General features: G+C 56.3%; 32 protein-coding genes, 5 pseudogenes and 1 other annotated feature. Of the genes and pseudogenes, 11 read left to right on the plus strand and 26 right to left on the minus strand.

The genetic code is table 11. The features are described from left to right. Positions 1-435: 435 nt before the first annotated feature. The gene (locus tag AC0L15_RS28355) at positions 436-600 is read right to left on the minus strand and encodes a hypothetical protein (protein WP_473497775.1); all 165 of its coding nucleotides are present in this window, start codon (positions 598-600) and stop codon (positions 436-438) included. A gap of 137 nt (positions 601-737) precedes the next feature. Here AC0L15_RS28355 and AC0L15_RS28360 point away from each other — a divergent pair, with 137 nt between their 5' ends. Next, complete coding sequence (locus AC0L15_RS28360; protein ID WP_473497777.1) at positions 738-1,172, plus strand: GFA family protein; 435 nt, start codon at positions 738-740, stop codon at positions 1,170-1,172. A gap of 700 nt (positions 1,173-1,872) precedes the next feature. On the opposite strand, the gene AC0L15_RS28365 is transcribed toward AC0L15_RS28360, so the two are convergent. After that, positions 1,873-2,043 carry a hypothetical protein gene (locus tag AC0L15_RS28365; RefSeq protein WP_473497779.1) on the minus strand — a complete coding sequence of 57 codons (171 nt, stop codon included), beginning with the start codon at positions 2,041-2,043 and terminating at the stop codon, positions 1,873-1,875. Positions 2,044-2,293: 250 nt separating this feature from the next. On the opposite strand from AC0L15_RS28365, the gene AC0L15_RS28370 reads away from it, so the two are divergent. Next, entirely contained in the window at positions 2,294-2,911 is a 618-nt protein-coding gene (locus tag AC0L15_RS28370) for a recombinase family protein (protein WP_473497781.1), read from the plus strand. A gap of 72 nt (positions 2,912-2,983) precedes the next feature. Here the strand turns inward: AC0L15_RS28370 and AC0L15_RS28375 are convergent, their stop codons facing one another. Beyond that, positions 2,984-5,719: a trypsin-like peptidase domain-containing protein gene (locus tag AC0L15_RS28375; RefSeq protein ID WP_473497783.1), complete on the minus strand. Its 2,736-nt coding sequence runs from the start codon at positions 5,717-5,719 to the stop codon at positions 2,984-2,986. A gap of 16 nt (positions 5,720-5,735) precedes the next feature. Next, a complete protein-coding gene (locus AC0L15_RS28380) occupies positions 5,736-6,785 on the minus strand; it encodes a zinc metalloprotease (protein WP_473497785.1) in 1,050 nt (349 codons plus the stop codon). Between the two features lie 2,657 nt (positions 6,786-9,442). On the opposite strand from AC0L15_RS28380, the pseudogene AC0L15_RS28385 reads away from it, so the two are divergent. The 3 genes and pseudogenes from AC0L15_RS28385 to AC0L15_RS28395 all read left to right on the plus strand — a co-directional run. Next, positions 9,443-9,529 (plus strand): annotated as a pseudogene (locus AC0L15_RS28385) (recombinase family protein); the annotation flags it as partial. 1,010 nt (positions 9,530-10,539) lie between these two features. After that, positions 10,540-10,658, plus strand: a pseudogene (locus AC0L15_RS28390) (IS5/IS1182 family transposase); the annotation flags it as partial. A gap of 665 nt (positions 10,659-11,323) precedes the next feature. Next, a complete protein-coding gene (locus AC0L15_RS28395) occupies positions 11,324-12,418 on the plus strand; it encodes an esterase-like activity of phytase family protein (RefSeq protein WP_473497787.1) in 1,095 nt (364 codons plus the stop codon). A 460-nt stretch (positions 12,419-12,878) separates the two neighbouring features. On the opposite strand, the gene AC0L15_RS28400 is transcribed toward AC0L15_RS28395, so the two are convergent. Then, a complete protein-coding gene (locus AC0L15_RS28400; protein WP_473497789.1) occupies positions 12,879-13,211 on the minus strand; it encodes a DUF3768 domain-containing protein in 333 nt (110 codons plus the stop codon). A gap of 607 nt (positions 13,212-13,818) precedes the next feature. On the opposite strand from AC0L15_RS28400, the gene AC0L15_RS28405 reads away from it, so the two are divergent. The 3 genes and pseudogenes from AC0L15_RS28405 to AC0L15_RS28415 all read left to right on the plus strand — a co-directional run bounded on the left by AC0L15_RS28405 (position 13,819) and on the right by AC0L15_RS28415 (position 16,431). Beyond that, complete coding sequence (locus AC0L15_RS28405; RefSeq protein ID WP_473497791.1) at positions 13,819-14,370, plus strand: hypothetical protein; 552 nt, start codon at positions 13,819-13,821, stop codon at positions 14,368-14,370. A 98-nt stretch (positions 14,371-14,468) separates the two neighbouring features. Next, positions 14,469-14,789 (plus strand): annotated as a pseudogene (locus AC0L15_RS28410) (transposase); the annotation flags it as partial. A gap of 562 nt (positions 14,790-15,351) precedes the next feature. Further along, the gene (locus AC0L15_RS28415; protein ID WP_473497793.1) at positions 15,352-16,431 is read left to right on the plus strand and encodes a DUF4238 domain-containing protein; all 1,080 of its coding nucleotides are present in this window, start codon (positions 15,352-15,354) and stop codon (positions 16,429-16,431) included. 278 nt (positions 16,432-16,709) lie between these two features. Here the strand turns inward: AC0L15_RS28415 and AC0L15_RS28420 are convergent, their stop codons facing one another. The 9 genes from AC0L15_RS28420 to AC0L15_RS28460 all read right to left on the minus strand — a co-directional run bounded on the left by AC0L15_RS28420 (position 16,710) and on the right by AC0L15_RS28460 (position 29,425). Next, a complete protein-coding gene (locus AC0L15_RS28420) occupies positions 16,710-17,438 on the minus strand; it encodes a DUF5677 domain-containing protein (RefSeq protein WP_473497795.1) in 729 nt (242 codons plus the stop codon). Between the two features lie 318 nt (positions 17,439-17,756). Then, positions 17,757-19,556 carry a hypothetical protein gene (locus tag AC0L15_RS28425; protein ID WP_473497796.1) on the minus strand — a complete coding sequence of 600 codons (1,800 nt, stop codon included), beginning with the start codon at positions 19,554-19,556 and terminating at the stop codon, positions 17,757-17,759. Between the two features lie 1,186 nt (positions 19,557-20,742). Further along, the gene (locus AC0L15_RS28430) at positions 20,743-21,924 is read right to left on the minus strand and encodes a glycosyltransferase family 2 protein (RefSeq protein WP_473497798.1); all 1,182 of its coding nucleotides are present in this window, start codon (positions 21,922-21,924) and stop codon (positions 20,743-20,745) included. 21 nt (positions 21,925-21,945) lie between these two features. Then, positions 21,946-22,656: a hypothetical protein gene (locus AC0L15_RS28435; RefSeq protein WP_473497800.1), complete on the minus strand. Its 711-nt coding sequence runs from the start codon at positions 22,654-22,656 to the stop codon at positions 21,946-21,948. A gap of 13 nt (positions 22,657-22,669) precedes the next feature. Then, the gene (locus AC0L15_RS28440; protein WP_473497802.1) at positions 22,670-24,073 is read right to left on the minus strand and encodes a S1 family peptidase; all 1,404 of its coding nucleotides are present in this window, start codon (positions 24,071-24,073) and stop codon (positions 22,670-22,672) included. 143 nt (positions 24,074-24,216) lie between these two features. After that, positions 24,217-24,942 (minus strand): M57 family metalloprotease, encoded by a 726-nt coding sequence (locus tag AC0L15_RS28445; protein WP_473497804.1) that lies wholly within the window; start codon positions 24,940-24,942, stop codon positions 24,217-24,219. Between the two features lie 128 nt (positions 24,943-25,070). Next, the gene (locus AC0L15_RS28450; protein WP_473497805.1) at positions 25,071-26,258 is read right to left on the minus strand and encodes a M23 family metallopeptidase; all 1,188 of its coding nucleotides are present in this window, start codon (positions 26,256-26,258) and stop codon (positions 25,071-25,073) included. A gap of 479 nt (positions 26,259-26,737) precedes the next feature. Beyond that, positions 26,738-27,346, minus strand: coding sequence for a thioredoxin (gene trxA, locus AC0L15_RS28455; RefSeq protein ID WP_473497807.1), 609 nt, complete (start codon positions 27,344-27,346; stop codon positions 26,738-26,740). Positions 27,347-28,180: 834 nt separating this feature from the next. Next, positions 28,181-29,425, minus strand: coding sequence for a glycoside hydrolase domain-containing protein (locus AC0L15_RS28460; protein ID WP_473497809.1), 1,245 nt, complete (start codon positions 29,423-29,425; stop codon positions 28,181-28,183). Positions 29,426-29,973: 548 nt separating this feature from the next. Between AC0L15_RS28460 and AC0L15_RS28465 the strand changes: the two genes are divergently transcribed. Then, on the plus strand, positions 29,974-31,560 hold the full coding sequence (locus AC0L15_RS28465) for a tyrosinase family protein (protein WP_473497811.1): 1,587 nt from the start codon (positions 29,974-29,976) through the stop codon (positions 31,558-31,560). A 192-nt stretch (positions 31,561-31,752) separates the two neighbouring features. Here the strand turns inward: AC0L15_RS28465 and AC0L15_RS28470 are convergent, their stop codons facing one another. Beyond that, positions 31,753-33,678, minus strand: coding sequence for a M23 family metallopeptidase (locus tag AC0L15_RS28470; RefSeq protein ID WP_473497812.1), 1,926 nt, complete (start codon positions 33,676-33,678; stop codon positions 31,753-31,755). A gap of 4 nt (positions 33,679-33,682) precedes the next feature. Beyond that, entirely contained in the window at positions 33,683-34,423 is a 741-nt protein-coding gene (locus tag AC0L15_RS28475; RefSeq protein WP_473497814.1) for a hypothetical protein, read from the minus strand. Between the two features lie 254 nt (positions 34,424-34,677). Between AC0L15_RS28475 and AC0L15_RS28480 the strand changes: the two are divergent. Then, positions 34,678-35,757: pseudogene (locus AC0L15_RS28480) on the plus strand (IS3 family transposase). Between the two features lie 122 nt (positions 35,758-35,879). Here AC0L15_RS28480 and AC0L15_RS28485 read toward each other — a convergent pair. The 4 genes and pseudogenes from AC0L15_RS28485 to AC0L15_RS28500 form a co-directional block, all read right to left on the minus strand. Then, positions 35,880-38,153: a S8 family serine peptidase gene (locus AC0L15_RS28485; RefSeq protein WP_473497815.1), complete on the minus strand. Its 2,274-nt coding sequence runs from the start codon at positions 38,151-38,153 to the stop codon at positions 35,880-35,882. After that, on the minus strand, positions 38,081-39,037 hold the full coding sequence (locus tag AC0L15_RS28490) for a trypsin-like serine protease (RefSeq protein WP_473497816.1): 957 nt from the start codon (positions 39,035-39,037) through the stop codon (positions 38,081-38,083). The genes AC0L15_RS28485 and AC0L15_RS28490 overlap by 73 nt, the downstream gene beginning before the upstream one ends. A gap of 274 nt (positions 39,038-39,311) precedes the next feature. Next, positions 39,312-40,541: pseudogene (locus tag AC0L15_RS28495) on the minus strand (IS3 family transposase). Beyond that, positions 40,144-40,260: a sequence feature (AL1L pseudoknot), on the minus strand. Its footprint overlaps the pseudogene before it by 117 nt. A 53-nt stretch (positions 40,542-40,594) precedes the next feature. Further along, positions 40,595-41,113, minus strand: a complete 519-nt coding sequence (locus tag AC0L15_RS28500; protein ID WP_473497818.1) for a SixA phosphatase family protein — start codon at positions 41,111-41,113, stop codon at positions 40,595-40,597. A 900-nt stretch (positions 41,114-42,013) separates the two neighbouring features. Between AC0L15_RS28500 and AC0L15_RS28505 the strand changes: the two genes are divergently transcribed. Then, positions 42,014-42,898, plus strand: a complete 885-nt coding sequence (locus AC0L15_RS28505) for a hypothetical protein (RefSeq protein WP_473497820.1) — start codon at positions 42,014-42,016, stop codon at positions 42,896-42,898. Between the two features lie 410 nt (positions 42,899-43,308). Here the strand turns inward: AC0L15_RS28505 and AC0L15_RS28510 are convergent, their stop codons facing one another. The 6 genes from AC0L15_RS28510 to AC0L15_RS28535 all read right to left on the minus strand — a co-directional run bounded on the left by AC0L15_RS28510 (position 43,309) and on the right by AC0L15_RS28535 (position 48,111). Continuing rightward, a complete protein-coding gene (locus AC0L15_RS28510; RefSeq protein ID WP_473497822.1) occupies positions 43,309-43,713 on the minus strand; it encodes a GFA family protein in 405 nt (134 codons plus the stop codon). A gap of 294 nt (positions 43,714-44,007) precedes the next feature. After that, complete coding sequence (locus AC0L15_RS28515; RefSeq protein ID WP_473497824.1) at positions 44,008-44,289, minus strand: hypothetical protein; 282 nt, start codon at positions 44,287-44,289, stop codon at positions 44,008-44,010. Positions 44,290-44,291: 2 nt separating this feature from the next. Further along, a complete protein-coding gene (locus AC0L15_RS28520; RefSeq protein ID WP_473497826.1) occupies positions 44,292-44,636 on the minus strand; it encodes a hypothetical protein in 345 nt (114 codons plus the stop codon). A 36-nt stretch (positions 44,637-44,672) separates the two neighbouring features. Continuing rightward, on the minus strand, positions 44,673-44,882 hold the full coding sequence (locus AC0L15_RS28525) for a hypothetical protein (RefSeq protein ID WP_473497828.1): 210 nt from the start codon (positions 44,880-44,882) through the stop codon (positions 44,673-44,675). A gap of 1,746 nt (positions 44,883-46,628) precedes the next feature. Further along, positions 46,629-47,330, minus strand: a complete 702-nt coding sequence (locus AC0L15_RS28530; protein WP_473497830.1) for a hypothetical protein — start codon at positions 47,328-47,330, stop codon at positions 46,629-46,631. A 40-nt stretch (positions 47,331-47,370) separates the two neighbouring features. Further along, the gene (locus AC0L15_RS28535; protein ID WP_473497831.1) at positions 47,371-48,111 is read right to left on the minus strand and encodes a thermonuclease family protein; all 741 of its coding nucleotides are present in this window, start codon (positions 48,109-48,111) and stop codon (positions 47,371-47,373) included. Positions 48,112-48,492: the final 381 nt, after the last annotated feature.

The raw sequence follows: 48,492 nt of genomic DNA on the forward strand, positions 1-48,492 counted from the left end.
GTCGACCTTAATCAAGACGCTTCGGTGCGAGTGGATCCACGGCTTCATCGCCGACTTCTTCAACACTATCGGTGGAAAGCCGACATCGCCAGTGGATCAGTGCGTTCCGTGACCACGACTGGAACCACCGACAGACAGATGATACATGTACTTGGGTACATGACCTTGGTTGGAGACCGGTATGTATCTGTTTATTCTGTCGGCCCTTGCGGCAATTTTATTGTGCTTGATCGGATTGGTTATGCTCGTAAGAGAGTTGGTAGCGGGAGCAGACCGCAGGATACTCCGACCGTCTTATTGGTTTGCTGCGGCAGCGACTATGGTACTAATGGGAGCGGTTTTCCTTTTTGAGATGTGAGTTCGCTCTCCTGCTCGCACCCCCAGTTTTCGCAAAGGGTCGAAGCTGCCGCTCGATTTATGAGTTTACGCCCTAGCTTATTCATCACTGAAACCCAGCAGCGATGCATGGCGGATGTGGCTGTGGTCGCCACGCAGATGCTTGACGCGCAGCTTAACGCCAGGTGCGACCCAGTGCGTCGCCGGCCGCTTCTTCATCGCCTCCGGCGGCTGCCCGGCATGCTCCTGGACACGCTTCCACAACCGTTCTTTGTCTTGATCAGCGTTCGCAATAAGCGCCGACGGAAGGAGCCGGGTTGAGAGACCGGTCGGCGGCCCCTTTGGGGAAGGTGGAACGTTTTCGCCCTCCTTGCCGTTGAAGCGGTCGGGAGAACCTCGTGGTGGACCAAGTCGCGCAAGTTCGAACTGGTAGCTGCATTTGCCGCGGCGTAACGTTTCGCGTGACCGGCGATCCGCTTCGGGTTGGCATTTGCCACTGCACCGACTGCCGCAAAGCCAGCGGGTCGATTTTCTCTGCGTTTGCAGTGTGGCCCCGAGAGGCATTTGAGCAAATGACGGGTTTCACCAGTACGTACGCGGGCAGAAGCTTCTGCTCGACTTGCGGCGGATGCGTGCCGTCGATCCGCGACGACGAAGTGGAGGTTATGATCGGGGCCCTCGACGAGGTACCAACGGACCTAACACCCGAATACGAACTCTGGACCGTACGTCGCGAAAGCTGGCTTAGTCCTCTGCCATCCGCAACGCAGTTCGAAAAGGACGCAGAAGCCTCCGGCAATGAAGCCGAGGTAGAACCACCTGAGCCCGCAAGCTAAGGACGCAGGCACAACGCCAGAATGAAGGCGGCGGCGAGCAGCATGGCGACTAGTTCCCAGTTAATCCGGTAGATCATCGATCGTCTGCCGACATATCCGCGCCATTGCCTGGACAACCGCCAAGGCTGCCATTGTGCGTTTCGTCCTGCCTCCGTTGCGATAGTTGCCGTTCCGCTTGCCTTCAGGTGCGCCACCGCCCGCACCGTGCATGCGACAGACTGCGCTGCCCCTCACCGCTGGTGACCGACACTGGCAACCGGTTCGCTTCGACCGGGCATGACACCGAGGCGCTAGGTTCATGAGGTTGACGTTATTTTTTTCCGTTACCCTGCCCCCCATGCGGGCGAAATCGCCGCGCAACAGACTTTCCCAACCCAAACTCGCCGGGTAGTGCGGCATTGGGGGAAGCTTCTGCGCCACGCTTTCGCCGGCAACGACAAAGTGCTTCAGGCGCTTGAGCAATTGCAGAACGAAGCATTCATGCTTCTACCGCAAGGCGACCAGTGAAGGTGGTGAGGCCGTCACTGCAGCAATTTTCTGGCTGAAGACTAGGGCGCGCTGGAAGGAGACCTCCATCCATGAGCTGGAAGGAAAACTGGACACATCAGTGACCTTCGTGACCACCTATGAAGATATGAAGCTCCTGTAGGTGGCACGCCCGGCTCGTCGGACGGCTGGTCGGCTCATTTCCCCGCTCGGATCATTTTTCGTCGGCGAGGGTATTCTCAATGGCAGCGATATTGAGCTCAAGCATGGCCACTCGTTGAATCGTGCTGGCGCTGGGTATTGTGTTCTGCTCGGCGGCGGCGAGAAGTAGATCGCGCTGCTCGTCCTTGAGACGTTTTGAGAGCGTTGTCAGTTTTTCGTTCATGTTAAAACCCCAGTGATCCTGAGTGGCTATAGGACACCGGCTAAGCACGCTCAAGACCGCGCGTCAGCAAACCTGAGCGGAGCGCAGGCTATTTCCCCGGTAGGCCACACATGAGTTGCTAGTCCTGGCCTTATGAGCAAACTGCAAACAGTGGTTTGCAGTTTGAACACCCCGGAAACAGCAGCAATGACGAGAGCAGTCGCCTACTATCGGGTCTCTACACAGCGGCAAGGACGTTCAGGCTTGGGCATTGAGGCCCAGCGCGTCGGGGCTTTGCCGATGCCGAGGACATTGCCATCATCAGGAGTTCACCGAGGTCGAAACCGGAAAGGGCGCGGATGCTCTTGATCGACGGGCGCAACTGACCGCCGCCCTCGCCCTTGCCCGCCAGACACAATGCCCGGTCGTCGTGGCCAAGCTCGACCGCCTGTCGCGAGATGTCGCCTTCATTGCCGGCCTGATGGTCCAGCGGGTGCCGTTTATCGTCGCCGAACTTGGCGCCAATGCCGATCCGTTCATGTTGCACCTTTACGCCGCGTTGGCCGAGAAAGAACGGCGGTTAATCTCGGAACGGACCAAAGCCGCCCTCGCCTCGCGCAAGACCACTGGCATGAAACTCGGCAACCCAACGAACACAGCGGAAGCTGCAGCCAGAGGTCGGAAAATCTCGATCCGGGAAGCTGACAGTTTTGCCCAGACCGTGCTGCCGATCATCGCCTCCATCCAGCAGTCCGGCATCACCAGCCTGCGTGGCCTGGCAATAGCTCTAAACAACCGCGGCGTTCGCACAGCGCGCAATGGCCAATGGCAGGTGTCGAACGTCCGCAACATTTTGGGGCGGCAAGCTTCTGCGAACTTGCTTTTATAGGCGGGAATTTACTGACCAGCATGATTCTGAACCCCCGTTGGCCCGCCTCCGGAGGCGCGTCCGCAGTCTTTCTCAGCGCCAGCAGTCGACCCGAACGGTTACGCCATCGGCAAACTTGCCAATGTCCTCGGTCGTCAAAGTTCGAGAGAGCCGTCCCCGCTCGAATGGCACATTAGCCACTTCAAGGAATTCAGCGGCAATGTTCGACTTAATTGCGAAGAAAGTGTTCGGCGCCACCTCGTGCCTTAGTTTCTCATTCACAATTCCGACAACATTTCCAGCAGCATCAAAGAGCGGCCCTCCGGAGTTCCCTGGTTGGATGTTTGCGGAATGTTGTAACCAAGATGCATTAGTCTGCGGTCCACTTTTTGCGTTGATCTCGCCCGATGTAACGCGAACTTCGAATTCCCCCAAAACGTCGGGTAACGGAAACCCTGCAGCCACAACCATCTGGCCTTTCTCTATAGGCGTGCCAACGGTCTCGCGCAACCTCGCCGATACAGATGACGACGTTTTCAACCTAAGAACAGCTAAGTCATTCGCGGTGTCGAACGGACCGCTCTCAACAGGCGAGTGTCGCCCATCCTTCCAGATGGAAAGACCTAAGCATTCCTGTATGACGTGGTGATTGGTTAGAACGTATCCAACCTTGTTTACAATTACACCCGAGCCGGAACTGACACGCTTGGCGTTTGGTAAGTCTCCGAAGAGACGGCCGACAAGCCCGGCTGCGGATAGTTGTTGCGTGGGGCCTTGGATCTCCCGCTCTGTAACCCAATCAGCGGCCCGGCGCCGCGCTTCTGCCCATTGCGTGCGCGACAATGTTGCAGCTCCTTGGACTCGCCCGTTTTCGGCTGCATCACGAACGTCGTTGGTTCCATTAAGCCAAGCTAAATCAAACCACAATTGTGAAGCTACCGGATCCACTTGAACTTCGAATCCATCGCTTTCGGCCACGCCGTCACGATACAATTCTGCCAGCTTCAGTTGCGCCTCGGCGTAACCATTATTCGCGGCTCGGGTCATCCACTCTAATGAGGCACCGGATGGTGCCCCTACTTGGTTGGGCGGAAGCGCTTCCAGCCCAAGCTTATATTGGGCATAGGGATAGTCTGCCTTTGCCGCTTGCTTGTACAACTGCATTGCCTTGGCGGCGTCCTCCGGTACACCCAACCCTGTCTCGTAAGCATGCGCCAGCACAGCCTGTGCCCCACCTACCCCTTTAGACGACGCTCGCTCGATGCTTTCTATTGCCTTCTTTACATCAGCGTTGACGCCCAAACCGTCCGCTAGAAGGAGGCCGACAAAGAACTCGGCTTCCGCCAACTCTCGGCTGGCTGCCTCGGCCGCAAGAGTGTAGATGTCCGCTGCCGCGCCACGCGTTTCCCCCAGCCCCTGGTCCAAGAGAATCGCTAGCTTTGCCTTGGCTTCAGGCGACTCCTCTTCAACGGCATTGCGCAGCCAGCGCGCCGCCTCCTCAAAATCTCGGACAGGAGAGTCGCGGCCCATATAAATCCGAGCCAAACTAAGTTGCGCTGGAATGAAGCGCTGTTCCGCCGCTCTTTCTAACCACGTCACAGCCTGCTCATAGTCCTGGGCGGTTCCGATTCCGAAGGAGTATAATTCGCCAAGAACGTACTGTCCGATCTTGTGTCGCCTCTCTGCAGATGCGCGAACCCATCGCTGGGCTTCACCAAGATCGCCCGTATCCTTCGCTTCTCGTAGATACACTTGCGTAAGTATTAGGTAGGCTTCTGCCGACGCATCCGGTCCCAAGTTTAGCAGGATATGAACCGCTGTAACTGAATCACCGTTGTCCAAGGCTTTGATGGCGTCTAATAGAGGTCCAGCTTGCGCTTTGTTCCTTTCGGTCTGAACCACTTCATCGAGAAGTTTGATCGCTCGATCGATAACTTGCCCTGGAGATGAGTCCTGGTCAGACTGAAACAGCAGAAGCAATTCGTCTTGCGATATTACTCCCGCTGAAATAAGAGATTCTCTGAACGGTCGCCTAGATTGCAGTTCTGCTGATGTCAGTACCACAGCGCTCCGAACAACTCCCGCTGCTTTTCCTTCTTGAGGATACGCCAGCGCCGCTGCAGACCTGTCAAGTTCGGACAACTGGGTGTTGGTACGCGAGTAGCAAGCGCTTTCTATCCCATTCTTGAGAAGTTCGGGAGGTATGGGGTGCATCATGATGGATTGAGGATCAAATGCCGTAAGCGGATGAGCCCCCTCGATGCGGCGGAAATTGGACTCCACTGACTCCACTGCCCAAGCGAACTTGGATCTTAGGCGATCAATTATCAAATCTTCTTCGCAGCGAGCGGCTGGTGATTGCGCTTCATTTATGAACCCAAGCGCGTGGCCAAATTCGTGAAGCACAACGGACCGCGTGAAGACAGACTTCGCGTTCACATCGTTGATATTGAAATTCATTGTTAGTTCTGAGTTGGTGCTTTTTCTCTTGCTGTCTGTTCCCAGATACGAAAAATTGCCCGACCTCTCAAAGCCAATTCGAATATCGCTCAGCTCACTTGTAATACAGCTATTGAAGTTCTGATTCGGAGAGCCAAAATCAAATCGGATATTTGCATACTGCGTCCACTCGGTCGCTATCTCAGCGATGTGCTTGCGCACCTCCAAGTCCCCGCCCTTGAAGCAAATACGCAGTTGTGATCCAGGCTCCCAAAGTTTATCAACCACTGCGGTTCCAGAGAATGCAGGATTTCCTCCGGCCACAATCATCACAGCGGCCATGGGTAGGAAGGTCGCTCTCATGGTTGGAATCTTATGACTGAGTATCATTTGGCTTCGCCCTGCACTACTGCCGCGGTGCCATTAACCTGTCAGTAATCGAGCGTCGCGAAGTAATGGACAGGTCAGGAGAGACGATTGCGTTTAACTGGTCCAACGCCTGGGTTAACGTCTGAGCGTCAATGGGGGCCGCTTTCAGTTCTGCCCGCAACTTCTCGATATCCGACCCGCGATCGGCCAATTGTGCACCAACATTAACGGTTGGGTACGCGTCGCGGATGGATGCCTGATCCCCATCCGATAAAGTGACGTTGTCCTTGGCAATATAGCACGGGCTCTGCTCCTTCGATTTGTACATCCATGCGTCGAAGCGATACAGCATGATTGAGTCGGCGTCGAACTCGCCGACGGTTGTATACCGTCCGTCGTTGACCAATCTGCGAAGGTTGAAATCAACAGTTTCTTTAGACCAATAGTTTGGATGGCCGGCAAGATATTGATAGATTGTGTTCCAATCGAATTCCTCTTCACAGCTTGCCAATGGATTCTGGTGCTCGTGATGCAGACCCAGCGCATGACCAAACTCATGCAGCACTACTTGGGAGAATTCGGGCTCGCTGGGTGGCACGATATCATACCCCTCCAGGTTCATTGATTGCTCGTACTGATCAGCCAGGTTGATGCTGTCTCTCCCAACCAAAGACCAGTAACCGTCATAACCAAAACCGATCCGTATGTCGTAGACCGCACCAGGTCCACAGACAACCGGATTGTTGACATTGCCGAAGTTCAACTGAACGTTTCCCCATTTTGTCCACTCCTGAGCGGCGACTGCTATACGAGCACGCAGTTCCTGCCGCCCCCCCATGAAACAGACAAGCAGCGATGATCCGGGACTCCAGAGTTTGGCCTGTTCGTAAATTGCCCTAAGCTCTTGACCGGCGCCCGGCGGCAAGACAATCTGTTCCTGTCGAAGCACCCGGGCGTTCAGGTGCGGCGGCAGAGCTTCGAGTACCTTAACGTTGGGCAGGTCGGGACCAGGCTTTTGCTGACTGTACGCGGGACTTATACATACCGCTGCTGTTAAGATACAGACAGGCCGCATAAGACTAAGCATGATTTCGCCCTTCGCTTCAAACTCTCCCGGTTGTTCTGCTGCGAGTAGATATTTTAGACGGATTTGCGAATACCGTCTAGCCTAGGTTTCGATATTATAAAGCACCGAGAAGTTTGCTCATTCCGTCGATCACCATCTCTTTAAAGGTTAGCACCCGAAACGCGATGCGAGTCCGTCAGTTCGACGATCTCGACACGAACTTCTACCCCATGGCGCTCGCCGCCCCCCCGGTGCGGCGGCGTCTAGAGTGTTGAGATAATCCTGAACCGAGCGGCGGGTGGCCGATATAGCCGACCAACTGATCGGTTCCAACACTTCCGCCTAGCGCTGCTTGTTCGCACCGACTTGATCAGGCTCGCAACGACGGCTCGGGCTCGCCGCTAAGCGAGCAGCTCAATCAGCCAAGATCGAAACACCCCGCAGTTGTCAAGGCTCAAGTCGAGGGTTTACGGATAGATTAAGGCTCTGTATGATTTAAGAAAAACGAGGAAAGCTCCGGACCATGGTTACAAAACGAACTATGTTCTTAACATTTGTCGGCGCTACCTTCGCTGCTGTTGCAATTGCATTGTCAGGCGAATGGGAGTCAAGCGGGATAGCGTCGATGTCGTCAGGCGACTGGGAGTCAAGCGGGATAGCGTCGGTGCCAGAGTCAAATAATTTCAAGGCTAACAAGCTTGCAAACTCTGGTGATGGTGATTGAATCTCAGCTGGGAAATTGACTCCAGAAGGCCAGTGTTCCTGAGGGGTGTGCTTCCACCCCTTCGTGATCGCATCAGGCCTTTACCGCACCCTTGGCGATCGCCTGCTGAAATGTGATGTCCTTGGATGCTCCTAGCGCGGCGAACGTCTCGTGCAGCGCGATGGTGTCGGCGCGGAAACAAGGCTGTCGGAATATCGGCCAATGATCCGCGCCACCAGGTTGGTAGGGATTGGTTTACATCTCGGATCGCAGCTGTGATCGTGCGGTCGAAACGTTTGTCGCGCCGCCCCCGATTCAGACAGGCCCGCAATTGGTCGGGATTGCCGGAAAGCAGTTCATAGCGAGCTCGGGCAACATAGTCGCTCTGAACTGTGGTGAGCCCGATCACCCCACCTTCTCGGCGGCCAGTCCCCCTGGTGACGCGGCCTACTACCTCCAATGCGGTCCTCGTCGGATTGGCGCCACGGGCAAGACCCTCAGAAAAAGCGGCACGGATCGCAACTTGTTGTTGATCGGCAACAATGTGGTGACCAGTTGCGCCGAGTGCTCGCGAAGCCAACCCTCCGCAGCCACGTTCCGCGCATACCAGCGAAGAACGACCTGAAAACCGCCTAGGGATGTGCTCATCGCTCTTAGGACCGGTCTGTCTTATGACAGACATGCATGACAACAAAAAGTCGCGCGCAGGACGGCCTCCTCGGAGCTCGAGGACAATTCGGAGACGCTGGCGTGGGTGCCGTCTGAGGCATCAAGAATTCAAAATCAGCGAACCCATAGCTCCAGGTCAATGGCATCAACCGCAACGAGGGCGGCGCTCGCAGCGCCGGCGCAAGAGACCGTGAGTTGAACAGAGACCGTTAGCGGAGCATAAGAAACAGCTTCGCTCCCGACGGTCGGCCAGACGGCTTCCGCCGGGCTATAAAGCGTCCGGATCAAATCGACGCTGTCGCCTCCCCCATCAAGTGAAGCTACCATGGTTTCGGCGTCGGTCGCGCGCGCTAGTCCAAACTGAATTGTTGCTCGCGCTCCCTCACTTAACGCCAGTTGACCCCTGAAGTCTCCCCGCGTGGCGGTCCAATCTGTTGAGGCAGGGATGTTCGCCTCAACTGATCCCACGAGAACGGCCGTGGCGGATTTTTGTCCCGATCCGTCACACCGCGCGTCAACACCCTCTAACAGAATTGATAGGGATCGCCCATCCGGCGCCTGGACGACAGATGCAATCTTTGAATGAGCCGGGACGGCGGCCAGTTGCGAGAACTCTCCCCATTCGATTGTGGCCGTTTGCGCGAGATCTGCCATGCTCCTCCTTGGCCAATGACTCTGGCACCATTCCATTAGAGTTATTCTGAGATTGGCGATATGCGCACCCACCTCGTGTTCGCGATTAGTATTGCATGACAGTGCAACGTGTCATAGACACGCGCATCGATCCGGTGCCTGCAACTACAGCCCGTGCGACCAGACAAGCAGAGCTCAAATTTCTGATCACGCGAGGTCCGGGTAAGGTTGCGGCGATACACTGACCGTCCTGCCTCGCCCGCAGGCTGCTCTCAATCGGCAGCGGATCCCAATTTGTGAAACATTCCGTCGCTTGTGTCTCCTTCTCAAGGCGTCAGGGAGGAACAAGGTCTGGCCGACATGCTTATGGCAACCTTCCTTGACCGCGCCCCCGGGTTGCCAACTGTGATCGGTCGCTGGCGTATCATCGAGCCGATCTGTGGGATCGCGGCTATCTCGACCTCGGCGGACCCACCATCACCATCGGGTCCGACAAACGGCGACAAAGCCATGCTCAAGGCGCAACGGGATCCTTGTTCAACAGGCCGTGGCCGCCCATGATAGAGACTTATTGCACGCCCAGCTTCCTAATGCCCTTCGGCGGTGGGCCTGCCGTCTTCTCGACCCGCTTCCATAGCCGGTCCCGAATTGACTGGTTCAGGGTAATCACCTGCTTGCAGCCGCTCTCGCCGCTGCGCGCCCGGTGCTGGTTGCGAAGCTCGACCGGCTCTCGCGCGATGTCGCATTCATTGCCGGCCTGACACGACCGGCTGTTAACGATGCCGCTTGCAACGTCTCGGATTGAAGCTGTGCTATGCATCGTTGCAGAAGACCTCTCTGGGGCACCCCCATGGTCAATCCGCGTTCGAGATCTCTGGAAACGGCTCTTTTAGGTGCGTTACTCCTTTGGTTGGCTCCATCGCCTGCGGTAGCTCAAACCATAGAGCACCTGATTAGCGTGCGGCAACATCCCTAAATAATCGATCAACTTGGCACGCAAAGTCTCTCCGACTTAGTGCTTAAGGTAAATCGGGTGTTCGAGGCATGTGGCGTGAGGCTGAGGCTAATTCAAGGTCAGCCAGAGGAGGCCCGAATGATCTCCCCGACGTGATCTCCTCTTCATCCGATTTCAAAATGTACGCGGGAAGACCTGGCACTATAGACGTTGTATCGCGTATTGATTGGTGTAGTGGGTTCGCTCCTCGAATAGCGGGCTGCGCCAATACGGCGCGCCGGCTCCCCGACCGAATTTCCCATTTGGGCTCACGAATTTGCGCATACGACGGGCCGCCGGCATCGCGATGCTCAAGGCGCGCTAATGAGGCCAATGCTTCGGCCGGAGAATGTCGATCTGAATGCGGTAGAGTGCCGGTTGCTGGTTGGGGGCTCACCAGCCATCCACTCCGATGTTGACGCCTCGGATTTTGAGGATGGTCCCCCGACAAACGTGGAGGACGACTTCGTTACTGCTGCGGATCAAACAACTCCCGTGACGGAATTCGTAACAGAAGAGTACCCGGGCGGGGTTCCGTACGAGCTGGCCGCAATTCGGGGCCGAACATCATTTTCCTTGATCGTCAAGACTCGCTGTGGAATCTTCCACCAAACTGAAGTGAGAAAATATTCGATGGGCGACGAGCTGATCCGCCTCCCCGGTGCAATGGAGCCCGTCACGCGCCTCGGGATTCAGCACCACAGGTGCGAGCACCCGGCTTTGGCAAGAATACAGGATGGGGCTTCGCCAAACCGAGGAAACCATCGCATTGGTTCATCGAGCGCATGTACTGCCGCCTCAAGGACTCAGGCGCATCGCCACCCGGTACGACCGTCTCGCGCAGAATTTCCTCGCCACCGTCTGCATCGCCGCAACCGTCAGCTACTGGTTATGAGTCCGTACCCTAACTAACCCGGGGATTACAGATGAAGGTCTCGTTCAGCAACTTCAAAAACTTCTTCCAAGGGGGTTGTGACCTTCAATACCTCAAATTGTCCAGAGGGTTGGGCAGCATTTGAGCCTGCAGCAGGAAAGATGATTTTTGGACACGCAGGGAGCGAAAAATTCAAAATGAACTCCCAAGGTGGCAAAGAAAGCCAAACCTTGACGGTGGAGAATTTGCCCCCATGGTCATGCAGTATATCCACACGCCGGTGTCGTCCCAGGCGATATCTCAGGCGCGCACGGGGGTGACACGAAAACCATGGTGAAAAACTCAACGACTGGAGAGGGACCCGGCAAATCCCTGCCGTTTAGCATTCTTCCACCCTACGTGGTTCCCAACTACTGCATTAAGGAATAGGATCATTCGATTACGGTCCGCCGCCCAGCGCAGAGGGCTCCAACTTCGGAGCAAAACTTTCACTACTTTACTCGTCGATATCTGCCGGTCGTGGCGCGCTGGCCTAGTCAGGTGGAAACTCGCTTGCAAACTTATGTTGCCTTTGATGTTCGCAAGCGTCGGCATCAGTGCAGGCATTTAATTTAGACGACGTTGGTTCCTCATGCCCCAACGGGCTATGGTCCCGATACTCCGACCAAGGGTGAAGAATGAAAATCATGCGCACCTTAGCCGGCGCGGCGCTTCTCGCGGCTTTCGCACCGTCCGTAGAAGCCCAGGACTTTAGTCTGGGGAAACCGATGCTGCTTGGCCAGGTCGTGCTTCCGACCGGCCTGAAGATCGCCGGCGTCGAGTTCGGCGGCATTTCGGGCCTCGATTACGACGCCGGCAGCGATCTCTTCTATGCAATATCCGACGACCGCTCGGAGAGGGCGCCTGCGAGGATCTACAAGCTCAAACTTGCGATAGGCGAGAAAGGTGTCGCCAGTGTCGACATCGTCTCCTCCCACCAGCTGACAGGCGCCGACGGCAAGGCGTTCGCCGCCAACAACATCGGTCCGGAAGCAATCCGCGTCGACGCAGCGTCGAAGCGATTGTTCTGGTCGAGCGAAGGTGATTCAGCAGACAGGCCGGCGATCTACGAGGCCAATCTCGACGGCACCTTTGTCAAGGCGTTCGACTTGCCGGAAGCCTATCTGCCGAATGCCGATGGCACGCGCGGCGTTCGCGGCAACCTTGCCTTTGAGAGCCTGAGCATCTCGGCGGATGGCAAGACGCTGTGGGCCGGCACGGAAAACGCACTCATCCAGGATGGCGACAAGGCGACGCTGGAGGCGGGTAGCCCGAGCCGCATTGTCGGCCTCGACATCGCCACTGGGGCCGTAGCGGCCGAATATGTGTACGAGACGGGGAAGATATTCACCAAGGCAACGCAGAATCCGTTCTTGAACGACAACGGCCTGTCGGACCTCCTGGCCGTCAGCCGGGATACCTTACTGACCGTCGAGCGCTCTTTTGCGCTGGGTATCGGCAACGAGATAAATTTCTATCTTGCCAAACTCACCGGCGCGACCGACGTCAAGGGATTGGCATCTTTGAACGGCCAGACCGTCGTGCCTTTGATCAAGCAGCACTTGATCAAGATCGGCGAAGGCGACTTCGGGCTCGATATCGACAATATCGAGGCCTCCACCTTCGGGCCTGAGGTGGCCGGCAAGCGCACGCTGGTGATCGCCTCGGACAACAATTTCAACGCGGACGGCCAGTTCACGCAGTTCGTGGCATTCGTGCTGGAGCCGGTTTCGAAGGAATGACGTTTGCGAGCGTGCGCCTCGCGCACAGTCAGCGATCACGCTGCGGATCGACTTCACCCCTGTTCCGACTAGTCCGATCGTTCGGGGCCCTCACCTGATATGGTCAAAATCTGCGGAAACATTGCCGTTCGCTTCCTCCAGCAAAGTCCCAGCCTCGAGAATCGCGCAAGTGCCGATCGCCGGGAAGTCGATCTCAGTTAGATCGAACCTCTAATATCGATGCAATTTCCTTTTGAGGGTCATGCAGTTCACCGGCCCAGGGGAAACATCCGCTTCAGTGGTGACAAACCTTGAGGCAACACGACACTGGCGACCCGGCAGCAGAGCCGCTGAGTGACGCGACCACGATGTGGAGATTCTCGCCAAGGCACAGGCCTCTGACGACTCATGACACGTCCTTTGCGACGAATGTTGTCGCGGAAGGATGGTGGAGATCATAAAGTCGCCAACCGCATGGGCGTCAGCTTGGAAGGTCGAGCTGACGGCGGCTTAGGTCATAGTAATCGATCTTCCAGATGATCTTGATCCCACTGACCGTCATGACCGCGCAATCGTGCTCGCCATAGGGATCGTTCTCGCGAGTGAAACTATCGAACGCGGTGATGGCCGAGATGATATCCCTGATCGCCGAGGGACCGAGGGACGCTATCCCGGTGGTGATGACGATGGTCCCGCCAAGCCGCCGGATTCTCAAGTCGTCGTTGAGTAGCCTGGTCTCGAGGACGGTCTCGTCGAGCGCCCGGCTGATGTCAGTGGCTTCCCTAAAGAGCGTTTCTCGTTTCTGATTCGTCATGGTCTTTCCCCTTTCTGGACACGGTTGGTCCTTTCTGGCCGGCGCCATTGCCGGTCAGTTCCTGCATTCGAGTTCTTGTCAGGTTGGAGTGGTTAGCCCGCGTCAGACGCAGGCAATGCAGCCGAGGGCCCGTCGACCGGGACCGCTCCCGAACTCCACCGCCACAGTTGGTTGTCCTTCCCGGCCACTGTCGCAATATGATCGACACTCGAGGCCGCGAGCCGCTCACACATGGGCTGATCAACGACTTCCCTACCCGCCCACGAGCCGTCCACGACCATCGACCTTCGACTGACGTCCCGACATGGGCGCCCCTCCGGTCGGGATCAGGACACAGGACAATATTCCTATTGTCGAGCCGACCTGATACCGGGTCAGGTCGGAGTCATCAGTTGTAAATGAGCTGCGGCGGGACAGTGATGGCCGGACCAGGAAGAAGACCTGCCATGAAGCGAGCTTTCTCGATCACACGACGAGGTCGAAGATCTGCGGGCTCAGGTAGTGATCCGTCAGCTGCACGATCTCGTGCTGACAGATCAGGGTCGGAGGCAAACTCGACTGGCTCAGAAGGTGCCTTTTGCGCACAGGACAGCCGCCGGCGCACACCATGGAGCGGACGCTGTCGCGGCTCGACCGCGACGATCGGCGAGACGACTGTTATGCAGCCTTCGATGCCGAAACCTTGTCACGCCGTCCATCGATCAACAACACAACCTCGTTCCAGGTTAGGTCCGTAGGTAAGCGAATAGTTCATTCAGCCGAGGACGTCGTCAGTGTGAAAATGGTATTTCACACTGGTGAGCACCACAGATACATCCGCGATGTTTCAGGCGCCGTCCCACTGGACGCCTATCTTCTTCTTCGAAGAGTACGGGGCATTTTTCGTCTTGCCAAGACCATTCGGCTACCCTCTTATCTCGGTATTGTCGGGAGGGCTGCGATGGCGAATGGTTGGGTGTTTCACGTTGGTGCCGCTGTTCTCTACGTGAATGTAGAGGATCGCGATGAGGCAATCGAGAAAGCGACTGAACATTTCAAGGGATCGCCTGGCGAACCAGGCATTGTCCCTGAGAGCGTATTCAGATTTTTCGGCATGCCAATGGGCGCCCTGTCAGAACATCGAATCCTAAATTACAAGCCGAAGCCCAAGACCGATTGATCTAAGTGCAACCCTAGATTTAACGCTCCAGGCGGTGCCCGGAATTGAACCGCGCCGGGTTTGCCGGAGGCTCCAAACCTTGAGAAGGTGGAGCCATCATGAGCAAGACGACGAACAGGTTTTCTCCCGAGGTGCGCGCCCGAGCGGTGCGCATGGTTTTGGATCACGAAAGCGAGCATGGTTCGCGCTGGGCGACGGTGTCCTCGATCGCGGCAAAGATCGGCTGCACGGCGCAGTCGCTCAATGAGTGGGTGAAGAAGGCTGAGGTGGACAGCGGCGTGCGCGCCGGCCTTCCCACCGAGGTTGCCGAGAAGCTGAAGGCTCTGGAGCGGGAGAACCGGGAGCTTCGGCAGGCCAACGAGATCCTGCGCAAGGCGTCGGCATATTCGCCCATCGGCAACATCCCGCCGGCGGAAGCCGAGGCACGCTACTACGCCATGCTCGAAGAGCCGGCCATGGCAGCGTGACTCAAACGAAACGGCCTCGGCAAACCCGGCGCGGTTCAGAATCGCTATCAAGCCGCCCGCGCAAGCGACGAACACCAAGAGCTTGGTGAGCGTCTTCCCAAAATACTCTTCGAACTTGTTGATGAGCCCAAGATCCACAGCTCAACGCCCCGTTGGAAGTGACTGGATTCTATATGTGCAGAGTCGGGCGGCAATGTAAGGGCTTGACTCCAGCAGAATGAAAAAGGAACATATTCCTACACTCCATTCTGCCGGAGAAATCTCAATGCCAGCCCGCCACAAAGGAATCGACTCCGATTCCTTCCTCGACCGCTTTTGGCCGCACACGCAGTCATCCCTTGGGAGAACTGCTGCGAGAAGAACTATGACCCGGCCCATAGCCGTGCAAAAGAGATGAACTGCGCCAGTCGGCATGCCTTCATCCGACGCGACAACAGGGAATACCTAGGCTTCCGGTTCAAGGAACCGTTTCAGGCAGAGCGGATGGCGCAGGAGTTTGGCGGCGAGACTTACTATGCGCTTGACCGCAGCAAAGGCAGCGGCTGGGAGAAGTGGCGGCGGAAGTCAACGCCGAACAAGTTTGCCAGATATGGTTGATGCCGTAGGCCTTCAAAACTACCTGACGCTCAGATACTTCCGACTCATCATGTCGGACCCGCTGAAGCACCATTTCCTTCCAATCTTCTACCTCAAGCGATGGATGCGGCCTGAGGACAAGAAGCTCATTGAGTTCAGGAAGGCGGTAACCGGTGACGTGCGGGTGAACTCCGTCTATCCGGCCGCCACCGGCTATGTCCACCGTCTCTACGAGATGAAAGGAATGTCGCCGGAAGTCGCCCAGCAATTTGAAAGCACCTTCCTTGCGCCAGTCGACAGCGGCGCTGCACGATCAATGCAACTAATGCTCCAGCATAGGGATGGGGAAAAGCTCACCAAGCCCTACCGGCAAGCGTGGACACGCTTTCTACTAAGCCTGCTGTTCCGAATGCCTGCAGACATCAAGACCCTGAAAGCCAACGTCCGGGATGACTGGATCATGTCGATCCCGGATTTGCAGGACAAATACACGGAAGTGCGCCGTGAATCCGATCCTCTGTCCCTGGCAGAGTTTTTGGATGGGCAGGACGATTCCGCCTTCGAAGAATCGGCCATGGGCATAGCCAGGAAGATGATCGCCCATGCCAACATCTCCCGCACGATCCGGAACATGTATTGGTCAATCGTTTCGCTAGAGGGCACCGACTTCAGTCTGCTGACCTCCGATCGTCCCGTCATCATCACGGATCAGCTGAACCTGCCTGAATCCCACATTATCCTGCCGATAGGCCCGCACCATCTGTTTGTCGCGGTCCATAGCCGCCGCCATTCGACTTTTCTAAGAAGCCGCACGAAAACCCACCTCGCCAGACTCGTTAATCTAACGGTTGTGGAAAGCGCCACCGAGGTTGTCTACGGTCATAACGACAGGCAGGAACGGTTTGTTGCGCATCGCCTTGGCAAGAACAGACCGCCGTCACAGCTGGAGCGTGTGCAAATGCTCCGCAAGGAACAAATGCAGCGCTTGCCAAGGCCGGACAGTGTGCTCAGAATCTGAGCGTGAATTCTCACGACCGTGCCCACCTGACCCGCGTAGCCGCCCTCGGCTGTGTGGTGGTGTTTCCGGATACCGGGGAACGCTGTTGCTCCCCAGCCGAAATTCATCATCCCCGTGCCGGTCGGGGGATGGGTCAACGTGCAGACCACTCCCAAGCGATTCCGCTTTGTTTTGCGCACCACTCGGCTCAATGCCCTCTCCCATTCGACCACGCCATCCACAAGGTCCAGAAATCGTTGAGGCGAACTATGGAACGGAGGCTGAGCTATTGGAGCGAACTAGATCCCTGCCGTAAATTCCTGCGCCAAGGCAAGCCTGCGCTCGCGGAATGTGTCGAGAGAATCCAGTTCCCCGGTATCGAAGTAATCGTGAGCGATGCGGTTTGCCTCGGCTACGATGGTGATAAAAATGTCAACTGCTGCATCGAACGAGACCTGATCCATCTTGTCGAACGCCTTAATCTCAAAAGCGGGCTTCTGCGCGCTACCGACTTGACGGAAATGACGGTCAATCAACGCCCTCAGGTTGTTGTGGGTCTCTGCACAAAGCCCGCTGTAGACGGCGTAATAGAGGTCGCCGAGACCGGCCAAGTCGAAGCGCTGCTTTACCGACATAGGCCTGGGTAGCTTTGCCAGCGCGTCGGTGTGCTCCTGAACCCGAGTGGCGGCCTCAGCCTGGAGCGTGTGCAGGAACGGGTTGGTACCGGCCACAGCGTCCTTGCAAACCAAGCGCCACTGCTCGTGGTAGTGGGCCTCCATCTGGTCGGCATATCCGGCGTCGTTCGCAAGGTTCTGAAGGTCGATATACGCCTCCAGGCAGGATCTCTGGATCCCCTGAACTCCCGCAGATTTTTCGGCATCAATAAGGAATAAGGCGCTCTCAACGTACTCTAAGACGGTGGCGTACAGCGCCATGATAAGGCGGTGGTTCGGATTGCCCTGGTTGAAGACGATACGGCCGAGCGCCGCATACGTCGCGGCGAATTGCTCCTTCAACAACTGGTACATGGCCGACTCCTAGTTGGGAGTGGAGCTTATCAGTCACGACCTTCTGAAAATACGCTGTCCTATCGGCTGATCATGAGCTGCAGGGCTTCGCGCTGCCAACCTTTGGTCAGCGCGGGTGGGCGACATTCTTCGCGCTGTAAGATGTTGTTTCCTCCCGCCTGAGTTCGACAAGCTGCGCTACCAGGCGGCGTTGCTCAGTCTCAATCAGGCATAAGCGTTCCAAGTCGACGAGCTATTCGACCCCGCGCCGGATCGTGTTCGTCACCATCGGCACACGGTGCTGCCTCTGGTACATTCTGAATAAAGAGGTTCAGCGGCTTAGGCCGCTTTCGCCTTCCGTGCTCGCTTTGGCTTTGCTGCTACCGGCGCGTCTGCGGCAGGAATAGGCTCCACAATTTCAATGGGCTCGGGCGTACTAGCCATACGCTTCCACTTCTCGTGCCATTGAATAAGGCGATATGAGTAGGCGCGTGCCTTGTCCAATGGGCTCCGTTTGGCGATCTCGATAAGCGCTTCCGCCGCTTTGTGCATGATTGCCTGCGCTACATCGGGCGGATTGGATACGTCGATATAGTCGGTCAACCCGTTGCGAATGATTTTGAGTTCTTCCCCTGTGTGGCTCGTTAGAACACGGACGTACTCGGCTACAGGTGCCTTCGCGAGTTCGAGTCCGATCTCAGAGTTGAAACCCGCTTCCTTCAGCTTAAGGAACCTATCGTCATTGGTGAGGTCGGGCTCGGCCTTCGCTTGAATCTCCTGTATCCGCTTAACAATGTCGGCAGGAAGCTCGTGGCCGAAGCGCAAGAGGCGCTCCATATCGAAAGCGCCGGGGTTCTCTTCATTCGCCTTTGCGTAGGCCTCAAACACCTGGTTCGACGCGTCAAGTTGGCCGATCCGTCGCAAGAGGTCGAGGAGCTGACTGGTGGTGCTAAAACTAAAATACCTGGCGTTGCGTTCGTAGCAGTCGGTCACAATGTCCATCATCTCATCGACGTTGTCTACGAAGGACCCGTGGAATACCGCCCATGCGTTGTCTAGCTCAGCATTGGCTTCGCCTGCCTTCTCCCTCTCGTGCAGCTGATTGGCATACATGGCCACGATACTAGGATCGAAGTAGCCATTGATGACGCCTTGAATGAGGACATCATCAAATTCGTCGGTAAGGTTGTAGCCATAGCGCTGGAGAAGCGGTCCCCATTGCTTCTTCAGCGCCGCAAGCTCTGGAGTAGGCCCGTCGATGAGTGAACTGAATTCGCCAAGCTGCCTGATATAATCGAGAGGCGGTGATGAATCGCGTTCGAGGTAGCTCCATCCAAATAGGGTCAGCGAGCCTATAACCGACTTCATCACCCCAGGCTTATAGTCTTTGAGAAGCGGTTCCAGCTCATTGATGAGCCGCAGAATCTTGCGTATGACGCGAACGTTATCTATCCCGAGCGCGATAGTGCGGGCGGTCAATTCCTCCTTGACCAGCGGGGTAGAGGTGTGCCCCTTGAAGGCAGTCTCGGCACTTTCAGCCGGAGTTGGAGCAAACCGAAGGCTCACGTCGACGACCTTTTCCAGGAACGTCTCAAACTCCTCGCGGTCATCAAGCTGCTCATCGTTCAGCAGCAGCACGACTTTGCAGTTCCGGTCGTCCTTCAGCTGGGAGATAAGGCCCAGAACGTCGGCGCTGCGTAGGTCCTCGCCCTTACGCTCCAGATCGTCAATGCAAACGAGCCGGTTGCGCACAGTGAGATACATCACCGAAGCACCTATAGAGGAGTAACCATCTCCTAAGGCCGCCCCAGCGAACCGCGAAATCCAGGTGGCAGCCTTTGGCAAACCGCTGAACAGCGAGTCCACGTCCTTTGGGTCGAAGGCTTGACCGATTCTGTCTCGATTGACCGTCTGATAAAACACCTCACCCTTCACGTCCGCCAAGCTGTTTTGACCAAACAGCGAGACGTAGGCGTACTTTTCCATCACCATTCCGCCCGTAGGCTTCGCGGCTTCTCTCAACGCCTCCATCCAGGTGTAGGTTTTGCCGGTACCCCAATGCCCTCGGATGCAAAGCACTTCGGCCGCCGGCGACCGCAGGAACTTTGCGATTTGGGCTTGGACGTTTTTGACAGACATCGCGGTGCTCCTCAGGAAACTAACGCCTAAATAACATGGCCGGCATAGTATTTCCGAGGGAGCAAATCGTGGATGACACGAGAAAATAAAGCAGGGCCATTCTCAACAAATTACTGCATCGGGCAGTCTTGGGAGTAGCTGACCGTGTCATCCTGCTTGCGGTACTTATGACGAACGGGCTGCCTCCATGCGATAGATATGTGACCCGTGCATTGCTAATGGGATACGCATAGGTCATGCCCAGAGCACCACCAACCTTGTGTTTGGTTTGATACTTCTCGTCCTCACGATCAAGTTCGTCAGCCATACCTGCACCCAGGCGCGATCGTTATGCGCGAGCGCTTCCGTTCTATGTCTAACAAGCGACGCAAAGCTGCCGTTTTCCTTGCGGAAAAGTGCGTCGCCTTCGGGTCAGCAGATCGGGTTCAAAATCCGACGAGAATGTCTCTCAGTGTGAAATTGGGTTTTCACACTGATCCCTCCCCCGAGGGTTGATCTGACCAAACGATGACAGTTGTACGCTGTGCCCAATAACTCCCGTGGTTGGTAACGCAGCGGATGACCGGGTTGGGACCGAAAGCGGATCGATCTTTCGAGCATCCAGTTGGAAAAAGCAGTCATACAGCTCATGACCCATTGCGGAAGTTCGTGCGTCACTGGGCCAATTCCCGCGGCTGACCCGGAGCAGTCCACTGCTGCTGCGCGGCGAGAACGTCGCGGAGCGAGGCGATCTGCCATTGGTCACATCCGACGAAACGCGCAAAGTGCGCCAAACTGCGGAACAAGTCTTTGGGGCATGACTCAAGTTGCTAGTAATCGGGACTGCTCGCCCTCTCTCACCCTCGCGTCGTCGGCGCCCTCATTGGGAGAATGGCCAACGCACTTCTTTACAAGACTGAACGCAGCCTCTGACCCGAAGCCGACGGCCGTAGCGACGGAGACGACCTTGGCACCGTGCCCTAACCCTGCAGCGCAGAGAACTGCAACAGGTGTTGATCAGCAAGGCACAGCGTTGCCGCGACAAGTACCATTTGCGAAATTTGGAAACCCCCATGTTAGAGCGCTATTTGCTGCGTCTCTGTCGGGCCATCGCAGCCTCGTTCGTCTGTTCCATTGGGCGGCTTTGAACACGGTGCCGTGCCCAACATCGCATGGTCGTAATGAAGGAGTGGATCTGCTTTTCCACTCACCACCTGTTCGGATCACGCATGCGACACACAGATATCACCAGATAAATCACCGCTAGAACAAAACTACCAATATAAATTACAGAAAAAAATACTGGCTCTAGTACAATTGAAATGAAATGTAAGCTATTTCGCTTATCCGTCAACGTGTAAGCAGCGATCCTCTGCAAATATACAATAATAGATGACACGATAGATACGTTGAGAAAGGTTAAACCAATGATATCAGTTTTCCCGTTCTGCGACAGTCCAATGAATAGTAATGCTATAAAAAGCCCGTAGTTCGTTGAGAATAAAAAATTAGTAAGTGTGCAAAAGTAAAAAAGGATACTTGTTCGTTTAAAGACGAAGAAGTGACGAAAGCAACATTGAATGTGTCCACTTTGCCATCGAAGGCGTTGCTTCATCAGGTGCGGAAAGGTATCCGGCACTCGCGTGATTGCGATAGCATTCTTCGCGAGAACTGAGCGGCGTCCCGCACGGCCAAGCGCCAAGGTCAGATCAGCATCTTCAGTAAGTGTGCGCGATGTGAAAGGGGGCTCAGGCAGCGCAGCTCTTCGAAACAGTGTCGCAGCACCAGGAAGCACCGATATACATCCAACTAAACTCTGACCGGCTCGCTCGAAATTCAATCCAAGTGAGTATTCTACTTCTTGTAACCTACCAAGAAAAGTTTCCCTCCCCTCTGCAATTAAGAGAAATGAGACGGCATCGGCTCCACTTCCAACCAGTTCAGTAACTGCACATCGCAGCGCCGTCGTGCCTAGCGTTGTATCAGCATCAACCGTGGCAATGAGTGGACACCTGGCGTTCTGGATGCCGATGTTCAGCGCGGCAGCCTTGCCTTGATTGGTAGGCAGGCTGAGGACAAACCCTCCATGAAAATTGCGAAGCTGGTTTGCTGCCAACTGTGCCGTATGGTCGGTGGAGCCATCATCGACGACAATGATTTCGTGAGGCTCTGGCTGCAGGGAGGTCAGCGAAGCCAGCGTGGCGCAAATATTACGTTCTTCGTTGAAGGCCGGAACAATGATCGTAATGCCTTCTGAGACCTGCCGAGGTAACGGGGCATTGCGTTCGCATGCAGTGCTTTTCAGGTGGAACGCACATCCCAACGCCGCCCAGATCGCTATTCGCCCCCAAATAACCACGAACGCTGCTTCGATTACCAAGGACAGCATCGTTCAACACTTCTAAGAACATCACCGAAACTGCTCCACGATCCACCGCTCTCCCGATACCCTTGCTTCGCTGTCCAAAATTGCCATACCGGGATAATAATCGAGGGGCAGAGGGCCGGCATCATCTCCGATGACATAACCAAATGTCTTACAACCAGTACGAGCGTACTGGGCGGTGCGGTCACAATCCTGGCGCTGAGAGGTTGGCCACAGTGCAAAGAGCAAATGAGTGTACTGCGAAATCTCTTCACTTTTCGCTCCATACTGGAATGTTAGGTCTTTAGTCGCCGTATCGAGCTGGACTTCTTGAGTGTCAAAATCATAAGGATCAGCTGAGAATGACGTCTCACCATAAGGGTCATCCGAGACTATTATGCGGTTCGGTTTGGTAGATGGGCGAGGCTTTTGCAGGACGGAATAGCCTACGTGACCATACTCGAACTCAGTCTTGCCTGGTTCGGCGCTATTGATCCTCTCCGTAAGGGTGGGTTCTGGAGGATTCGAAGTCTCCAATGCATAAATTGTGAGGCCTAACAAAAACTTCTGGCCGACCTCAATTGGCGCGGAGTCTGCAGTCTTCGGCCCACACGACAATCTTATCTCGAACGTTGTGTTCTCTTCCTGCTTGCTCACCCGCGGGTTATTGAGCGAGCACTGTGTTTGCTGCGCGTATGATACATCTGTAGAAGACATGAAGGTCATAGTTATCAAGATCAAATGACTGGCAAGCACAAGAACCCTCTGTCTACAAATTATCAAGGATGTACAATGCATCTCGCTTCTCCATGTCATTTCGTCGCTTCAGCAGCTTAATGAAATTGTCGCTGAGCCCCGGATAATAGAAGTTGACCTTATGTCTCGCCGCATAGAGAGCCTCAATTATTTGAGCGTCGCTATGGTAATGTAAGTCCCCCAGAGAGGCGAGCGCGTCAAAGGGGAGCGAGGTGGCAGGGCCGTGTTGGTTCGCGATTGAGAAAATTACCGCTCTGAGTGCTAGGCTTCTTTTGTCTAATTCTAGCCCCAGCCCTAGTGCGTTTTCCGGCTGGCCTGCGGCTGGTCGATTCAGTTTCGCAGCCAAGCCCGCATAGCTCGTGGCCAGAATGTACCGTAGCTGAAGTGCCTCAAAATCTGGCGACTCAGCTAACGCCTTCCATTCTTTCACAAATGGACTGGCCCGGACCTTAGCCGCGGCAGACCCTCCGGCTGACCGCAGACGCATCTCAAAGCGTGGCTTATGGCGACGCAAGTAAGCTAAGAACCCGTCCATACTAGGGCCTGCCTGCAGCCTGTAAGTGCCATAATAGGAGTCGCCACCTGCGTCTATGCCAACATGTGAAGAGTCCTGACCTTCATAGCGTCGGGCGAGCACATCAATCGAAAAGGGTTTCGCCGGATGCTCGACATTATTGAGGAGGAAGTTAAGGCGTACGAACAACTCTTCCTGTTGTCGAAGCATTTCCAGCTGGGCTAGGGAGCTATCATCAACGGCGTGTTCAGCTGGCGCCGGGACTTGGACATCGGTCCCGCCACAATCATCTGCGATGCCGTGATTGGTCAGAATTGTCTTAAGCCGAACGATTGGCGTCACATACTGCACCGATGTGACGACCCTCTCAGAGGCTTCCAAACGCTGAACAAGCCCGCCCTTCACAAGGCCGATGATTCGCTGGCGTGTCACATCAAACACCGGGCCGCCGCTGGTGCCCTCCTCAAAGTTTATGTTTGCATGCCATCGACCCTCCGGCGCATCGTCGTTGGAAAGAACTCCAGGAAAAGGCGTGAACTCCCGACCAAAGGGAAAGCCGAAGGCTAGGATCTGTGCGCCTGTCGACACCGTATAGGTGAAACAAAATCTACTGAAAGCATGTGGACCAGGGCTCTTAAGGCGCAGCACCGCAACGTCGCTGATCTCGTTGCCGTCGATGTACTCGAGCGTAATGGGACTTTTGGCGTTTACTGACCCCAGATAGGCAAGTAAAGGATTCTTTAGCTTTTCTGCCTCAGGATCACGTTTTGCTTGCGCCTGCTTGAGCCATGCGTCTACAACATGATACGCGGTGATAACATAGCCCGATTTACTGACGACAAAGCCGCTCCCGTTGGCCCACGCTTTTGCGCCGGTTGCCGGGTCGATTTTGTAGTACTTCAAGTAGGCAATCGTTGGCCTGGCATCGAGGGAAATTGATTCGACAACTGTGCGTGCTACCGACTGATACGTCAGGCAAAAAGAGAAGCAGAACCCGGCTGCGAGCAACGCAGCTCGGCAGGCAAAGAAACGTCTGCTTGTCCAACTCAACCGCCCGGGCTCCCATATTTCTGCTGAACCGACTCGATATCACCCTTACTTAATTTCCCATTGTTGTTATATTTCGAATTGCAGTAGTTCATCACAGACGATGGGTCATATGGGGTCAGCATGATTAGATCTGTCCCGGTTGTGCCCGTCCCCCTCGTGGTCGCACATTCACCTGGCGTGTCAGAGCGGTCTTGCTCATGTGCGAATCCGATGGCATGCCCGAATTCGTGCACGGCAATTGATCGAATGCACAAATCGAGCAACCTGGCATTGAGTCCGCAAGACTGGCTCCAATTCTTAAAGGTGAAGTTCAACTCCATTCCCCCATCAAGGTCGTTCAGATCCTTTCCGAACGCCAGGACACGGGCCCCGGAGTCCAACACCACAATTCGGACTCCATCATTGCGTTCGGAGCATTTCTTCCAGCCGACGAACACTATCCGGGAATGCTGTTGCCAGCTCTGCTCGATGGCCTCCTGAACAGCCAACGTCTCGCTGGGAAACTTTTTCAGTGCATCCTTTTCCCAGCACACTGGAATGATTGTTTCACCGTTTGTTTCACTAGGCCAGCGTGAGTTGGTGAAGAAGTATCCAAACTCTCGGTCTTCAAGAATAACTCTCTCGCCGATCTCGGGCTTCAGTTCCTGGCTCGAAGCGGCTCCCTGGCTCGCACAAAAAGAAGACAGTGCGATTGCTGCTAACCGAAAGGCCCTATCCCGCATTTTTCACACTCCTATATCTGAGGACTGCTCAGGGTGTTTTGAAGTCGCTTGTTGAGAATGCAAGTATAGCTATGCGGGGCTGATAGGGCCTGTTTTACTACGCGATCTGACCAAGCAGAGATCTGAGTCTAATTGCCTCTCTTATATGCGCGCACGAGAGACGAGTATGGGGGAACATGTCGAAACCCCTTGCCCGAGACATTCTGCAGGATTTCGAAGTGTAAATGGACGGGCGTTATTTCTCCACCGAAATCATCTGAAATGAGCCCAATTCTCTCACCTCTCGCTACGCGCGCCCCTTGTTTCACGGAGAGCCTGTTCATTTGGAGATGCAAGTATCGGAACTGGGTCCCCGTGCGGGCGACCAGCGTCACCGAATAGACCCCCACGTTGCTGATACGCCCATCTTCTACGGCGACCGCCCAGTGCGTCAGGTCCTTTGCGTCGGCTGGCCGTATGTCGACTCCCTGATGGCCGCTGGCTGATGGACAGGCTGGCGTAGATCGAGAACGGTTTTCGCAAAAATTGTCGCGCCAAGGATATTGGTAGTTCTTCGGATCCTTCCAACTGCCCCTTGGCCCCTTTTGGCCCCCTATCCCCCAGACCTGTGAGTTCAAGTAAGCCGGGCCTTTTTCGACGGGAAAGCGGATATCGGGGGCGAATAGTGTAGTCGACTGCACTCCACTACCGCTTCGGGCTACTAGTTCCCCGGCCGGCTGAAAAGTGGCGCTCATATCGAATGGCGGCGCAGGAAACTGGGGTGCCGAAGCACCACTCATCGGCTTTGGTGTAGATTTCCCTCCACCAACAAAAGTCATTTCATCCATCAGCGCGCGTACGAATGAGTCCTGTGTACAGTCAGGGTCACTCAGGACGACGCATTCCACGGTAATTTCATAGGCCGCGCCGCGCTCTGTCTTTACACCTAGCGCCGATCCCTCGCCGATAGTTGTGATAACCTGTCCCGGCGCCGCCGCTGTACCAAGTTGGGTTTCGGTCGTGTCAACTGCCACTCGCGTACCGCTCACGGAGATCTTGGCGCGGTTTAGCCGCACCGAAGCGGTGTAATGTAATTCTTCTCCTATGAAATCGAATGTGTTGTAACGCAACATCCGGGCTGGTATCTCTACCGGAAGGAGAGTTTCGTTAACCTGGGTCAAACGCGGATGGGGAAACGAGGGAGCAGCGCCGGTGTAACTATCGGGCCATTGAACATCTACAATTCGGTTGCTTGCTACTACTAGTTCTTGTGCTTCCACCGATGCAATCGACACAACGAACGAAAAGACCAAAAAGCCAGTTCCGGTTCTGTTCATGCTACCCCCCGCAAGAGCACGCCTGTGCCGCAGAGTTTGGCACTACCCATTCAACTAAACAAGTAAATTGACTACGCGAGCGGTAAAACGCGGCCCGCAGGCCAATCAAGTACGCTTGAATCCAGTGTCCAGTATCAACACCGATAGGGCAGAATTGGGCTAATCGAGAGGGGATGTTTTTTAGGTCATCGTAGCGTTTCATGGGAACGATGATGGCCAGGAACGGAAGTGACGAAACATTCTTCGGAGAAGGTCATCAAACACGTTGCGCGGCGAGGGGTCGATTGCAGCACTTTGCCGTCGCGAAGGGATCGCCGATAGCCTGTCGTAAAACTGGTCGCAGGAAACTCGAAGGTCGGCAAGACGCGTCAGGCCGTCTGATCAGCAAGAGCGGGCATGCCCCCTGCCGCCGATGTACCGCTTCACCTCCTGCATTCGCTGCTCAGCTTACGTCAATGGCTTAGATGTCACGCCATCCTTCATTCTGGAATTAAATGGTCTTCAATCCAGTGGTAGTAGTTCATTAAGGTCATAGCGCCGATCCTTGTGTCAGATACTTCGCCACTCTTAAAAATCAAAAGGGTCGGTATGGAACGTATTCCAAAACGCGAGGCGAGAGCTGGATAGTCGTCGATGTTCAGCTGGACCACCTTTGCTCTGCTTCCGAACTTTTCGGAGATTTCCTCAAGCCCCGGTGAGATCAGCTTGCAGGGCCCGCACCACTCAGCCCAAAATACGATTACCACTGTTTCTTTCGCCGACAGGATCTTTTCTATGTTTGAGTTGGTCACAACCTCTAGCGGCGCTCTTGCTACATCGCTCTCCATGCCCTTAGAGGCGCTGTGATGATTTCGCTCGTCACCCAGTTGATCATTGCCGTTCTCAGCGACGCGCTCGGCAAATAGCTCGACTGGGTTACTATTGGTAGCAACGTAGATTAGCCGGCGATGATTTAGCTCAGTGGCTCTTGGCCCGGCAGGATTCGTAATGTCCTTTGAGGACGCGAAATACGTCAAGCTGACAACGATGAGCAACCCTGCGCAAGCTGCAATCGAGCGGCGTGTGGAGCTAGCGAGTAGAATTGACACAGCAAACCTCCAAAAAAATCGAGTTAGAACACTATCCCGCCGCCGCAAATAATGAGCCTAAGCCACTCAGTGAGGCATGGAAAGCCGCGGGACGGCCTTCTGGTCGCCCATCGCAATAAGTCTGCTTTCGGTGAATTTAACCGGGCTGTAGGAATGACTGCAATGCTGAAGGGTTTCGGGTGCCGTCAGGCGTACGAAAGTCTCTCATGCAGGAACCCGCGGGACGCAGACGATTGCCTATGGGGATTTGTGCCTCGGGATGTTCCAGCGCGTGTCGCGGACTTCCGCATAGGACGTGCCGGGGAGGTCGTGGAAGGGGCTTCCGGGCCAGGTCGCAGAGCCTGGAGCGGCAACGTGCACATAGCATCCCGTTGACCGGCGTTGATTCCGGCGGGGTTGATGCGCGTGATGACCGGCTCCACGCCGGCGTGGCGCGGTCGTACGAGCAACTTGATCATGCCGGGTCATGGGGCGTTCTCCCGGTTCGCCGCCCGTGAGGCAGGCGGCGCACGAGGCTGGCACCACCGTTCAAACCTCTCGATGACGACCATGCGCCCACCGCAGCAAGGCGCGCGCGACGAGTTCCTCCTCGCAGCTGCCGCCCATAATCTCAGAAGATTGGCAAAGCTCCGGCCACCCGCCGGGCCGATGATCGCTACCATGGCGTAAAGGAGGGTAGCCGCCGCCGCTAAAGGAAACTGCAGGTAGCGAGGCCCGAAAACTGCGACCAATCTGGCAGGATTGACCCGACCAAGAGCCATCCTCCCGTCCTGACAACAACTAAATCAACAATATCGTCGCGTTCAAGCCCTTTCTATCGCACCTCTTGCTTGCTTAAGGGCATGCCGCTCCCCGACGTTCATTGGAGTTGTGAATCCAGGTAGGCTTTTCAAAATAGTTTGCCGTTATGTTCGATTTGGCTGTCCATCCATCGAACTCTCCGTCGTCGTCAATGTCCACATTGACTAAGCCCCGTGAACTGATAGTCCCTATTCGGATCGATGTCGCATATCCCGCTGTTGACGAGAGTGGCCTCAACATTCCACCGACGCAGACTGACTTCCTTACCGGGTCGCTAGGGCCAGAGTCCGGCCCGTTCCGAATTATTGATCGACCGTCGCATATGAAGCGCCTGCTCGAGATTATGCTTGTCGCGCTTTCTTTCGGGAAAGTGAACAATCCCGACTTGTTCCAAAAGCCAGTGTAATCGTCGAGCAATCGATCGTTCTGAACGTTCACATCCAATGGCAAGCCTTTCGTACAACGCGACCCCGAAGCTACGCCGAACCACTCTTGATCCACTGAGTTTTGAAACAGATGCCATTTGCCAGAGTTGTGAAATGAAGTGGTTCCGTCGAATGCGCGAGAGGCCGAAATCCAGGAGAAGTCAGCGAGGCCTTGCGACAGCAGAATTTCGTTCGCCACACCGCCACCGTATACGCCTACACGGTAGCCCTCCTGTGAGAGCCTCTCAGAGATAACCTCAAAGTACTCTTTCATTCGGTTTATGGTGGTTTGGTCACTCGACTGCAAACCGAAATCGACGCCAAAATAGATCGCTGATCCAGCTGGTTGCCCGAGTGCCTTCGCCTGACTTATGGCTGCCTCTACATCCAACTTTGCTTCCTGGGCAGCGGACCTTTCCTCCACGGAATGCTGGCAATTGGCATCAGGTAATCTGTTACCATTTGGCCACCGGCCGCTAAATTTATTGGAACTGTTATTGGCAAACTGGTATATAGACAGGATTGCGAAACCTTCGCGGAGTAATTTTGAGATTTCGCTAGTTGGATCGTCAGGAAGACCTTGATCTGAAAGTCGTTTCCCTCTCCATTGAAAACAACGGGCTAGATATCGCCCAACGACCAATACACCCCTATTCTTTAATGGGGCGATAAACTCGCGGGTATCGAAAGCAACGTCCACAATTGCAGGACGATCGCCAGCCTCGACGTTTTTGCTGGTCCATACGACAAGCGGCAAGCAAATGGCGGATGACAAAGTCGCTTGCACCACTACTTCTAAAAAAGAATACCTCACTTCCGATCCTTGAGCTTTCTTTGAAAGGAATTTGTCCACGAGCGCATTCATAGCGTGAGTATCTCAATGTTCTGGGGGAAAGTCAACAATGTATTCCTCTGAATGATTTTTATTTCAATATAGCTATCGCTAGCAACCTATCAGTTGGTGAGTTGTCTCTCGCCGGGATTTGGGGAACGGCGCAAGTAAGTTGCTTGGACATTGCGGCCAGGCCATTCCATCATCAATGCGGAACCGAGATCGATGCTTCCGCGGCGTAGGATGCCCAGTGTCCCGACTCGGAGCTGGTCCCCCGGCAATCACATGATGTCCGTTTTACTTTCGGAGGTCGCGCCCGGCGCTTGCCTGAGAGCAAAGGATGGCTCAAACTAGAAATTGGGGCCGACAACGGCTGATCCAGCGTATGCGCTTGGATCAACAAAAAGGCGAGACGAGATGAGTCTGCGTGGGATGATGCTTGCGTTGTGATCCTACCAATCATGTCGGGTCACTTGTTCGCAGGTGAGGCAGTTCATGTGCGCGAGCCCTTATTGAAGTTTCTTCGGGATCCGAATAAGGCGGTAAGTCTGCTTCGCGGCGTCGCCGTCATGAAATCGCGCAATAGCGCACCAAGGGATTCGGCTGAGTATCGAACGAGTTGGGAATACTGGGCCGCAATTCATGGCTATCCCGGTCAGCAGGATGGTACGATTGAGCAGTGGCAGGCGTTGTTGGCGACACAAAGCCCCACCGTTGCGCCCCTGCTGTCAGGTTTCTTTGACGGTCTCCAGGACCTCTCTCCGCCCGACGCTCTGGCCAGTGAGGTTTGGGCGACTTGCGAGCACGGCACGCCACACTTCTTCAGTTGGCATCGCATGTATCTTTATTTCTTCGAGCGAGTGCTACGGGCGGCGTCGGGGGATCCAAACTTTGCCCTGCCCTACTGGGACTATACCAATCTTAGTAACGAGGGACAGGACGCGTGGCGCCTGCCTCAACTATTCACAGAGGAGGAGGTGCAGACGCCATCTGGCACAGTTCCCAATCCACTTTTCGAGCCTCGCCGAACGCCAGGGTTCGGCGCGCTAGTACAGTTGGACTTTGCTCTCACCAACATTGACACCGTGCTCCTCAACGAGGAATTCGAAAGTTTCCAGCAAGCCATCGACGGCGGCGTCCATGCCTACGTGCATTGCGCCGTAGGAAGCGCATGTCTTGCGCCGCGCATGGGAATTGTGCCTTTCGCCGCTGCAGAGCCGATTTTCTGGCATCACCACGCTAATGTTGATCGGATGTGGTCTTGCTGGATAAACCGATACGGGGCGGATGGTCTTCCTTCACAGGACTCCGACTGGATGAAGACGAAGTTTGCCTTCGTCAATGAGGCCGGAGAGCGCGTGGAGATGCAAGTGGCCGAACTGTTTAATCCGGACGGGCCCATCGACTATAGATACGAGCTAGCAGACGCCGAGGGCTGCTTCCGTGATCCGGCACCACCGCCCGCTGTCGCGGGATCGACCGCGCGGGAGACCACAACAGTTGCAGCCACAGCGTCGCGCGGCGAGCGAGTGGTGAGGGAACGCCTTTCACTCGATGACGCAACGGTACGGGTACCGCTTGCGGCCGGAAAAGCAACGGCGCCTGTTGCGGCGCCGGAGAGTGGAACTGGTTCAGGTCATACGGTGCTGCACCTTCGAGGAGTTACAACCGATGCGCAGCCAAGCGTGGCAATTGCGGTGGAGCTTGTCAACTCGGCCACCAGGAAACGCGTGACGGTCGGCACGATTGGCTTCTTTGCACTTGACGGCGTGCTCGGCCCGCACTCACACTCTTCGCCGCGCTCTTACTCATTCGACGTCAGCGCCGCTCTGCGCCAACTTGGCAACGTTAACCTCAGCGAACTTGCAGTGGAACTGAGAGCAGTGAGTCTATTGCCGCCAGTGAGCACGTCTGCCGCATCGGGCTCTACAGCAGCCCCTGCCGATGTCGACGCCGCCGATGTTGCCGCAGCCCTGCAACAGCTAGACGCGGAGAGTACCGGAAAGCTTCTATCGCGCCTGAGGTCATCGTCTTCCAAGCCCGCCGGTGGTGCTCCGGAGGCCGCTCCTACTGCTGCACCTATATCCACAGCGCTCGAAATCTACCGCAACGCGAATGTGAAGATTCGGGAGATCGCTCTCGAGTTCGCCGACTGACTACAAATCTGAGCTGACCAGGACGTAACCCAAACGCATGGGGCGACGGTGTGTGTCTACACTTCGCAGGGCCGATCCCGTTTTCTTAAACGCTCTGCCAGTTCCGTCGCTGGGAGAACAATTCGTCAGGCCAGCAGTCCGCAAACTGGTACGTGAAAGAATTTCTCAAAACCCGGGACATCAAGAGAGAGGTCAAGGGGCCAGTAGCTCGCGGATGCCTTCGAGTTTCGCCTGCAGCTTCCGTATTTCGTTTGTCATTCTAGCCCGATCGGCTTCAAGGTCTTTGACGCGCTGCTGCAGAGGAGCAATTACCGGGTTCGAGGCGGGCAATGCGTTCTCTTGCGTGTCCGCTCTGGAATAGGACGCTACATCACGAAAGCGACCGTTGATGACGTCGCTGCCGAACATAATGCCTCGGTCGAACAAATCCCGTCCAATTAGGGGTGGTCGCCCGGATTTCTGATGGAACATTGTCTGGCCGAGTGCCCATCGATTGTCGGGGTCAGCTATGTTGATGGGTGTCGAGGCATCTAATAGCCTGCCGAAGTAACGCGGCGCAACCGCAAGGTACTGCGTGATGTAATTGGCCTGCGCAGTTGGGGACGCATCCTCGCCGGCCACGCGGACGGCAACGTCCTGTATCGTGGGTTGGCCTGCCTCGCCGAACCCGTTGCGCACCGTCAGCCAGTACCACCACAGGCCGACACCCGCCTCGTCGGTTTCAAATGCAAGGATGACCTCACCGTTTGTATCCTTCAGCGCCTTGCCGACCACCAGTCCCGGCCAAGCCTTGACGTGGGGTAGCCAAGAGTTCGGATCGGCAGTTTGCATAGAGATTCCCCCCCAGTTGCGCGTGATCTCCGTTAGAGTTCTACGGGCATCATCGACCGGCGGTTCGAAGGTGCGCATAAACGCGAAAATGAGGGTTTCTGCTCGAGGACGCGACGTGCAGTCGGCGCCGAATTGCTCCCGTGTCCCCGCCACAGTCAGCGTCTGAGCATTCATTGGCCATGGTCCCGTGACCGGAAAGTGCCTATCCCCACATGCCGCACTGTAGTGCAGGGCGTGCCCTCTGAATGTATCCACCGAGCGGGTCCCCTCTAGTAGGATCGGGTTACGCAGCGCGGCCGACCGGACCGCAGCGCGCGGTTTGTAGTAAATCAACTGCACGGCCGATCCATTCTCGACCAGTCCCGTGATCGAGCCGTTGTGACACCAGAGGGAGGTGAAATCGAAATTCGCAGCAGATGGGATAGGATCCGCATTGGATGTGCCTTCACAGGCCGAGGCGACACCGCTGCTGGCAATCTCGAATCGCGGATCAAACGCAAGCTCCCGGTCGATGATAGGCGGCGGAGTCTCTCCCATTGCCCTTATCGTCGCCACTACAACTGAAGGAAGGGGATCGATGTCGTTTCCGGGCGGATCCTCAGCTTCAAGATGGAGGTGAATCGGTGTGGATACCAGGTCCGCGATCACCGCGAGCCGATCTCCCTTCCGGACTACATCTCCTCGCTCAACGACGGGGTTCGTTACGTGCCGATACTTCCAGACGATATCGCTTTCATCAACGAGCTCAACAAGATTATGCCGCGCTGCGGTGATCCTGCCGTCTTCCACCGCAATTACAGAATAGTGATTGGCGATTGGCTTCGGCGGCCGGCAGTCGATGCCCTGGTGCGACATCGGCCGGTTCGGCGCGCACGCCAGGGTGGGTTGCGTATTGCGTCCGTTCTGAAGCCAGCGAATTTCGCAGAAAGTCGACGTCCAAGGAAAAGTGTAGTTCTTAGTGTGGTTCGACTTGCCACCGGGCCTGCCGTTCTGGTCAAATCCCCAAACTTGGGTGTTGCAGTACATGTGCTCGCCTTCGGCAGGCTTGATGTCCATCGGAATGCCGATTTCCTCGGAGATGACTGTGCGCCCGCCCAAATAGGCGCCGTTGTATCCCCGACGACCGGATTCCAGAGGAACGTGCGCTCCGAGCTGGTAATAGCTGAAGCGGTCCGGCGAACGCGGAAGATCCTCAATCCCTTGGGCAAGCACGGGAGTTGTGAACAATGTTGCGATCGCTACCGCGAGGACACGCTTAATCTCGGGAAAATATTCCACCTTGACCATAGCCTCAGTCCCCCCGTTGGATAATCTGCACGTCGGAGATGATAGCGTCGAAGTACGAATCCGTGCACCTCGGATCATCTTCACCTTCACAGAAACGGCGCATCTTGCAAGGCCGACCGGCGAACGTGAAGGCCACCTCTTTCTCCTGAGGCTCTAGCTCGGGATCTTCTTCATCCATTGAGGGAGGGTTAGCGACTTCCGGATCGCTTGGCGGCCGTTGGCTGGAAAGATCGTTCTGGTTGTCCTTTGCCGTCTCTGCGGCCTTCGCCGCGGCCAGCCTGTCGAGTTCCGGATCCCTCGTAGTGCTACACATGATGTCGACGCCGATGGGGTCGGGGCAATTGATGTTCGACCAAGTCGGAGCATCTGGGTCAAACACTACGTCGTTGAGGTCGCAGCTCGCGTTCTGTGCTGCGGCGACTAGAGCCGATTGGGCCCCGGCCGCGGCGGCCGGAACCGCAAGCCTGCTGACCGATGGTAGATTACCCACCAAAAATAGGTTTGACGGCAGGCCAGCGGCTGCCACTGTAGCGGGCCCGGTTTCGCCCGTCCCCGCCGCTCTTCGATCGGTATACTCCGCAACCTCAGCGCTGGACTCGTCGATCGGAATCGTCACACGTGTATCGGATTGTGCGAACGAGAGGTCTTTCTCAAACAGAGCAACCATAAGAATAAGTAAAAAAACTACGACTCGAAGTTTGTATCTCTCGGGGTACTCACCGGAAGCGCAAGTCGATCTTTGCATCACACTGCTCCGTCGGCTATTTCTGAAAAACGACTCCCGAATGAACCCAGCTTGCGAATTACATTCGCAATACTTCTGAAAAAATTCCAGCAAACGATCGGAGGATAATCCTCTCTGCACTTTGCTCCCGAGTCAAGAGAAGTGGCTCTTATATTGCGAGGGCCGCTCACCGATCAGCCCGAGGCGTCACTGCTGCCCTGAGACCCTGAACTTCCTCCAGATTTGGGTAGAGTCCGTCGAACAGGAGACGGACGATGCGACCCTCGCGGTTGACGGAAGAACAGATAATCGGGATGTTGAAGTAGCAGGAGGCTGGTGCGAAGACGGCGGACGTATGCCGCAAGCACGGCATCTCGGCAGCGACCTTTTACAAGTTCAAAGCCGAAGTATGGCGGGATGGAGGTGTCCTGACGCTCGCCGGCTGAACGCGCTAGAGGATGAGAACGCGCGGCTCAAGAAGCTGCTGGCCGAGCAGACGCTCGACAACGCGATCCTGAAGGATGTCGCCGCAAAAAATGATGACGCCGATGCGAAGCGGAAGGCGGCGGCCCACGCCTGTAGTGTGCATGGGGTGAGCCAGCGTCGGGCGTGCCAGGTCTTGGAGATCGATCGTTCGACGGGTGCGCTACACGAGCATCCGTCCGGACGATGCCGCGGTGTGCGAAGCGATGACGGCGTTGGCGGCAGAGCGCCGGCGGTTCGGCTATCGCAGGATCCACCTCATGCTGGACTGTCAGGGCATGGTGATGAAGGAGAAGAAGCTCGGGCTCCTCTACCGCGAGGAGAAGTTGCAGCGTCGCGGCGGCCGCAAGCGGGCTTTGGGAACGCACAGCCCATGCTCGTGCCCGATCGCGCCAACGCCGGTGGAGCCTCGGCTTCGTCTCTGACACCCTCACTGACGGTCGGCGCTTCCGGGTACTCGCCGTCGTCGACGACTGCACGCGGGAATGCCTGGCGCTCGTCGCCGATACCTCGCTCTCCGGCCTGCGCGTGGTGCGCGGAGCTGGATGCCATCATCCGCTGGCGTGGTCGGCCGGACACGATCGTCCCCGACAACGGCACCGAGCTGACCTCGATGGCGATCCTGCGATGGTGCCAGCAGACCGGCGTCGAATGGCACTACACCGCGCCGGGCAAGCCCACCACCCAAAATGCCCTTCGTGGAGAGCTTCAACGGGCGCTTCAGGGACGAATGCCTCAATGACACGCTGTTCTCGACAGTCGCCGAAGCCCGCAGCGTCATCAACTCATGGAAGGAGGACTACAACCACCACAGACCACACTCGGCCCTCGGCAATATGACACCGGCCGAGTTCGCACTGAAATCATGCTGAAAAAACAGGTTGCCTAAGGCCAGAAATGAAACCCAGGACTCCCTTAAACCGGAGGAGATAAGGCGCCCCACAAGCTCCAAATTTGGGCAGACGGGATCCGATCTCCTGATTCCAGTGGTGGCTCACTCCCACGGTATAAGAATCTGAGTCACGTCGGCGAGGTTGAGGGTGACCTCGCCTTCTATGAGATCATTGATCTTGAGCTTTCCCGAAGGTTCGCAAAACTGGTCATCGACAAGTCTTCTGAAAAATTGGGTATTTGGATCGATGCTCCGCTTCCAAGCTGTAACGCGACGCCCCTTCTGTTGCGCGGTCGGATTGAACCGGATAGCTTGGACTTGGCCACTTTCCAATCGCATTCCGCTGCAGATGGCCAACTGAGATAGAGGCGCCACCAAGTCGCCGACATACGTCTTCCGCAGTCGGCTACCCCCTTCCGTCACGAAGGCCTCTACCGCGTAGTGGTGCACTGCAATCGCCTTGTTGATGTCGAGGACTCGAGCGCCACTGGCGTCCGGGCTACCGTTGGCATCGAGCAGCGGCCAGGTGGCAAGAAGCAACCTTCCCCTGATCTTCCTGTGGTCGCTAATCCCAAATCTCTTAAGTGTCGCCGCTGCAAACGCCGCCTTCGGCGCTGCCCAAGATGTCGCAGCCGCATCGCTGCTTGAGTCTTCTCCTTGGAGATTAATTGCGCCAAACGGCTCGCCAGGGGCATAAAGCTGCACGATGCTTTCCCCGAAGCCAGAAAAATCTGCTCTTCGCAAATCCGACGTTGCCGCTCCTACGACGAGTACGCGCTGCGCCGTTTCCTTGAACCGTGTCATGTTAGCCAGGCAAGGCGGACAGGTGAAGATGCGATCAAGATCCTCCGCTCCGTCGTTACCTGCCGGAACGACCAGAAGGTCGAATTCGGGGCTGCTTTCAATTTGCTCCTTTATCAAGGTCGCGAAGGTGCCTCCGTTGTCTTCTACTGCCATAAAGCTGAAGTTTATGATACTGGCATGCTCGGAAAGGTACTGCATTGCCTTGACGTAATTATGTGGGCTCAAACCTAAGCGATTTGCGTCACAAGCATCAGGCAGAACGCGGAAAAAGGCGATCCGGGGGAGGATTGGTTCAACCGACGGTGTCGCTGCAAGCAGGTTTACCCCTGCAGCAAGTGAGGCTACCATGGCGCCGTGACCAGCCAATCCTTGAGACACCTCGTCCCACTTTGAGAAGTCCGGTGGGGGCACGTCTTTGCACAAAGCGACGTCTCCAACGACCTCCCCGCCATCATCGCGCCCCGCGCCAAATCCGATTGGGTTGTCCACGACACCATCGCCATTATTGTCGATCCCGTCAGCCACGTTTTTCTCGAGGGAGGCAAAGACTGTAGGCGGAAGCGGAGCACCTGTATTATCAAGCAGACCTCCCTCTGCCACACCAATTATCGTCGATCGAATTGGCGGACCAGAGAGAGCAGCTTGGAGCATTTTCTGCACGCGCACAACGTCATATGGCCATTGTCCAGCTGCGACTCTCGGAGTCGTACTCGGTGCAGATGCTGCAACTACTGCGGATGCGCTGGGCTCCACCCTCACAATGTCATTTATTGGAGCATCAGGGGGCGAAGGAAGCGAGGCCGGAGCTTCTGCTGCCCGCTCGGCAAAACGGTTAATTTCGTTTCCAAAAGATCCAGAAGGAGTGAAGCTTTCAGATGGAGGAGTCACCGCACTATGAGATTCCACTTCGAGCAAATAGACGCCCAAGCGCAGCAGACAATTCTCGCCGCTCTCGCTACCGCACCCGAGACGCGTGGCAAGTTTGCCCACTAGTTCGTCACGCGTCTCAAAGGGCGCATGCGTAATGAATTTTGTCCAGTCAGGAATTTTTGGAATAATAATCTTGTCTCCAGGTCGGATTTTTCCATCGAGACGATCGGGAGTGACTTCCAATTCCGATACTGCGCTCGGATGGAGGCCGAACCGCTTGGCGAGAGCCTCCAGTGTATGCCCCGGCCGAACCGTCGTGGTAAGCTTCGGCCTCCATTTCAAACATGGCGAGTAAGTAACAAGCCAACCAGCTCCCCGCTCCTGCTTACTCACGTGAGTGGGCAACTTCCCATCACACATCCGTCGCAGTATAGCTTCGAAATCGTCTCCCTCGCCCACTTCCAACTCGTTTGGCTTAGCAACCTCAGCAAGCACGGACTCAACCTGACCTGCGCGACTTGGATCTACACGTATCGCGAACTCGCGCCCTTGGGCGGATGCATCCACGGTGCTGAACACAAGCGCGGCTCCAATGTTAGCCAAAAGCAGTTTCGTAAACGCGTCCATGGTCATGACCGGCAGTTTGGGATAGTTGTTGGGTTTACGAGTCCACAGGCTTGGACACCAGCCTTCCCCAGCCATTCCTCAGCCCATTCTCGGAATTCCGGAGTTCCAGTTGAAGAGACAAGCGAGTTGCTGTAAGTCGTTCTGGCTGCGTTAGCAAAAAACACACGCGAGTTAACGCCTATTATCATCCGACCAAGAATACTTGGGCCATTCGCATTCGAGTTTGTTCGTCGGAAGGCGGGACCTCCGCTATCGCCGGGGCATAAGTTCGCTCCAAGCAGCGCAGTGAAAAGGTTGTTGTCCTCGGCTGGCGTGTAGTAAGCGGCGCCCATGGACTGCGACTCAGATTTCGAGGTTTCCACGACATTATTGAACCCATAACGATATTTGCCGTCAGCATCCGCGTCAGCGACGACATCGCTGCGGCAGCCATAGCCGGCTAAGATAACTGGCCGGGTTAGGAGGTCTTCCACAGGCGCAATGTCTATCGTTTCGTAACGGAAGCCAGGTGGCTCGTCGAAGGGGGCTGTAAGCTTGCACAGCGCATAATCGGCCGAGTCGTCGTCGCCCGCCTCGTATTGCGGATGGCGCTTGCAACTGATTTCATAGTCTTTGTCGGAATAGGTAAAACTGACCAGGCCGTTCGGCGGTACACAGTGCGCGGCTGTCAATACCACCTGCGGGCCAATGAGAGCGGCGGTACAGGAGAAAGTTCCTTCTGGCGTCTGGAAAGTAGCATAGAGGGAGGCGGGCCAATCCGAAGGATTGGCGATGTAACCAAGACGAAGTTGCGGGATCGCTTGATCTCCCTTTTGCTTAAGCTCCGCCACGGACCCAAACTTTACGCCGTTGGGCGGCTCCCCGACCGGCGCAATGACCGTTTCGGCCGCAGCCGATGTAGTCACGATTGCCGTAGTGGCCAACACAATTGCAGCCACACAGACGTCTATTCTTACCATTGTGGCCTCCCCAGTGTGCGCGTGCTCCGATCACTTGCAGCCCACACTTAGCCTTATCATACCAGATAATGATCTATGCAGAGACGGAAAATGGCCCGTGCTATTGAAAATTATCTATTGGGACGATCCGCTTCGCTCAACCAACAGGATGAACCATGGTACAGTTCCTGCTCCGAAGACCTTCCTTTCCTCCCTCATGAAATATGCTTCACAACTAAGGGCCGCTACTGCGATGTGAACCGCCCCAGGTTTTCCGGAGGCCGTTTCGTTTGAGTCACGCGGCCATAGCTGGTTCATCCGGCATGGCGTAGTAGCGATCCTCGGCTTCGGCCGGCGGGATGTTGCCGATAGGCTCCAGCAGCCGGCGATTGTTGAACCAGTCGACCCATTCCGGCGTGGGGAACTCGACGGCCTCGAACGAGCGCCATGATCCCCGCCGATGGATGACTTCGGCCTTGCAAAGACCGTTGATCGTTTCGGCGAGGGCATTGTCGTAGGAGTCGCCTACGCTGCCGACCGAAGGCTCGATGCCCGCCTCGGGCCAGCCGCTGTGTATATTTGATCGAGACGTATTGGCTGCCGCGATCGCTGTGATGGGCGAGCCTGCCACCCTGCACAGGTCGTCGGTCATGCAGCGCCTGTTCCGGAGCGTCCAGAACGAAGGCTGCATGAGCCGCCCGGCTCACCCGCCAACCAATGATCCGGCGGGCCATATGCGTCGGTGACGAAGGCGACATAGACGAAGCCGGTTCAGGTCGCGAAGTAAGTGAAGTCGGAGAGCCAGAGCATGTTCGGCCTCGGGGCATGGAACTGGCGGTCGACATGGTCCCGAGGACATGGGGCCGCCTGTCGCTCACTGTGGTGCGGATTGGCTTGCCGCGGATGATGCCTTCGAGGCCCATGGCCTTCATCAGACGGGCAACCGTGCAGCGGGCGACATCGAAGCCCTCGCGCTGCAATTGCCGCCAGACCTTGCGAACGCCGTAAACGCGGAAGTTCGCATCAAACACGCGTCGGACCTCATCCTTCAAAGCCTCATCCCGCTTCGCCCGAGCCGACAGCCGGGAGGGATCGCCCCGCTTCGCGACATGGGCATGGTAGGTCAACGGGGCGATCGGCAGCACCTTGCAGGTCGGCTCGACCCCATGCGCCCGGCGGTGATCGCCGATGAACGCGATCATGGCCTGAACCGGCGGTCGAGCTCCGCCTGGGCAAAATACGCGTATTCTTGCGCAGGATCTCGTTGGCCTGCCGAAGCTCGCAGTTCTCGCGCTCCAAGGCGCTGAGCTTCGTCGCCACATCCGCGGGAACTCCGGGCGCGCACGCCATGTCGCGCTCGGCCTTCTTTACCCATTCATGCAGCGTCTGCGCCGTGCAGCCGATCTCGGCGCGCCGATCAATGAGACCGCCGCCCCAGCGCGAGGCATGCTCGCCTTCGTGATCCCATCCGCACCAGACGGGCGCGAACCTCGGGAGAATACTTGTTGGTCGCCTTGCTTGTCATGGCTCCACCTTCTCAAGAGTTGGAGTCTCCGATCAACCCGGAGCGGTCAGGCCTTAGGGCGAGAGAGCGCCATAGCGGCCGTGGATGAACCGGGTCGTGCCATTCGCGCGGATGATGATGAACAGATTGTCGTAGCCACTGATATCGACTTTGGGGCCCCCGAAGGCACGCACAAGGTCGGGGACGGTGCCCGAATGCCCGACCACAAGCACTGCGGCAGGCAACTTTGTGCTAACCGTCTGTTCTACTTCACTTATCTCGACGTCAATCGCTGTAAGACCCAGCAGCTTGCTCAGTGGCTCCGCTGTTTGCCGCGTCCGCGCCGCCTTCGTTGTCACAATAACGGAAATGCCAGCTTCTCGAAGCGCCTCCCTCAAGGCTGTTGCCCTTATCTTCCCCGCTTCTGTGAGCGAGACGTCATCATCTCCCGCCTTTTTATCGGCATGGCGTACCATCACGATAGTAGAGCCGTCAGGAACACTAACCTGCGCTCGCGCGGTCGATAGCCCATAATGACTGGCAAGGAGCCCTGCCGCTGCCACAAACCAAAAACCCCGTCGAGTCGTGATCATCGTCCCTCCCTCCATCCATCTGTGAGCGAAACGTCAGGGCCACGCTTCGCCTGTAAACTGGATGGGGGCGCATCCTAGTGCACAAGGATCGCGGGGTCGAGTATTCACTCGGCCAACAGCTTCTTCAGCGGAGTGTTCTGGTCTTGCAAGCCTCTCAGCCAACCGCGATCGGACACGTTCATCCCGCCATTCTACGCTTTAAACGTGCAAGCCCATGTCCGGACTTCATCGTACAGGATACCGTTTTTGCGATACCGCACCTCCGCAAGCCGGAGCAGTCGGCTTTCATGTCGTCGGGCACAATGTCGGTGTCGACCATCCATCGGACAAACTCCTCAAGATCTCCAACGTCGGCGTGAGAAATATCACCCACCGATAACTCGTCTCAACCGCGTGGATCTCCGAAACGCACTATGACGCGATCTTTTCCGGGTACTGGGCGTGCGTGGTGCGCCCCGGAGACGAAGCAGTTCTTTGAGATACTGAAGGCGGACGCAGGGAAGGCCGCAATTCCACAACAAGCCAAGCACCCATAGATCCAAACCTGTCCACCCGCACTCGTGATCTTCTAGTATCTCGGCCTGCAATAGATCGCCGACGATCCCGGGCGCTCGTGCTGGCGCTTGATGCCATTGCCATGATCTCGTCCATGGTGACGGTGAGCGCAGACTTTTAGATTGGTGGTTTCGCCGGCGAGGCCACCCTAGCGTCAGATCCCAATGAGTACCTCTGGCTCAATCGCGTGCTGATCGGTGTATATGGTGCAACGAGAACTGCTCAATCCAGCTTCGCCGGATCAACTCAACCATGCTTGGAAGCTCAATTGCCAAACGAAGATTTCTCTGGCAAAGCGGAGGCAAAGCGGTTCAACGCATTGACTCCGTACAGACCTGCGATACGATGATAGTAAGCTACGAGGAGGGTTGCGTGGCCTTACTATTTAAGCATCTCGCAGTAAGTCTTGCTGTCGCAGTTTCGATGGTAGTTGGTCAAGCATCGTCAAACGAACTGCCATCCAAAATTCTCGATATGGTGCTCGATGCTGGGGGTTGGAGCTCAACCGCAGACGACACGAACCAACGAGAGAGGCTTTCGCTCGGCCTTGTGATGCAGTTGATCAACAACTATCCCTCGGACACAAGGTCTATTGGCCTTCTGTCAATTACGCTCGGTGCAGCAAAGTGGGGCGTTGATGGCGATAGTACACTCCCCGCCGATCCCGCAAACGACAAATGGCAGGGGCCAACGAGAGTCAGCGGCAAACATCTGATGAGTTACAAGGTCGGTGGGGTAGGCTTGCCTCACCTCGACGTGGGGCCGCTGGCCAACTTTATCGACTACCTCCTTGCAAAACATCCCGACATCGGGGAGGACGCTGAGCGAACTCGCATGAAGAAACTCGCAAACAGCCTTCGCAGCGGCAAGAAGTACGATCAGATCAAGTCCAACGCGACCTTCCGCAAATGGATGCTTGAAGGCCTACGGCGCAAAGACGCACAAGAGTGGGTACTTGAGTATTGGCTTGACACATATTGGGAGCCTGCGTACCGCGCCAGTGCCAGCGACATAAGACTCGCCTTAGTCGTAGCGAGGATTTGGAATACAAGCCCCCTATTGGGAAAATGCGCAGCCGAGCGAGCCTTGAAGGCAGATGATCGTGTTCAGGCGGCACTTAAGGCGTACGTCGATTGTCCCGGGGGAAGGAAGGCGTATAAAAGTAGGCGATGGGGATGGATGAAAAGGTCGGTCGTTTTATTTGATGCATACGCTGGGAAATCACCTTAATGAGGTACGGGCAGCCGAGATGAGGACACGCTTGGAGGCGGGTCTCAAAAGTTGGAGCCCCCCGAAGGCGAAGTGAGCATACTCGCCGCCAACAGCTGGTTCCTAGTTCGATCTAAACAGGAATGCAGCCTCAGTGCAGACGACGCTCTCCTCAATTCTGCTGCGGCGCAGGACCATGTGAATCAGCACCGAAGGTTGACCGCGTGCAAAGACTCGGTAACGCCTTGATTTGCTAACATGAAATGGTGATCGGGCGGGGTCACGATCGGCGCCGATGATGACCCCACAGCGTCGCGAATTTGCAAGCAAAGTCACGCAAATATTACCTTTTGAGAAGGGGCAACCTTCGGTGCTGATTCACAGCAGGCAAAAGTTCGGAACGGCCCATCAGCCCCTGCCCAGGTAGACGGTCACCTCGGCTTCAGTGACTCGCGCCAGTTTCTAGCCTCGTCCGTTCTGTCACCGGCATATTCGTCTGCCACGGCAGGCCGTGCAGCCAACACTCGCGGCGAGGCCCAGAGTTCGTAGGTCGGAACCAAGCCGGAGGGCGCGTCATCGAGAGTGCCAACCATAACTTCCGCTTCGGGCCGGAGCGAGAAGACACGGCTTCCACAGTTCGCGCAGAAGGACCGCCCTCGAAAAATCGGTACAATCGCTTGGGACTGAAAAGCCTGTCGTGGCCAAACTGCGTAGAAAGCGAACGCCGATCCGCTCGTCTGCCGGCAGTCGGTGCAATGACAAAGGCCGACACGCAGCGGATCGTCCTCGACGTGATAGCGGACTGCGCCACACTGACAGCCACCATTCCTCGTCATGGTCAGGAACCAGCGAGAGGCTTTCTAGTGGGCCGGGGCGTTGTGCTGGCCTTCCTCGGTCCTTCCAGGTCACGATTTGCGACCGGGCTCTTGGACGTGTCCGGGCCAGGTCCGGGCGCGCCAGCGGTCTTCGGAGCGTTCGGCGCTTCGTTGCGGTCATTCCGCGGCGGGCCATTTGGAGCGGCATAGGAAGTGCAGATAAAACGAAATAAGGAGCATTGGTTGTCTTGACTAACAAAACAGGCGGATCTCCTGTGCCCCCTCGGCTAAACCCTGAGGAGAACTTCAGGGAAGCTAAGGAATGGCCAACCGCCACTCCATGTCCGGAACGTCGCCACCTACAAAGAGTGTCGTCGGCCCGCCGTATTCGCCAAGTGCTGGATTGGCTTCGCGCGACCATGCAATCACACCGGCATGTTTCGCCGCCAGACCCTTGGCGGTTCTTATCGCCCGGTTTTCAGTCTGCTGCTCGGCTGGCCCAAAGACCGGCTGAAGTTCGCCGCTCTCATCGCGGTCAAAGGCAGTGACTACGATCAGCTTAGGGGTCCTATGCCGCGGGAGAATGTTCTCAGACATACTCATTGCCTTTCGTTGAACCGACGCTCAGCCAAGGAGGCAAGGTTACTCATCGGCAGGATTTGGCGTACGGAGTCGCTCGATTCACGTGGACCAGTCGCAACGGCACCGACTACAGGGACCATCGGCAGTTCTCGCTTTGGAGCTATCTGTTCGCCCTTTAGGTCTGCGATTTCCTCATCACGTCTTGCAATTCGGCTTTCCAGATTGGCGATACGCTCGGTCAGCAAGTAGCGCCCGACTACGAAGCCGCCACCTCCGAAGAGAACGGCAAACGTCGCAAAGACGGCTGGGTTCGCCAGCACCAGCGCCGAGTTGGCTTTCAGAAAGGCGATAAGGTCATACATCGGGCAACATCATCCTCGCGTGAGCGCCCACGGATGTCACCCCAAGATGGCAGGCGTATTGTCGTAGCTGACGTGAACCAGCCCCGGATGACGATGTGCAAGGGCGACTATCTGGGTCTCAAGCTCACAGTTGTAAGCCATGAGCGCCTTCACCGTCTCAAGCGGGCTTTCGTAGCGAGCGATGAGTCTCTCGGCTTCGGAGTGCAGTTCCGCCTTGGCCTCGGGGTCCAGGTGCATAATGCCCATTTTGGTGCCTCCTGCCGCGCTGCCCGGCTCCGTGCCGCCAAGACGTCGAGGCGGACTATCATTTCCTTGAGCGCCTTCACTGGATCGCCCTAGTGCTGTGTAATGAACTTGTCGGCGATTGCCTGAAGGGCTGCTTCCTGGCGGCCGTCCAGCGTCACAATGTGGTCCATGGCGATGATTCCCAACCTTTGAAAGGCTGACAGTGAACAAAACCGGAAGTGTGAATTGCCTCCGCGAGGCCTTCCTATTTGTCATTAGGTGGGCGATTGCTCACAGACCGAGGAGAGCCTCGATGGGCAGACGAAAAAGTCGGTTTGACAAACTGTCTGCGAGGGACGCGGAGGCGATCATCGGAGACGCATTGAGCCTTCGAAAGACGATGCTTTCAGCGCAGTTGCACCTAGATGCTGGTGGCCCATTGTTTTGGCAACTTCGCGGGCTTGTGGACAAACTGCATGAGGTGGTGGCCGCCGTCGCGGAGAAGGAGCCTGACTACCGTATGCCGGGCCTTGGGCTCCTTCCGCTCCCAGAGGATTACTACACTCGGAAATGACCCATGGCAGGTCCGATGGACAGCGTTGGGGGGGCGCAAAGGCCAACATGCTGCTCATCGTGGAGTGCAGCCACTGTTACCATGTCGGTGACTTCTCAGCATCTTGATGGTCGCAATTCCAAGTTTTCTTCTACTACTTATGCTAGTCCGCCCTTGGAATGGAAAAATCGCCCTGTCGTTTCTTGGGCAAGCTTTCGCGGTTAGTCATTGTCTGGGGCTGTTCATTTTAGGCTTGGTCGTTTCATTTTATTCCTCACACCCTCGCACTAAACAGTTCTGGTTGCTCCTGTTCGTCGGTTGTGCCTTGTTGAACATTACATTGTGGGGCGCTCTGGCCCTTATTCCTTCGCCCCGAACCCCTGATACGTGGGAACATTATACCGACCTATCTGGCGTGCTCGTGATCGGGGTTGTTCCGAGTGTCGCGATTTCTGCGATAGTCGGGCTCCTCTTTAACCGGCTGCAAATCGGGCCTACGACATTATAGTCCACCTAGCGTAGCGGCGTCGCGGACAGGTACGGCGGCGCGGAGGCAAGGCTGGACGCCGCCTATAGGGCGCTAGAAGCGGCGGGGCGCAAGGGGCCAAGAAGGTCTAACGCTTCTACAAGCGCGGGGCACTCTCATCCTTCTGCCGACGCCGCATGGATAGGCTAATCTCCAACAGCGTGTCCAGAACGATAGAGAACAGTAGGACGTAAGTGCCTCGGTCTATCATAGCGCCAGACGAGGACCGTCCTGTGTATCGTGACAGCGCTTCAGGGTTCGCTTCGAAAGAGAACCCAATCACAATCTGAAGCAATCCGACCGCCAACGCGAGCACGGCGACGATCCTTGCTGTGTATGTGAACAGCATTTAAATCTCCCATCAACGCGTGGCCAAGGATTGCTTCATCTGTCGGAGGCAAAGGGAACCCGGAGCCGCATTCGCGCGATCCCGCTCATCTGTTTTCTCCTACCTAGTCGGTCTGTACTCCACGAAGTGCGAGAACAGCGCGCCGCGAAGGGCGGAAAGTTGGTGAGCGGAACGAACCCCCGATAAGCCGCAGCAGGCTTCCCTCTCGCCATTTCCTCCCCGCTTCACCGGGGCGTCCAGCGCCCTTCTCCCGAGGTTTGGCACCTACCGGGGCCCGGAAGGGCAGCGCGCATGGGTGAGGTGAACCCGCCCGCCCGATAGGCCTATCACGGGACAACCTTAGAAGGAAAGGCGAGCAACGATCTTGGCTGGCTTTGCCGGAACAACTGAAGGCACAATCGTTTCTGGGACGCGGAACGTCCTCAAATTACGAGCCTTGGTCGTCGAACCCGGTATGGCCGCCTCTGCCGCAGCTATGTCCTCTGCGCTGACCTGCAGGGCCTTACATGCACCCTTTTCATCCCAAAGGTTTTTGGCAACCACGCTTCCAACGGCAGCCGTGATCGTGCCGGGCGCAACGTCGTCAGGTGCCACCTGTTTCGTGGCGATCAACGCTTTGATGGCTTCGCCAAGGATTGCGGCTGAATCAGCGAATTCGACTCCGCGAACTTGGTCAAACCTGTGCTCGCTGCTGCCATCGACAATGCAGTGGTGGGCTGTGAACACCCAGTCGTGGATCATGTAAGCTGGCGCGTATCCCCAAGGCGATAAACCCTTGAAGACCTGCGCTATCTTTGGGATCGAGCCACCGTCCGTATACATCAGCCCCGGCTGGATCGTGCTGCCTGGAGCGGACCGATCTGGTCGGTGGAAGATCAACGGATCGCGCGGGTCCGGTACGAACAGGAAATTACCGTCGCCGGAATTGTTGCCCTCGCCCACCCACATGACGAACAAGCTTCCTGACAGCTGGCCCGAGGTAAGCCTCTGGTAGTCGACCGAACTGCATCCCACCGTCACCAAAGCGATGGCGGATGACAACAGTCGGCGCCCGAAGGAGGGCCATGCGCTTCTGTTGGGTCTAGCAAAGGGTTTCACACGCTACTCCATCCCCATCACGATCCAGCTTCCGACCCCAAGAGCAATTGTGCAGATACCATTGGGACTCGTCGCACGAGCTGATCTGCGAACAGTAGCGCCGTGGCTCGCACGAATAGCCGCTCTGCGCGACCACACGGCGGCTGATGATACCGAGCGGCGGCTGATTGGGCGTTGGCGAGTTGTCTGTGTGTTCTAAACGCCATTCCCAAGGCGCTTGAAAGGCACCGACCCACATGCCCACCTTTGAGGCTTCCGCCTTCGTCTGCTGCTCTGAATAAGCGCCGTGGCTGTAGCGCGGCCAATCCAGTGCCTGCCCGTGCTCGACCATCCACGAAGCGACGCTAACGCCATCAGCGCGTCTGCAGTCGCCGACAAAGCGGTGGTGGCGATCCCAATCCACGAACCTGCATTCCACCGGTCCAGAAGCCGCAAGGAATCCACCCAGCGCTTCAGCGGAGCGACGGCCGCAGGGATAAGCGAAGCCCTTGGCGTCGCTGCAATACTGCTTGCTCTCTGGGGCGTCGATTCCGTTGAAGCGGATGCGTTGCCCGTGAATCTCAATTGTGTCTCCGTCGACCACCGAGGCCACACCGGACATCGGGTCTGGCTTTGAACTGGACGATAGGTTGAGGCGCGGGGCTTGGGAGCGATGCTCCAAAACCAATAGGGAGATCGAGGCGGCTGCGGATGCGAGGATAAGAAACAGCAACCGCTTGCGCACGCGACCTAGTCGCCAATCGCGGTATTGCTTTCGGCCAGTGCGACTACACCAATGGCCCGTGTTGTCTGAACGAGATTTGTCCAAGCCCCTACTCCCCAGCGGAGAATGCAGTCATTCGCAAGTAGAGTCCAGATCAACCGTGCTCGTCTTCTTCCTCAACATCGTCGGCAGGGTTTTCCTCGTCCACGTACGTGCGGTTGCTCTAAACGTGTCAAGTGAAACAATTTGGTGAGCTGCCAAGTGGAATCATATCGCACAATGCGAGGCCTAGGCCGTAAACTCATAAATGCGGAAAGGCCGGGATGGGTGGATAGTGTTGAAAAAGTCCGGGTTGCAGCGGTCCTGAAGCACTGATTCAATCTTCGTTGTAAGAGGAGATTG

Source organism: Mesorhizobium sp. WSM4846, from assembly GCF_055811415.1.

Bases quoted from the DNA above. Each gene is read 5' to 3' on its own strand.
- AC0L15_RS28365 (WP_473497779.1), bottom strand. From the start codon at position 2,043: ATGAACGAAAAACTGACAACGCTCTCAAAACGTCTCAAGGACGAGCAG.
- AC0L15_RS28375 (WP_473497783.1), bottom strand. From the start codon at position 5,719: ATGATACTCAGTCATAAGATTCCAACCATGAGAGCGACCTTCCTACCC.
- AC0L15_RS28380 (WP_473497785.1), bottom strand. From the start codon at position 6,785: ATGCTTAGTCTTATGCGGCCTGTCTGTATCTTAACAGCAGCGGTATGT.
- AC0L15_RS28395 (WP_473497787.1), top strand. From the start codon at position 11,324: ATGCGCACCTTAGCCGGCGCGGCGCTTCTCGCGGCTTTCGCACCGTCC.
- AC0L15_RS28400 (WP_473497789.1), bottom strand. From the start codon at position 13,211: ATGACGAATCAGAAACGAGAAACGCTCTTTAGGGAAGCCACTGACATC.
- AC0L15_RS28405 (WP_473497791.1), top strand. From the start codon at position 13,819: ATGGAGCGGACGCTGTCGCGGCTCGACCGCGACGATCGGCGAGACGAC.
- AC0L15_RS28415 (WP_473497793.1), top strand. From the start codon at position 15,352: ATGCGCTTGACCGCAGCAAAGGCAGCGGCTGGGAGAAGTGGCGGCGGA.
- AC0L15_RS28420 (WP_473497795.1), bottom strand. From the start codon at position 17,438: ATGTACCAGTTGTTGAAGGAGCAATTCGCCGCGACGTATGCGGCGCTC.
- AC0L15_RS28425 (WP_473497796.1), bottom strand. From the start codon at position 19,556: ATGTCTGTCAAAAACGTCCAAGCCCAAATCGCAAAGTTCCTGCGGTCG.
- AC0L15_RS28430 (WP_473497798.1), bottom strand. From the start codon at position 21,924: ATGCTGTCCTTGGTAATCGAAGCAGCGTTCGTGGTTATTTGGGGGCGA.
- AC0L15_RS28445 (WP_473497804.1), bottom strand. From the start codon at position 24,942: ATGCGGGATAGGGCCTTTCGGTTAGCAGCAATCGCACTGTCTTCTTTT.
- AC0L15_RS28450 (WP_473497805.1), bottom strand. From the start codon at position 26,258: ATGAACAGAACCGGAACTGGCTTTTTGGTCTTTTCGTTCGTTGTGTCG.
- AC0L15_RS28465 (WP_473497811.1), top strand. From the start codon at position 29,974: ATGAAATCGCGCAATAGCGCACCAAGGGATTCGGCTGAGTATCGAACG.
- AC0L15_RS28470 (WP_473497812.1), bottom strand. From the start codon at position 33,678: ATGGTCAAGGTGGAATATTTTCCCGAGATTAAGCGTGTCCTCGCGGTA.
- AC0L15_RS28475 (WP_473497814.1), bottom strand. From the start codon at position 34,423: ATGCAAAGATCGACTTGCGCTTCCGGTGAGTACCCCGAGAGATACAAA.
- AC0L15_RS28485 (WP_473497815.1), bottom strand. From the start codon at position 38,153: ATGGCTGGGGAAGGCTGGTGTCCAAGCCTGTGGACTCGTAAACCCAAC.
- AC0L15_RS28490 (WP_473497816.1), bottom strand. From the start codon at position 39,037: ATGGTAAGAATAGACGTCTGTGTGGCTGCAATTGTGTTGGCCACTACG.
- AC0L15_RS28500 (WP_473497818.1), bottom strand. From the start codon at position 41,113: ATGATCACGACTCGACGGGGTTTTTGGTTTGTGGCAGCGGCAGGGCTC.
- AC0L15_RS28505 (WP_473497820.1), top strand. From the start codon at position 42,014: ATGATAGTAAGCTACGAGGAGGGTTGCGTGGCCTTACTATTTAAGCAT.
- AC0L15_RS28510 (WP_473497822.1), bottom strand. From the start codon at position 43,713: ATGACGAGGAATGGTGGCTGTCAGTGTGGCGCAGTCCGCTATCACGTC.
- AC0L15_RS28515 (WP_473497824.1), bottom strand. From the start codon at position 44,289: ATGTCTGAGAACATTCTCCCGCGGCATAGGACCCCTAAGCTGATCGTA.
- AC0L15_RS28520 (WP_473497826.1), bottom strand. From the start codon at position 44,636: ATGTATGACCTTATCGCCTTTCTGAAAGCCAACTCGGCGCTGGTGCTG.
- AC0L15_RS28525 (WP_473497828.1), bottom strand. From the start codon at position 44,882: ATGGGCATTATGCACCTGGACCCCGAGGCCAAGGCGGAACTGCACTCC.